The 57,671-nt window shown below is 56.5% G+C and carries 49 protein-coding genes, 1 pseudogene and 1 other annotated feature (2 of these 51 cut by a window edge); of the genes and pseudogenes, 20 read left to right on the plus strand and 30 right to left on the minus strand.

What is annotated here, in order from left to right:
- Positions 1-12, plus strand: partial view of a thiamine ABC transporter substrate binding subunit gene (gene thiB / locus IM265_RS05850; protein ID WP_193030234.1) — the end only. 972 nt of this gene lie to the left of the window's left edge; 12 of the gene's 984 nt are visible here — the last part of the coding sequence; the start codon falls outside the window, past its left edge; it ends in the stop codon at positions 10-12.
- On the plus strand, positions 1-1,598 hold the 3' portion of the coding sequence (thiP, locus tag IM265_RS05855) for a thiamine/thiamine pyrophosphate ABC transporter permease ThiP (protein WP_193030232.1). The gene continues 13 nt to the left of window position 1, outside the view; only the last 1,598 of its 1,611 coding nucleotides appear in the window; the start codon falls outside the window, past its left edge; its stop codon occupies positions 1,596-1,598. Before thiB ends, thiP begins: the two co-directional genes overlap by 25 nt.
- Positions 1,582-2,283: a thiamine ABC transporter ATP-binding protein ThiQ gene (thiQ, locus tag IM265_RS05860; protein ID WP_048957872.1), complete on the plus strand. Its 702-nt coding sequence runs from the start codon at positions 1,582-1,584 to the stop codon at positions 2,281-2,283. Before thiP ends, thiQ begins: the two co-directional genes overlap by 17 nt.
- A gap of 43 nt (positions 2,284-2,326) precedes the next feature.
- On the opposite strand, the gene IM265_RS05865 is transcribed toward thiQ, so the two are convergent.
- Both IM265_RS05865 and araC read right to left on the minus strand, forming a co-directional pair.
- The gene (locus IM265_RS05865) at positions 2,327-3,094 is read right to left on the minus strand and encodes a DedA family protein (protein ID WP_193030230.1); all 768 of its coding nucleotides are present in this window, start codon (positions 3,092-3,094) and stop codon (positions 2,327-2,329) included.
- A gap of 118 nt (positions 3,095-3,212) precedes the next feature.
- The gene (gene araC / locus IM265_RS05870; protein WP_028015490.1) at positions 3,213-4,058 is read right to left on the minus strand and encodes an arabinose operon transcriptional regulator AraC; all 846 of its coding nucleotides are present in this window, start codon (positions 4,056-4,058) and stop codon (positions 3,213-3,215) included.
- Between the two features lie 335 nt (positions 4,059-4,393).
- Here araC and araB point away from each other — a divergent pair, with 335 nt between their 5' ends.
- The 6 genes from araB (at position 4,394) to rluA (ending at position 14,498) form a co-directional block, all read left to right on the plus strand.
- Positions 4,394-6,103 (plus strand): ribulokinase, encoded by a 1,710-nt coding sequence (gene araB, locus IM265_RS05875; protein ID WP_193030228.1) that lies wholly within the window; start codon positions 4,394-4,396, stop codon positions 6,101-6,103.
- 10 nt (positions 6,104-6,113) lie between these two features.
- Entirely contained in the window at positions 6,114-7,616 is a 1,503-nt protein-coding gene (gene araA, locus IM265_RS05880) for an L-arabinose isomerase (RefSeq protein WP_028015488.1), read from the plus strand.
- Positions 7,617-7,663: 47 nt separating this feature from the next.
- On the plus strand, positions 7,664-8,359 hold the full coding sequence (gene araD / locus IM265_RS05885) for an L-ribulose-5-phosphate 4-epimerase (RefSeq protein ID WP_028015487.1): 696 nt from the start codon (positions 7,664-7,666) through the stop codon (positions 8,357-8,359).
- A gap of 74 nt (positions 8,360-8,433) precedes the next feature.
- Positions 8,434-10,791: a DNA polymerase II gene (gene polB, locus IM265_RS05890; protein WP_069733559.1), complete on the plus strand. Its 2,358-nt coding sequence runs from the start codon at positions 8,434-8,436 to the stop codon at positions 10,789-10,791.
- Positions 10,792-10,919: 128 nt separating this feature from the next.
- Positions 10,920-13,826, plus strand: a complete 2,907-nt coding sequence (rapA, locus tag IM265_RS05895) for an RNA polymerase-associated protein RapA (RefSeq protein ID WP_193030226.1) — start codon at positions 10,920-10,922, stop codon at positions 13,824-13,826.
- Positions 13,827-13,838: 12 nt separating this feature from the next.
- Positions 13,839-14,498, plus strand: coding sequence for a bifunctional tRNA pseudouridine(32) synthase/23S rRNA pseudouridine(746) synthase RluA (rluA, locus tag IM265_RS05900; protein ID WP_193030224.1), 660 nt, complete (start codon positions 13,839-13,841; stop codon positions 14,496-14,498).
- A 30-nt stretch (positions 14,499-14,528) separates the two neighbouring features.
- On the opposite strand, the gene djlA is transcribed toward rluA, so the two are convergent.
- A complete protein-coding gene (gene djlA, locus IM265_RS05905) occupies positions 14,529-15,344 on the minus strand; it encodes a co-chaperone DjlA (protein ID WP_028015483.1) in 816 nt (271 codons plus the stop codon).
- A 239-nt stretch (positions 15,345-15,583) separates the two neighbouring features.
- Here djlA and lptD point away from each other — a divergent pair, with 239 nt between their 5' ends.
- The 6 genes from lptD to apaH are packed head-to-tail and all read left to right on the plus strand — an operon-like array spanning position 15,584 to position 22,313.
- Complete coding sequence (gene lptD, locus IM265_RS05910) at positions 15,584-17,935, plus strand: LPS assembly protein LptD (protein ID WP_193030222.1); 2,352 nt, start codon at positions 15,584-15,586, stop codon at positions 17,933-17,935.
- A gap of 53 nt (positions 17,936-17,988) precedes the next feature.
- Positions 17,989-19,275 (plus strand): peptidylprolyl isomerase SurA, encoded by a 1,287-nt coding sequence (surA, locus tag IM265_RS05915; RefSeq protein WP_049137722.1) that lies wholly within the window; start codon positions 17,989-17,991, stop codon positions 19,273-19,275.
- On the plus strand, positions 19,275-20,261 hold the full coding sequence (gene pdxA / locus IM265_RS05920; protein WP_136486652.1) for a 4-hydroxythreonine-4-phosphate dehydrogenase PdxA: 987 nt from the start codon (positions 19,275-19,277) through the stop codon (positions 20,259-20,261). Before surA ends, pdxA begins: the two co-directional genes overlap by 1 nt.
- Entirely contained in the window at positions 20,258-21,079 is an 822-nt protein-coding gene (gene rsmA, locus IM265_RS05925) for a 16S rRNA (adenine(1518)-N(6)/adenine(1519)-N(6))-dimethyltransferase RsmA (RefSeq protein ID WP_028015479.1), read from the plus strand. The genes pdxA and rsmA overlap by 4 nt, the downstream gene beginning before the upstream one ends.
- A 3-nt stretch (positions 21,080-21,082) precedes the next feature.
- Positions 21,083-21,460, plus strand: coding sequence for a Co2+/Mg2+ efflux protein ApaG (apaG, locus tag IM265_RS05930; protein ID WP_014882505.1), 378 nt, complete (start codon positions 21,083-21,085; stop codon positions 21,458-21,460).
- 4 nt (positions 21,461-21,464) lie between these two features.
- The gene (gene apaH, locus IM265_RS05935; RefSeq protein ID WP_045631140.1) at positions 21,465-22,313 is read left to right on the plus strand and encodes a bis(5'-nucleosyl)-tetraphosphatase (symmetrical) ApaH; all 849 of its coding nucleotides are present in this window, start codon (positions 21,465-21,467) and stop codon (positions 22,311-22,313) included.
- Positions 22,314-22,348: 35 nt separating this feature from the next.
- On the opposite strand, the gene folA is transcribed toward apaH, so the two are convergent.
- The 13 genes and pseudogenes from folA to IM265_RS21995 form a co-directional block, all read right to left on the minus strand.
- Positions 22,349-22,828: a type 3 dihydrofolate reductase gene (gene folA / locus IM265_RS05940; protein WP_006173915.1), complete on the minus strand. Its 480-nt coding sequence runs from the start codon at positions 22,826-22,828 to the stop codon at positions 22,349-22,351.
- A 114-nt stretch (positions 22,829-22,942) separates the two neighbouring features.
- Entirely contained in the window at positions 22,943-24,808 is a 1,866-nt protein-coding gene (gene kefC, locus IM265_RS05945) for a glutathione-regulated potassium-efflux system protein KefC (RefSeq protein ID WP_193030220.1), read from the minus strand.
- Complete coding sequence (gene kefF / locus IM265_RS05950; RefSeq protein WP_136486655.1) at positions 24,801-25,331, minus strand: glutathione-regulated potassium-efflux system oxidoreductase KefF; 531 nt, start codon at positions 25,329-25,331, stop codon at positions 24,801-24,803. Before kefF ends, kefC begins: the two co-directional genes overlap by 8 nt.
- 103 nt (positions 25,332-25,434) lie before the next feature.
- Complete coding sequence (locus IM265_RS05955) at positions 25,435-25,668, minus strand: YgdI/YgdR family lipoprotein (protein ID WP_003856439.1); 234 nt, start codon at positions 25,666-25,668, stop codon at positions 25,435-25,437.
- 140 nt (positions 25,669-25,808) lie between these two features.
- On the minus strand, positions 25,809-29,033 hold the full coding sequence (gene carB, locus IM265_RS05960) for a carbamoyl-phosphate synthase large subunit (protein ID WP_041911263.1): 3,225 nt from the start codon (positions 29,031-29,033) through the stop codon (positions 25,809-25,811).
- An 18-nt stretch (positions 29,034-29,051) separates the two neighbouring features.
- The gene (carA, locus tag IM265_RS05965) at positions 29,052-30,200 is read right to left on the minus strand and encodes a glutamine-hydrolyzing carbamoyl-phosphate synthase small subunit (protein WP_041911264.1); all 1,149 of its coding nucleotides are present in this window, start codon (positions 30,198-30,200) and stop codon (positions 29,052-29,054) included.
- A 454-nt stretch (positions 30,201-30,654) separates the two neighbouring features.
- Positions 30,655-31,476 (minus strand): 4-hydroxy-tetrahydrodipicolinate reductase, encoded by an 822-nt coding sequence (dapB, locus tag IM265_RS05970; protein ID WP_150144818.1) that lies wholly within the window; start codon positions 31,474-31,476, stop codon positions 30,655-30,657.
- 205 nt (positions 31,477-31,681) lie between these two features.
- The gene (gene ispH / locus IM265_RS05975) at positions 31,682-32,632 is read right to left on the minus strand and encodes a 4-hydroxy-3-methylbut-2-enyl diphosphate reductase (protein WP_028015471.1); all 951 of its coding nucleotides are present in this window, start codon (positions 32,630-32,632) and stop codon (positions 31,682-31,684) included.
- 1 nt (position 32,633) lies between these two features.
- Positions 32,634-33,083: an FKBP-type peptidyl-prolyl cis-trans isomerase gene (fkpB, locus tag IM265_RS05980; RefSeq protein WP_003856450.1), complete on the minus strand. Its 450-nt coding sequence runs from the start codon at positions 33,081-33,083 to the stop codon at positions 32,634-32,636.
- A gap of 57 nt (positions 33,084-33,140) precedes the next feature.
- On the minus strand, positions 33,141-33,641 hold the full coding sequence (gene lspA / locus IM265_RS05985; RefSeq protein ID WP_028015470.1) for a signal peptidase II: 501 nt from the start codon (positions 33,639-33,641) through the stop codon (positions 33,141-33,143).
- Positions 33,641-36,457 carry an isoleucine--tRNA ligase gene (gene ileS / locus IM265_RS05990; protein WP_048999026.1) on the minus strand — a complete coding sequence of 939 codons (2,817 nt, stop codon included), beginning with the start codon at positions 36,455-36,457 and terminating at the stop codon, positions 33,641-33,643. Before ileS ends, lspA begins: the two co-directional genes overlap by 1 nt.
- Before the next feature lie 45 nt (positions 36,458-36,502).
- Positions 36,503-37,429, minus strand: coding sequence for a bifunctional riboflavin kinase/FAD synthetase (ribF, locus tag IM265_RS05995; RefSeq protein ID WP_028015468.1), 927 nt, complete (start codon positions 37,427-37,429; stop codon positions 36,503-36,505).
- A 7-nt stretch (positions 37,430-37,436) separates the two neighbouring features.
- A pseudogene (locus tag IM265_RS21995) lies at positions 37,437-37,655 on the minus strand (DUF2575 domain-containing protein).
- 101 nt (positions 37,656-37,756) lie between these two features.
- Between IM265_RS21995 and rpsT the strand changes: the two are divergent.
- Entirely contained in the window at positions 37,757-38,020 is a 264-nt protein-coding gene (gene rpsT / locus IM265_RS06000) for a 30S ribosomal protein S20 (protein ID WP_003856458.1), read from the plus strand.
- Between the two features lie 57 nt (positions 38,021-38,077).
- On the opposite strand, the gene nhaR is transcribed toward rpsT, so the two are convergent.
- The 4 genes from nhaR to dnaK form a co-directional block, all read right to left on the minus strand.
- Entirely contained in the window at positions 38,078-38,977 is a 900-nt protein-coding gene (nhaR, locus tag IM265_RS06005) for a transcriptional activator NhaR (protein WP_028015467.1), read from the minus strand.
- Between the two features lie 58 nt (positions 38,978-39,035).
- Positions 39,036-40,211 (minus strand): Na+/H+ antiporter NhaA, encoded by a 1,176-nt coding sequence (gene nhaA / locus IM265_RS06010; protein WP_048960656.1) that lies wholly within the window; start codon positions 40,209-40,211, stop codon positions 39,036-39,038.
- 169 nt (positions 40,212-40,380) lie between these two features.
- Positions 40,381-41,526: a molecular chaperone DnaJ gene (gene dnaJ / locus IM265_RS06015; protein WP_008502040.1), complete on the minus strand. Its 1,146-nt coding sequence runs from the start codon at positions 41,524-41,526 to the stop codon at positions 40,381-40,383.
- 87 nt (positions 41,527-41,613) lie between these two features.
- Positions 41,614-43,527 (minus strand): molecular chaperone DnaK, encoded by a 1,914-nt coding sequence (gene dnaK, locus IM265_RS06020; protein ID WP_028015465.1) that lies wholly within the window; start codon positions 43,525-43,527, stop codon positions 41,614-41,616.
- 296 nt (positions 43,528-43,823) lie between these two features.
- Here dnaK and satP point away from each other — a divergent pair, with 296 nt between their 5' ends.
- Positions 43,824-44,390, plus strand: coding sequence for an acetate uptake transporter (satP, locus tag IM265_RS06025; RefSeq protein ID WP_041911269.1), 567 nt, complete (start codon positions 43,824-43,826; stop codon positions 44,388-44,390).
- Here the strand turns inward: satP and IM265_RS06030 are convergent.
- The 3 genes from IM265_RS06030 to tal form a co-directional block, all read right to left on the minus strand.
- On the minus strand, positions 44,367-45,689 hold the full coding sequence (locus IM265_RS06030) for an MFS transporter (protein ID WP_193030218.1): 1,323 nt from the start codon (positions 45,687-45,689) through the stop codon (positions 44,367-44,369). The genes satP and IM265_RS06030 overlap by 24 nt on opposite strands.
- Before the next feature lie 122 nt (positions 45,690-45,811).
- Positions 45,812-46,399: a molybdopterin adenylyltransferase gene (gene mog, locus IM265_RS06035; RefSeq protein WP_193030216.1), complete on the minus strand. Its 588-nt coding sequence runs from the start codon at positions 46,397-46,399 to the stop codon at positions 45,812-45,814.
- Between the two features lie 110 nt (positions 46,400-46,509).
- On the minus strand, positions 46,510-47,463 hold the full coding sequence (tal, locus tag IM265_RS06040; RefSeq protein WP_003856481.1) for a transaldolase: 954 nt from the start codon (positions 47,461-47,463) through the stop codon (positions 46,510-46,512).
- A 262-nt stretch (positions 47,464-47,725) separates the two neighbouring features.
- Here tal and IM265_RS06045 point away from each other — a divergent pair, with 262 nt between their 5' ends.
- Together IM265_RS06045 and yaaA are read left to right on the plus strand one after the other, a co-directional pair.
- On the plus strand, positions 47,726-49,156 hold the full coding sequence (locus IM265_RS06045; protein ID WP_193030214.1) for a sodium:alanine symporter family protein: 1,431 nt from the start codon (positions 47,726-47,728) through the stop codon (positions 49,154-49,156).
- 66 nt (positions 49,157-49,222) lie between these two features.
- Entirely contained in the window at positions 49,223-49,996 is a 774-nt protein-coding gene (gene yaaA, locus IM265_RS06050) for a peroxide stress protein YaaA (RefSeq protein ID WP_045259426.1), read from the plus strand.
- Between the two features lie 32 nt (positions 49,997-50,028).
- Here the strand turns inward: yaaA and IM265_RS06055 are convergent, their stop codons facing one another.
- The 7 genes from IM265_RS06055 to yjjY all read right to left on the minus strand — a co-directional run bounded on the left by IM265_RS06055 (position 50,029) and on the right by yjjY (position 56,841).
- The gene (locus tag IM265_RS06055) at positions 50,029-50,322 is read right to left on the minus strand and encodes a DUF2502 domain-containing protein (protein ID WP_193030212.1); all 294 of its coding nucleotides are present in this window, start codon (positions 50,320-50,322) and stop codon (positions 50,029-50,031) included.
- A gap of 248 nt (positions 50,323-50,570) precedes the next feature.
- Positions 50,571-51,857: a threonine synthase gene (gene thrC / locus IM265_RS06060; protein WP_045259424.1), complete on the minus strand. Its 1,287-nt coding sequence runs from the start codon at positions 51,855-51,857 to the stop codon at positions 50,571-50,573.
- 3 nt (positions 51,858-51,860) lie between these two features.
- On the minus strand, positions 51,861-52,790 hold the full coding sequence (gene thrB / locus IM265_RS06065) for a homoserine kinase (RefSeq protein ID WP_041911275.1): 930 nt from the start codon (positions 52,788-52,790) through the stop codon (positions 51,861-51,863).
- A gap of 1 nt (position 52,791) precedes the next feature.
- Positions 52,792-55,254, minus strand: coding sequence for a bifunctional aspartate kinase/homoserine dehydrogenase I (gene thrA / locus IM265_RS06070; protein WP_193030210.1), 2,463 nt, complete (start codon positions 55,252-55,254; stop codon positions 52,792-52,794).
- A gap of 24 nt (positions 55,255-55,278) precedes the next feature.
- Positions 55,279-55,396, minus strand: a sequence feature (Thr leader region).
- Positions 55,335-55,403 (minus strand): thr operon leader peptide, encoded by a 69-nt coding sequence (gene thrL, locus IM265_RS06075; protein ID WP_015572623.1) that lies wholly within the window; start codon positions 55,401-55,403, stop codon positions 55,335-55,337. (Overlaps the previous feature by 62 nt.)
- A 211-nt stretch (positions 55,404-55,614) precedes the next feature.
- Positions 55,615-56,301: a tRNA/rRNA methyltransferase gene (locus IM265_RS06080; RefSeq protein WP_045259421.1), complete on the minus strand. Its 687-nt coding sequence runs from the start codon at positions 56,299-56,301 to the stop codon at positions 55,615-55,617.
- 399 nt (positions 56,302-56,700) lie between these two features.
- Positions 56,701-56,841, minus strand: a complete 141-nt coding sequence (yjjY, locus tag IM265_RS06085) for a protein YjjY (protein ID WP_085928893.1) — start codon at positions 56,839-56,841, stop codon at positions 56,701-56,703.
- 95 nt (positions 56,842-56,936) lie between these two features.
- Here yjjY and arcA point away from each other — a divergent pair, with 95 nt between their 5' ends.
- Complete coding sequence (arcA, locus tag IM265_RS06090) at positions 56,937-57,653, plus strand: two-component system response regulator ArcA (protein WP_003856501.1); 717 nt, start codon at positions 56,937-56,939, stop codon at positions 57,651-57,653.
- The last annotated feature ends 18 nt before the right edge of the window (positions 57,654-57,671 follow it).

Genomic DNA, 57,671 nt, shown 5'->3' on the forward strand with positions numbered 1-57,671 from the left:
GTCAGCCGCTGATCCCCGGCTGGTTAGTTCCCGGACTGATTGCCGCCATACTGATGGTGGTCGTCAGTCTGGGAGCGTTTCTGGCGCTGTGGTTTAACGCGCCAGAGAGCGATCTGCTCGCGCTCTGGCACGATAGCTATCTCTGGCACGTTATCCGTTTCTCCTTCTGGCAGGCGTTTCTTTCCGCGCTGCTGTCAGTCATCCCGGCCATTTTCCTTGCGCGCGCCCTCTATCGCAGACGTTTCCCCGGCAGGCTGGCCCTGCTGCGCCTGTGCGCCATGACGCTGATCCTGCCCGTACTGGTGGCCGTCTTTGGCATCCTGAGCGTATACGGTCGCCAGGGCTGGCTGGCCTCCCTCTTCAACCTGCTTGGTCTGGAATGGACCTTCTCTCCCTACGGGCTGAAGGGCATCCTGCTGGCACACATTTTCTTCAATATGCCGATGGCGACGCGCCTCTTTTTGCAGGCGCTGGAGAACATACCCGGCGAGCAGCGCCAGATTGCGGCCCAGCTCGGCATGCGCGGATGGTCATTCTTCCGCTTTGTCGAATGGCCGTGGCTGCGACGCCAGATTGCCCCGGTGGCCGCACTGATCTTTATGCTCTGTTTCGCCAGCTTTGCGACCGTGCTTTCTCTCGGCGGCGGCCCGCAGGCCACCACCATTGAGCTGGCGATCTATCAGGCATTAAGTTACGACTACGATCCGAGCCGCGCCGCGTTGCTGGCGATCGTACAGATGGTGTGCTGCCTGGCGCTGGTGTTACTCAGCCAGCGGCTGAGCAAAGCGATCCCCGCAGGAAGCAATAATCTTTCTGGCTGGCGCGATCCGCAGGACAGCCTGCACAGCCGCATCTCGGACGTGATGCTGATCGCGCTGGCGCTCCTGCTTCTGCTGCCGCCGCTGCTGGCCGTGATCGCCGATGGCCTCAACAGGAATGTGGTATCGGTACTTCAACAGCCGGTCCTGTGGCAAGCCACATGGACCTCATTGCGTATCGCGCTGGCAGCCGGGCTAATCTGCGTGACGCTGACCATGATGCTGCTCTGGAGCAGCCGCGAGCTGTACGCGCGACATGCCCGTAAAGCCGGACACGCGCTGGAACTGACGGGCATGCTGATCCTGGCGATGCCGGGCATTGTGCTGGCGACCGGCTTCTTTTTACTGTTTAACAGCACCATCGGCCTGCCGGAAAGCGCCGACGGCATCGTCATTTTTACCAACGCCTTAATGGCCGTACCGTACGCGGTGAAGGTGCTGGAAAACCCGATGCGGGATGTTAACAGCCGGTACAGCGCCCTGTGCCAGTCCCTTGGCATTATGGGCTGGCGGCGGCTGAAAGTGGTCGAACTACGCGCCCTGAAGCGGCCGCTCGCCCAGGCGATGGCCTTCGCCTGCGTGCTGTCGATTGGGGATTTTGGCGTGGTGGCCCTCTTTGGCAACGAGGATTTCCGCACGCTGCCTTTCTGGCTTTATCAGCAAATTGGCTCCTATCGCAGCCAGGACGGCGCGGTCACGGCACTTTTACTGCTGGTGCTGTGCTTTGCGTTATTTACCGTTATCGAAAAACTCCCGGGGCGTGATGTTAAAACTGACTGATGTAACCTGGCTTTACCAGCATCTGCCGATGCGTTTTACCCTCTCCGTTCGTCAGGGAGAGCGAATTGCGGTGCTTGGCCCAAGCGGGGCCGGTAAAAGTACCCTGCTCAATTTGATTGCCGGTTTTTTGCAGCCTGTCAGCGGGTCGATAGTCATTGATAATGGCGAGTATACCTACGCTCCGCCGGCTAAGCGCCCGGTGTCGATGCTGTTTCAGGAAAACAATCTATTTAATCACCTTACGGTTTGGCAGAACATCGCGCTGGGAATCGATCCGGGGTTAAAACTCAATGCTGCGCAGCGTCAGAAGCTGGAGGCGATTGCCGAACAAATGGGCCTGTCCGCGTTGATTTCCAGACTGCCCGGTGAGCTTTCCGGCGGCCAGCGTCAGCGCGTGGCGCTGGCACGTTGTCTGGTGCGCGAGCAACCGCTGCTGCTGCTCGACGAACCCTTCTCGGCACTCGACCCGGCCCTGCGCCAGGAGATGCTCTCGCTGGTGGAAGAGGTTTGCCAGCGCCAGCAGATCACGATGCTGATGGTTTCGCACAGCATTGAAGATGCCGCACGCATTGCGCCGCGATCGGTAGTGATCGCGGAGGGACGGATTTTGTGGGATGGAGAAACAGAAGAACTTCTGAGTGGTAACGCGGGGGCGTCTTCATTGTTGGGCATTCGTGCGGTCTGACGCCCTCACCCTGGCCCTCTCCCACGGGGAGAGGGAAAACACCTTAACGGCTCACTACCTTCAACAGGATCTCGCCGTACACCGGCATCAGCGGATGACGAATCAGCGCGACCAGCGCTACCACCGCCACGCCCAGCGTCAGCGGGGCCAGCCAGAGCAGGCGCGCGCGCGGGAGATAGCGCGTCAGGCGATCGACGCTGGCTTTCGCGCTGCGCCATAGCCGCCAGCAGAGCCAGACCGCCAGCCACAGCAGCACCGCCGTTCCCAGCAGCAGCCACTTGAACTCACCGCTTTGCATATCGTCAGGGATATCAATGGCCGCACCCGCGAGGATCCCCGGCAGGAAGTAAAACGGCGGCCAGAATACGCAGCCGATAATGTTCGGCACCACGAATTTTGCGACGGGCAGATCCAGCATCCCCGCCACCATCGGCACCAGCGGACGCGTTGGCCCGACAAAGCGGCCTACCAGAATGGTGAACATGCTGTGCTGGTGCAGCGCATGTTCGGTTTTATCCAGCAGCGCTTTGTTCTTTTTCATGAACGACCAGCGGTGCAGCGGCTTCTTAAAGCGCCAGCCCAGCCAGAAGGAGATCCAGTCCCCCAGCAGGCAGCCGATAATCCCGGCCAGCCACGCCTGCCAGAAATTGACCTCACCGCTGCCGATAAGCGCCCCAAGCCCCGCCATCATCACGGTGCCGGGCAGGATCAGCCCGACCAGCGCCAGCGATTCCAGAAACGCCACCAGCGCCACGGCGATGAGCGAGTACATAACGGACTGGGTAATAAAGTGTTCCAGCAATGCCTGCATAACTATTCCGGTCAGAAAACGAATCAGCGATTCTGCTTAGCGCCCCGCACCGCGTCAAGGCATCAATTGTCTGAATAGTTTACAGGATGCTCCTGAAGTTCACCTGAATGTTTACCGTTTATTCACATCCCGCGCGGAATTCACTGGGACTTGCGCCAGTGCACTTCTTAAACACGCGAGAGAAATAGAGCTGATCTTCAAAGCCCACGTTGCGTCCGACGGTCGCGATAGGCATCCGGGTGGTGCTGAGTAACAGCTTTGCCTGGCTGATGCGCTGATCCTCACGCCAGCTCAGCACGCTCACGCCAAGCTGCTGGCGGAACAAGTGTGACAGGCGGGACGGCGAAAGACAGACGTGCTGGGCAACGCTGGCGATATCAAACTGGCTGTCGGCCAGATGGTCGCTGATGTACTGGCAGGCGTCGCGGACGCGGTTATCCAGCGGCGGGTTAAGCGACTCGTTGATCGCCTCCATGCGGCGCAGCAGCACCTGCTCAAGCAGGTTGATCGCCAGCAGTTCGGCATAGCGCCCGCCCGCCTGCCCCGCCTCAATAATTTGTGCGAACAGTTCACGAAACTGCGCCAGATGCGCCTCATCCGGACGATAAAAACCGGTTTGCGCGAAAATAGCCGGCCATGAGAGCCACTCCTGCCAGTAGGCGCGCGGACGGAAATAGACCCACTGGTGATACCACTCTTTGGCATCCGGGTGACGCCCGTAGTGGTGGATCTCCCCCGGCGGGAACAGCAGCATATCGCCCGGGCGGCAAACAAACTGCCGATCGCCGTTTTTGATCACCCCTTCCCCGCGTACGGTCAGGTTCAGAATATACCCTTTCATACCGAGCGGTCGGTCGACGTAAAAATCGAGATACCCCTCGGCCTCAATTGGCGTCAGCCCCGCCACCAGATGGGCGTTAAATGAGTATCCCGGCAGCAGGGGATCGTTTTGCGGTTCGGCCATAGATTCAGTTCTCCCAAGGGTCCTGAAGGAAACCATTTGTCCATATCGTTAAAAGCAGTATAAAAATGGCCTGCGAAAAGATCCAAAAAGCATCACGCCTCTTTTACGTCCGCCATGTTTCAGCCTTTTCCCCTGATTTTTCTGCCGACACGGGCAGAGAAGCAGTAACAAAAGTGTCTATAAGTGCGGCAGAAATGTCCACATTGAATATTTGCACGGCGTCACACTTTCCGTCGTAACAGCAATTTAGTCCATAAGATTAGCGGATCCTGCCTGACGATTTTTATCCCCAGTCTCTAATGTTCTTCCATACCTGTTTCGGATGGAGCAACACCATGGCAATTGCAATTGGCCTCGATTTTGGCAGCGACTCGGTTCGCGCGCTGGCAGTGGACTGTACGACTGGCCAGGAGATAGCAACCAGCGTTGAGTGGTATCCGCGCTGGCAAGAGGGGCGCTACTGCGATGCGCCAAACAACCAGTTCCGTCACCACCCGCGCGATTACATTGAATCGATGGAAGCGGCGATCAAAACCGTGCTGGCTGAACTGACTGACGCCCAGCGGGCCGACGTCGTGGGGATTGGCGTCGACAGCACCGGTTCAACGCCAGCTCCGGTGGACGCTGAAGGCCGCGTGCTGGCGCTGCGCCCGGAGTTTGCCGACAACCCGAACGCCATGTTCGTGCTTTGGAAAGACCATACTGCCGTGGAAGAGGCGGAAGCCATCACCCGCTTATGCCATCAGCCGGGCAAAACCGACTACTCGCGCTACATCGGCGGCATCTACTCCAGCGAATGGTTCTGGGCCAAAATCCTGCACGTTACCCGCGCGGACGCTTCGGTCGCCCAGGCCGCGGCATCCTGGATTGAGCTGTGCGACTGGGTGCCCGCCCTGCTCTCCGGCACCACTCGCCCGCAGGATATCCGCCGCGGCCGCTGCAGCGCCGGGCATAAATCCCTGTGGCATGAAGGCTGGGGCGGTCTTCCTCCGGCAGCGTTCTTCGATGAGCTTGACCCGATCATCAACAAAAATCTGAAATACCCGCTTTTTACCGACACCTTCACCGCCGATATTCCGGTCGGCACGCTCTGCGAAGAGTGGGCGACGCGTCTCGGCCTGCCGCAAAACGTGGCCATTTCCGGCGGCGCGTTCGATTGCCACATGGGTGCCGTGGGTGCGGGTGCGCAGCCTAACACGCTGGTGAAAGTGATCGGCACCTCTACCTGCGACATCCTGACGGCAGATAAAGCCAGCGTCGGCGACCGCGCGGTGAAAGGGATCTGCGGCCAGGTTGACGGCAGCGTGGTGCCAGATTTTATCGGCCTCGAAGCCGGTCAGTCCGCGTTTGGCGATATCTACGCCTGGTTTGGCCGGGTGCTGGGCTGGCCGCTGGATCGGCTGGCGGAAACGCACCCTGAACTGAAAACCCAGATTACCGCGAGCAAAAAACAGCTCCTGCCGCAGCTCACCGAAGCCTGGGCAAAAAATCCGTCCCTCGACCACCTGCCGGTGGTGCTGGACTGGTTTAACGGTCGCCGCACGCCGTTTGCCAACCAGCGCCTGAAGGGGGTGATTACCGATCTCAACCTGGCGACCGATGCCCCGGCGCTGTTCGGCGGTCTGATTGCCGCCACCGCGTTCGGCGCGCGCGCCATTATGGAGTGCTTCACCGAACAGGGCATCGACGTGAACAACGTGATGGCGCTGGGCGGTATCGCCCGTAAAAACCCGGTGATTATGCAGGCCTGCTGCGACGTGCTGAACCGTCCGCTGCAGATTGTGGCCTCCGATCAGTGCTGCGCGCTGGGCGCCGCGATTTTCGCTGCCGTGGCCGCAGGCGTTCATGCGGATATCCCGACCGCGCAGCAGCACATGGCAAGCGCCGTCGAAAACACGCTCCAGCCGCGTGTCCAGCAGGCACAACGCTTTGAACAGCTTTATCAGCGCTACCAGCAATGGGCAAAAAGCGCCGAGCTTCACTATCTCCCTGTCGCCGCCCCGGCCAAAAGCACCGCGGACACTACGGCAACCCTGACCCATTAAGGACACGATGATGACCATTTTTAATAATTATGAAGTGTGGTTTGTGATTGGCAGCCAGCATCTGTACGGACCGGAAGCGCTGCAGCAGGTAACGAAACACGCGGAGCACGTGGTTAACGCGCTGAACGCGGAAGCCAAACTGCCGTGCAAACTGGTGCTGAAGCCGCTGGGTACGACGCCGGACGAAATCACCAACATCTGCCGTGACGCCAACTACGACGATAAATGCGCCGGTCTGGTCGTGTGGCTGCACACCTTCTCACCGGCCAAAATGTGGATCAACGGCCTGGCAATCCTCAACAAACCGCTGCTGCAGTTCCACACTCAGTTCAATGCCTCCCTGCCGTGGGACAGCATCGACATGGACTTCATGAACCTGAACCAGACCGCGCACGGCGGCCGCGAGTTCGGCTTCATCGGCGCGCGCATGCGCCAGCAGCACGCTGTGGTCACCGGCCACTGGCAGGACGGCAAGGCGCAACAGCGTATCGGCTCCTGGATGCGTCAGGCGGTCTCTAAGCAGGATACCCGCCACCTGAAAGTGGTGCGTTTCGGCGACAACATGCGTGAAGTGGCGGTGACCGACGGCGATAAAGTCGCGGCGCAGATCAAGTTCGGCTTTTCCGTGAATACCTGGGCGGTGGGCGACCTGGTGCAGGTGGTGAATGACATCAGCGACGGCGACGTGAGCGCGCTGGTGGACGAGTACGAAAGCAGCTACCGCCTGACGCCTGCGGCGCAAGTTAACGGCGACAAGCGCCAGAACGTGCTGGATGCAGCGCGCATTGAGCTGGGCATGAAGCGTTTTCTGGAACAGGGCGGCTTCCATGCTTTTACTACCACTTTCGAAGACCTCCACGGCCTGAAACAGCTGCCGGGTCTGGCCGTACAACGTCTGATGCAGCAGGGCTACGGCTTTGCGGGTGAAGGCGACTGGAAAACTGCCGCTCTGCTTCGCATCATGAAGGTGATGTCGACCGGTCTGCAGGGCGGCACCTCCTTTATGGAGGACTACACCTACCACTTCGAGAACGGCAACGATCTGGTGCTCGGTTCGCACATGCTGGAAGTGTGTCCCTCCATCGCGGTTGAAGAGAAACCGATCCTTGACGTGCAGTACCTCGGCATCGGCGGCAAAGCGGATCCGGCCCGTCTGATCTTCAACACCCGTACCGGTCCGGCCATCAACGCCAGCCTGATCGACCTCGGCGACCGCTTCCGCCTGCTGGTGAACTGCGTCGATGCGGTTGAAACCCCGCACTCTCTGCCGAAGCTGCCGGTCGCCAATGCCTTGTGGAAAGCGCAGCCGGACCTGCCAACCGCGTCAGAGGCGTGGATCCTGGCGGGTGGCGCGCACCACACCGTCTTCAGCCACGCGCTGGACCTGAACGATATGCGCCAGTTTGCCGAGCTGCACGATATCGAGCTGACCGTGATTGATAACGACACCCGTCTGCCAGCCTTTAAAGACGCGCTGCGCTGGAACGAAGTCTATTACGGTTCAAAACGCTAAGTACGTAATGCCCGGTGGCGCTGCGCTCGCCGGGCAGGGAGACAACGATGTTAGAAGATCTCAAACGTCAGGTACTTGAAGCTAACCTGGCGCTGCCAAAACATAACCTGGTGACCCTGACCTGGGGCAACGTCAGCGCCGTTGACCGGGAAAAAGGGGTATTCGTGATCAAGCCTTCGGGCGTGGATTATACGGTGATGACCGCAGAGGATATGGTCGTGGTCAGCATCGAAACGGGTGAAGTGGTGGAAGGTAACAAAAAACCGTCGTCCGATACGCCCACCCACCGTCTGCTGTATCAGTCCTTCCCGACTATCGGCGGCATCGTGCATACCCATTCGCGTCACGCGACCATCTGGGCGCAGGCGGGCCAGTCTATTCCGGCCACCGGCACCACCCACGCGGACTACTTTTACGGCACCATTCCCTGCACGCGTCTGATGACCGATGCGGAGATTAACGGTGAGTACGAATGGGAAACCGGGAACGTGATCGTCGAAACCTTTGAAAAACAGGGTATCGACGCGGCGCAAATGCCCGGCGTACTGGTGCATTCCCACGGCCCGTTTGCCTGGGGTAAAAACGCGCAAGACGCGGTGCATAACGCGATAGTGCTGGAGGAAATCGCCTACATGGGGATCTTCTGCCGCCAGTTGGCACCTCAGTTGCCGGATATGCAGCAAACCCTGCTGGATAAACACTACCTGCGCAAGCACGGCGCGAAGGCCTATTACGGACAATAAACTGTATATATCCCCAGCATAAAACATTCAACCAGGCTATAATCAGGCCTGGTTTTGTTTTATGGGATGGCGGCGTGGCACAGGCGCAAGAAGGCTTTTTACTGACCCGACACTGGCGGGATACCCCTCAGGGCACCGAGGTTGCGTTCTGGCTGGCGACAGATAACGGCCCGCTGCACGTTACGCTTCCTCCTCAGGAATCCGTGGCGTTTATCCCTGAACATTACGTCGAGAAGGTAAAACAACTGCTGCGCGATGAGAACGGCTGGCGCCTCACGCCTCTTGAGCTAAAAGATTTCCATCGTCAGCCGGTGTATGGCCTTTACTGCCGCGCCCATCGCCAGCTGATGCGCTACGAAAAACTGCTGCGCGAAGCGGGCGTGACGCTCTACGAAGCGGACATTCGTCCGCCGGAACGCTTTCTGATGGAGCGGTTTATTACCGCCCCCGTCTGGGTTGACGGCGCTGAGCAAAACGGCACCCTTATCAACGCTCGCCTCAAGCCTAATCCGCATTATCGCCCCCCGCTAAAGTGGGTATCCCTGGATATCGAAACCACCCGCCACGGCGAACTGTACTGCATCGGCCTGGAAGGCTGCGGGCAGCGGGTTGTCTATATGCTCGGGCCGCCGAACGGCGATGCGTCCGCGCTCGATTTTCAGCTTGAGTACGTCAACAGCCGACCGCAGCTGCTGGAGAAGCTTAACCAGTGGTTTGCCGAGCACGACCCGGACGTGCTGATCGGCTGGAACGTGGTGCAGTTTGACCTGCGCGTGCTGCAAAAACACGCAGAGCGGTATCGCATCCCACTGATGCTCGGGCGCGGAAATACGGAGCTGGAGTGGCGTGAGCACGGCTTTAAGAACGGCGTGTTCTTTGCGCAGGCCAACGGCCGCCTGATTATCGACGGCATCGAGGCGCTGAAATCCGCGTTCTGGAATTTCTCCTCCTTCTCTCTGGAAGCGGTAGCGCAGGAATTGCTCGGTGAAGGCAAATCCATCGACAATCCGTGGGACCGCATGGACGAGATTGACCGGCGCTTCAACGAAGACAAACCGGCGCTCGCCACCTATAACCTGAAAGACTGCGAGCTGGTGACGCAGATATTCCACAAAACCGAGATCATGCCGTTCCTGCTGGAGCGCGCGACGGTAAATGGCCTCGCGGCTGACAGGCACGGCGGCTCGGTAGCCGCCTTTAGCCACCTCTATTTCCCACGAATGCACCGTGCGGGCTATGTTGCGCCCAACCTCGGGGACGTACCGCCGCAGGCCAGCCCCGGCGGCTACGTGATGGACTCCCGCCCAGGACTGTATGACTCGGTTCTGGTGCTGGACTACAAAAGCCTCTACCCGTCAATTATCCGCACTTTCCTTATTGACCCGGTGGGGCTGGTGGAGGGGATGGCGCAGCCAGACGACGCGCACAGCACCGAAGGTTTTCTCGGAGCACGCTTCTCGCGCGAAAAACACTGTCTGCCGGAGATTGTGGGAAACATCTGGCACGGCCGCGACGAGGCGAAACGTCATGGCAACAAGCCGCTCTCGCAGGCCCTGAAAATTATTATGAACGCTTTCTACGGCGTGCTGGGTACCAGCGCCTGCCGCTTCTTCGATCCGCGTCTGGCGTCGTCCATCACCATGCGCGGACACGACATCATGCGTCAGACCAAAGCGCTGATTGAATCCCGGGGCTATGACGTTATCTACGGCGACACGGATTCAACCTTTGTGTGGCTTAAGGGCGCACATTCAGAAGACGACGCCTCACGAATCGGCAAAGAACTGGTGGCCTTCGTAAACGACTGGTGGCAGGAGCATTTGCAAAAAGAGCGGTTAACCAGCGCATTAGAACTGGAATTTGAAACCCATTTTGCCCGCTTTTTAATGCCCACCATCCGCGGTACTGACCAGGGCAGCAAGAAGCGCTACGCCGGGCTGATCCAGGAGGGTGAAAAGCAGAGAATGGTCTTTAAAGGCCTGGAGACGGTGCGCACTGACTGGACGCCGCTGGCCCAGCAGTTCCAGCAGACGCTCTATCTGCGGATCTTCCGCAACGAGCCCTATCAGGACTACATCCGCGAAACCATCGCCAGCCTGATGGCCGGCGAGCTGGATGACCAGCTGGTGTATCGCAAGCGCCTGCGCCGCCCGCTGGCGGAGTACCAGCGCAACGTCCCGCCCCACGTGCGCGCCGCGCGCCTGGCGGACGAAGAGAATGTACGCCGGGGCCGCGCGCCGCAGTATCAGAACCGGGGGACGATAAAATACGTCTGGACAACGAACGGGCCGGAGCCCGTTGATTACCAGCAGTCGCCTCTCGATTACGATCACTACCTGACCCGCCAGCTTCAGCCGGTTGCGGAGGGAATTTTACCGTTCATCGACGACGATTTTGCTACACTTGTAACAGGGCAACTTGGCCTATTTTGACGCGTGACGAAATGGCTGCCATCCAGTACCATAGCGCCCTTTCCATTCCCGGACCCATTTTTCGATGACCGTCTTTTTTGACGGGGGTCGAACTATTGCCTGCAATTAAAGATTAGAGCCGAACAACTATGCCTTTTACACTTGGTCAACGCTGGATCAGCGATACAGAAAGCGAACTTGGATTAGGAACCGTCGTTGCCGTCGATGCGCGCATGGTTACCCTCCTCTTCCCTGCTACCGGTGAAAACCGCCTGTACGCTCGCAATGACTCCCCTGTGACCCGCGTAATGTTCAATCCGGGCGACACCGTGACCAGCCACGAAGGCTGGCAGCTAAAGGTTGAAGACGTAAAAGAAGAGAATGGACTGCTCGCCTACATCGGAACGCGTCTTGATACCGACGAGACGAACGTCATCCTGCGTGAAGTACTGCTCGACAGCAAACTGGTGTTCAGCAAGCCGCAGGACCGCCTGTTTGCCGGGCAAATCGACCGTATGGATCGCTTCTCCCTGCGCTACCGCGCGCGTAAGTTCCAGAGCGAACAGTACCGCATGCCGTGGAGTGGCCTGCGCGGCCAGCGCACCAGCCTGATCCCCCACCAGCTGAATATCGCCCATGACGTGGGCCGTCGTCATGCGCCCCGCGTGCTGCTTGCCGACGAAGTGGGCCTGGGTAAAACCATCGAAGCGGGCATGATCCTGCATCAGCAGCTGCTCTCCGGCGCTGCCGAGCGCGTGCTGATTGTCGTGCCTGAAACCCTCCAGCACCAGTGGCTGGTGGAGATGCTGCGCCGCTTTAACCTGCGCTTCTCCCTGTTCGACGACGAGCGCTATGCCGAAGCTCAGCACGACGCGGACAACCCGTTTGAAACCGAACAGCTGGTGATCTGCTCGCTGGATTTCGTGCGCCGCAGCAAGCAGCGCCTTGAGCATCTGTGCGATGCCGAATGGGACCTGATGGTCGTCGACGAAGCGCACCACCTGGTGTGGAGCGAAGATGCCCCAAGCCGCGAATATATGGCGATTGAACAGCTTGCCGAGCGCGTGCCCGGCGTCCTGCTGCTGACCGCAACGCCGGAGCAGCTCGGTCTGGAAAGTCACTTCGCCCGTCTGCGCCTGCTTGATCCAAACCGTTTCCACGACTTCGCTCAGTTCGTGGAAGAGCAGAACAACTACCGTCCGGTTGCGGATGCCGTCGCGCTGCTGCTGGCGGGTAAACGTCTCTCAAACGATGAACTCAACACCCTGAGCGATCTGATTGGCGAGCAGGATATCGAACCGCTGCTGCAGGCTGCGAACAGCGACAGCGAGAATGCGGGATCCGCGCGTAAAGAGCTGATCGACATGCTGATGGACCGTCACGGCACCAGCCGCGTGCTGTTCCGCAACACCCGTAACGGCGTGAAAGGGTTCCCTAAACGCGAACTGCACACCATCAAGCTCCCGCTGCCGACGCAGTATCAGACGGCGATTAAAGTCTCCGGCATTATGGGCGCGCGCAAAACTCAGGAAGAGCGCGCGCGTGACATGCTCTACCCGGAACAGATTTATCAGGAATTTGAAGGCGATACCGGCACCTGGTGGAACTTCGACCCGCGCGTGGAGTGGCTGATGGGCTACCTGACCGCGCACCGCTCCCAGAAAGTGCTGGTGATCTGCGCCAAAGCCGCCACCGCGCTGCAGCTGGAACAGGTTCTGCGCGAGCGCGAAGGCATTCGTGCCGCCGTGTTCCACGAAGGCATGTCCATCGTCGAGCGCGACCGCGCGGCGGCGTGGTTCAGTGAAGAGGACAGCGGCGCGCAGGTGATGCTGTGCTCCGAAATCGGTTCTGAAGGGCGTAACTTCCAGTTCGCCAGCAATCTGGTGATGTTCGATCTGCCGTTCAACCCGGATCTGCTGGAGCAGCGTATCGGCCGTCTGGATCGTATCGGCCAGGCGCATGATATTCAGATCCACGTGCCGTACCTGGAAAAAACCGCTCAGTCCGTGCTGGTGCGCTGGTTCCACGAAGGTCTGAATGCGTTTGAGCATACCTGCCCGACGGGCCGCACCATTTATGACCAGGTGCATGGCGATCTGATCGGTTACCTGGCCGCGCCGGAAAATACCGACGGTTTTGACGATCTGATTAAATCCTGCCGCGAGAAACATGAAGCGCTGAAGGCGCAGCTTGAACAGGGGCGCGACCGCCTGCTGGAGATCCACTCCAACGGTGGCGAAAAAGCGCAGGCGCTTGCCGAGAGCATTGAAGAACAAGATGACGACACCAGCCTGATCGGCTTCTCCATGAACCTGTTCGACATTGTCGGGATTAACCAGGACGATCGTGGCGAGAACCTGATCGTGTTAACCCCGTCAGACCACATGCTGGTGCCCGATTTCCCGGGCCTGCCGGAAGATGGCTGTACCATCACCTTCGAGCGTGACGTGGCGCTGTCCCGCGAAGATGCTCAGTTCATCACCTGGGAACACCCGCTGATCCGCAACGGGCTGGATCTGATCCTCTCCGGTGATACCGGCAGCAGCACCATCTCCCTGTTGAAAAACAAGGCGCTGCCCGTAGGCACGCTGCTACTGGAGCTGATCTATGTTGTGGAAGCGCAGGCGCCGAAACAGCTGCAGCTCAACCGCTTCCTGCCGCCAACGCCGGTGCGTTTGCTGCTGGATAAAAACGGTACGAACCTGGCCGGCCAGGTGGAGTTCGAAAGCTTCAACCGCCAGCTGAGCGCGGTGAACCGCCATACCGGCAGCAAGCTGGTGAACGCGGTGCAGCAGGACGTGCACGCCATTCTCCAGCAGGGCGAAATCCAGATCGAAAAAGCGGCCCGAGACCTGATTGACGCCGCGCGCAATGAAGCCGACGAGAAACTGTCTGCCGAGCTGTCCCGTCTGGAAGCGTTAAAAGCGGTCAACCCGAACATCCGCGACGACGAACTGGCGGCAATTGAAAGCAACCGTCAGCAGGTGCTGGAAAGCCTGAATCAGGCAAGCTGGCGTCTCGACGCCCTGCGTCTTATCGTTGTGACGCATCAGTAAACGGAGCGCAAGATGGTGATGGAGCCGTATAATCCGCCGCAGGATCCCTGGCTGGTCATTCTGTATCAGGATGAACACATTATGGTGGTCAACAAACCGAGCGGCCTGTTGTCCGTGCCGGGCCGTCTGGATGAGCACAAGGACAGCGTGATGACGCGCATTCAGCGCGATTATCCGCAGGCCGAGTCCGTACATCGCCTGGACATGGCCACCAGCGGCGTGATTGTGGTGGCGCTGAATAAAGCGGCGGAGCGCGAGCTGAAGCGTCAGTTCCGCGAGCGCGAGCCGAAGAAGCAGTATGTTGCCCGCGTCTGGGGCCACCCGGCGCAGGCGGAAGGGCTGGTGGATTTACCGCTGATTTGCGACTGGCCGAACAGGCCAAAGCAGAAGGTGTGTTATGAAACCGGCAAGGCCGCGCAAACCGAATATGAAGTGCTGGAGTACGCGCCGGATAACACCGCGCGCGTCCTGCTTAAGCCGATTACCGGACGTTCACACCAGCTGCGCGTGCATATGCTTGCGCTGGGTCACCCGATTCTGGGTGACCGCTTCTACGCCCCGCCAGAGGCCCTGGCGTTAGCGCAACGCCTGCAGCTCCATGCGCAGACGCTCACCATCACCCACCCTACTTTCGGTAACGCGATGACGTTTAAAGCCCCGGTGGACTTCTGAAAAAAAAGCCCGACATTGTCGGGCTTTTTCTTATTTGAAACCTTTCTTCTCTTTAATGAGCTCGTACGCCTTCTGGATTTCCTGCGCTTTTTGCTTCGCCATCTCCATCATTTCCGGCGGTAAACCTTTCGCCACCAGCTTGTCAGGATGATGCTCGCTCATCAGCTTACGGTAGGCACGTTTAATCGTGGTTTGATCGTCCGTGGGCTTCACGCCAAGCACGTTGCAGGCATCTTCCAGCGTCGGGCCACGCTGCGCCTGCTGCCATGCACCGCCGGAAGACTGCTGGTGATAGCCCCCGCCAAACTGGGCGCCGCCCTGCATCATGCGCAGGAACTGGTCAAACTGCATACGGGAGATACCCAGTTCTTCCGCAATAACGTACAGGACATCGCGTTCATTGGGGTGAAGCGAGCCGTCGGCAAACGCCGCCTGGATTTGGATTTCCAGAAACATCCGAATTAAATCAAAACGTCCGAAGCAGATGCTGCGGAACTGGCGCATCTTTTCACGCAGCGGATAGTTATCCGATTTACCGATGCGAAACGCATTCTGCGCCGCCAGGCGGGACTCACCATGCAGGTTCATGCGATCCATAAAAACGCTGGCAATCTGAATATCCGCTTCGGTCACGCGGCCTTTGGATTTGGTTAAGTGCCCCATGACCTCAAAGGTGGTGGAGAAAAAGAGCGACTGGCGCTCGCGCTGATTGGCAAACCAGGCCATTTTACGGCTGCGTGCCTTATCAAACATATGGCCAATGATAAGCCCAAGCACAATTCCCCAGAACCCGGCACCCATGATGATGGCGAACGCAACGCCGATTATTTTACCCCAATACTGCATATACTCCCCGGATAGTCATATTCCCTGCCGACGCAACGTCATCATCACAGTGTTCAAGCCACGGTCAATTGAAGGACATCGCCTATAATTTGCTTTATCATACTCGTCATTCGATAGCGAGCCTAACACTCTGGCGCGCAAACGGGCAGGATTAACGCTGGTACTGCGCTGATGAGTAAGATAGTCTCTGAGCGTTTGTAAGCCGTAGCCACTGATGACGGAACAATAAAATATAACGTATGAAAAAACGTATCCCCACCCTCCTGGCCACAATGATTGGCTCCGCCCTGTACAGTCAACAGGGGCTGGCGGCCGATCTCGCCTCGCAGTGTATGCTTGGCGTCCCAAGTTATAATCGCCCACTGGTGGAGGGCGATACAAATAGCTTGCCGGTAACCATTACTGCCGATAGCTCCAAAGGTACTTATCCTGACAATGCCACGTTTACGGGCAATGTGGATATTAACCAGGGCAATAGCCGCCTGCAGGCTGATGAAGTGCAGTTGCACCAGAAGCAGCCGGAAGGCGCGGTCGAGCCGGTACGAACGGTGGATGCGCTGGGTAATGTGCACTATGACGACAATCAGGTCATCCTGAAAGGTCCGAAAGCCTGGTCAAACCTGAATACCAAAGATACTAACGTCTGGGAAGGTGATTACCAGATGGTGGGTCGCCAGGGACGCGGTAAAGCGGACCTGATGAAACAGCGCGGTGAAAACCGCTATACGATTCTGGAGAATGGCTCCTTTACATCATGTCTGCCGGGTTCAAATACCTGGAGCGTGGTCGGGAGCGAAGTTATCCATGACCGTGAAGAGCAGGTCGCAGAGATCTGGAACGCACGCTTTAAGCTGGGTCCGGTGCCGGTATTCTACAGCCCTTATCTCCAGCTTCCCGTGGGTGACAAGCGTCGCTCGGGCTTCCTGATCCCGAATGCTAAATACAGCACCTCGAACTACTTTGAGTTCTACCTGCCGTATTACTGGAACATCGCGCCCAACATGGACGCCACGATCACGCCGCACTATATCCACAAGCGCGGCAACATCATGTGGGAAAACGAGTTCCGCTATCTGACTCAGGCCGGTGCTGGCCTGATGGAGCTGGATTATCTGCCGTCGGATAAGGTCTTCCAGGATGAGCACCCTACAGAAGGCGATAAACACCGCTGGCTATTCTACTGGCAGCATGCCGGAGTGATGGATCAGGTGTGGCGCTTTAGCGTTGACTATACCAAAGTTAGCGACTCATCTTATTTTAACGACTTCTCGTCTAAATACGGTTCGAGCACGGATGGCTATGCCACGCAGAAGTTCAGCGTAGGCTATGCGGTGCAGAACTTTGATGCAACCGTCTCAACCAAACAGTTCCAGGTATTCTCTGACCTGTCCACGCCTACCTATGGTGCAGAGCCGCAGCTGGACGTTAACTGGTATCAGAATAATGTAGGTCCATTCGACACCCGGGTTTACGCTCAGGCGGTACATTTCGTGAACACGGATTCGGACATGCCGGAAGCTACGCGTGTTCACCTGGAGCCGACGATCAATCTGCCGTGGTCTAACGACTGGGCAAGCTTGAATACCGAAGCCAAGCTGATGGCGACGCACTATCAGCAAAAAAATATTGATAATTACAACACCACGAAGAATGCGCATCTGGAAGAGTCGGTTAACCGAACGCTCCCGCAGTTCAAAATGGACGGGAAGCTGATCTTCGAGCGTGATATGGGCCTGCTGGCGGATGGTTATACCCAGACGCTTGAGCCGCGTATGCAGTATTTGTACGTGCCATATCGCGATCAGAGTAAGATTCAGAACTACGACTCGTCTTTACTGCAGTCTGACTACAGCGGCCTGTTCCGCGATCGTACTTACGGCGGTCTGGACCGTATCGCCTCCGCTAACCAGTTAACGACCGGCGTCACAACACGCGTTTATGATGATGCCGCCGTTGAACGTTTTAACGTTTCTGTTGGTCAAATCTACTATTTCACCGAGTCACGTACCGGTGATGACAACATTCAGTGGGAGAAAGACAACAAAACGGGATCGCTGGTATGGGCGGGAGATACGTACTGGCGCATGACTGACCGTTGGGGCCTGCGTGGTGGTGTGCAATATGACACTCGCCTCGATAATATCGCCACAAGCAGTGCCGCTATTGAGTACCGTCGCGATGAAGACCGCATGGTACAGTTGACGTATCGTTATGCCAGTCCGGAATATATTCAGGCAACATTGCCTTCTTATGCAGGCGCAGAACAGTATAAAGACGGCATCTCGCAGGTTGGTGGTGCAGCAAGCTGGCCTATCGCCGACCGCTGGTCAATCGTAGGCGCTTACTACTTTGACACCAACGCGAATAAGCCAGCGGACCAGATGGTTGGTCTGCAATATAACTCCTGCTGTTACGCGCTGCGCGTCGGTTACGAGCGTAAGCTTAACGGCTGGGATACTGTAAACAATCAGAGCAAATACGATAACGTGATTGGCTTTAATGTCGAACTGCGCGGCCTGAGCTCCAACTACGGCCTGGGCACGCATCAGATGCTGCGTTCGAACATTCTGCCGTACAGTAGTTCTTTGTAATGTGCTTGATTTACAACGTAATCCGCTTTGCGGTTAATTGAAATGGAAAAAGTATGAAGAACTGGAAAACGCTGCTGCTTGGTGTCGCTATGGTTGCGAATACCAGCTTCGCGGCCCCCCAGGTTGTTGATAAGGTCGCCGCTGTCGTTAACAACGGCGTCGTGCTCGAAAGTGACGTTGATGGTCTGATGAAATCGGTGAAGCTCAATTCGGGCGAAGCGGGTCAGCAACTTCCGGATGACGCCACGCTGCGCCACCAGATCCTGGAGCGTCTGATCATGGATCAGATTATCCTGCAGATGGGTCAGAAAATGGGCGTGAAGGTGACCGACGAGCAGCTCGATCAGGCTATCGCTAACATTGCAAAGCAGAACAACATGTCGCCGGACCAGATGCGCAGCCGTCTGGCCTATGACGGCATCAGCTACGCTACCTACCGTAACCAGATCCGTAAAGAGATGCTGATTTCAGAAGTGCGTAACAATGAAGTGCGTCGTCGCGTCACGATCCTGCCGCAGGAAGTGGATGCGCTGGCAAAACAGGTGGGCAACCAGAACGATGCGAGCACAGAGCTGAACCTGAGCCACATTCTGATCCCACTGCCAGAGAACCCAACGTCCGATCAAGCTGCTGAAGCAGAAAGTCAGGCACGTTCAATTGTCGACCAGGCGCGTAACGGCGGCGACTTTGGCAAGCTGGCTATCACCTACTCTGCTGACCAACAGGCCCTGAAAGGCGGTCAGATGGGCTGGGGACGTATCCAGGAGCTGCCATCTATCTTTGCTCAGGCGCTGAGCACGGCGAAGAAAGGCGATATCGTCGGTCCAATCCGTTCAGGGGTGGGCTTCCACATTCTGAAAGTGAACGATCTGCGCGGTCAGAGCCAGAATATCTCCGTGACTGAAGTTCACGCTCGCCACATTCTGCTGAAGCCGTCACCGATCATGACTGACGATCAGGCGCGTGCGAAGCTGGAGCAAATTGCCGCAGATATTAAGAGCGGTAAAACGTCGTTTGCCAATGCAGCGAAAGAGTTCTCTCAGGATCCTGGCTCTGCGAACCAGGGCGGCGATCTGGGCTGGGCGACTGCGGACATTTACGATCCTGCCTTCCGCGATGCGCTGATGAAGCTGAATAAAGGCCAGATCAGTGCCCCGGTTCACTCTTCATTTGGCTGGCATCTGATCGAGCTGATGGACACCCGCAACGTGGACAAAACGGATGCGGCGCAGAAAGACAGAGCCTACCGTATGCTGTTTAACCGTAAGTTCTCCGAAGAAGCGGCAACCTGGATGCAGGAACAGCGCGCCAGTGCTTACGTGAAAGTCCTGAGCAACTAATGAAACAGCATCGTGTTGTTATCACTCCCGGCGAACCTGCCGGGATTGGGCCTGACCTCGTTGTCCAGCTCGCCCAGCGCAGCTGGCCAGTAGAATTGGTTGTCTGCGCGGATGCAACACTGTTACAAGACCGGGCGAATCTGCTCGGTCTGCCCTTAACGCTCATCCCTTACGTTGAAGGCCAACAGCCCGCACCACAGCAGGCCGGTACGCTCACTCTTCTTTCTGTTCCCCTTCGTACACCCGTTGTTCCAGGCAAGCTCAGCACGGAAAATGGCCACTACGTCGTGGAAACCCTTGCCCGCGCCTGCGACGGTTGCCTGAAGGGCGAATTTGCCGCTCTGATCACCGGCCCCGTGCATAAGGGCGTCATCAACGAAGCGGGCATCCCTTTTACCGGGCATACGGAGTTCTTCGAAGAGCGCTCGCACAGCCCGAAAGTGGTGATGATGCTGGCGACGGAAGCGATGCGCGTTGCTCTCGTGACCACCCATCTACCGATCAAGGCCATTCCTGATGCCATCACCCCGGAACTGCTGCGGGAGATCATCGGGATCCTGCATCACGATCTGCAGACAAAATTCGGGATCCCTCAGCCGCATGTGCTGGTCTGCGGCCTGAATCCGCACGCGGGTGAAGGGGGTCACATGGGCACCGAAGAGATCGACACCATTATTCCGGTGCTTGAAGAAATGCGCGCCAAAGGGATGAATCTCAGCGGGCCGCTGCCTGCGGACACCCTTTTCCAGCCAAAATACCTGGATAATGCCGACGCCGTCCTCGCGATGTACCACGATCAGGGTCTGCCCGTGCTAAAATACCAGGGCTTTGGCCGCGGGGTGAATATCACCCTCGGTTTACCCTTTATTCGAACGTCCGTTGACCACGGCACTGCGCTGGATCTGGCAGGCCAGGGGAAAGCGGATGTCGGCAGTTTTATTACGGCGCTTAATCTCGCCATCAAAATGATTGTTAATACTCAATGACTAATCGAGTCCATCAGGGCCACTTAGCCCGTAAACGCTTCGGGCAAAACTTTCTCAACGATCAATTCGTGATCGACAGCATCGTCTCTGCTATTAATCCGCAGAAGGGTCAGGCTATGGTCGAAATCGGCCCGGGCCTTGCCGCACTGACCGAACCGGTAGGCGAACGCCTCGACGAGCTGACCGTTATCGAACTGGACCGCGACCTTGCCGCACGCCTGCAAACGCACCCGTTCCTCGGACCAAAGCTGACCATCTATCAGCAGGATGCCATGACCATGAACTTTGGCGAACTGTCGGAAAAAATGGGCCAGCCGCTGCGCGTGTTCGGCAACCTGCCGTATAACATCTCCACGCCGCTAATGTTCCACCTCTTTAGCTATACTGATGCCATTGCCGACATGCACTTCATGTTGCAAAAAGAGGTTGTTAACCGTCTGGTTGCAGGGCCGAACAGTAAAGCGTATGGTCGTTTAAGCGTGATGGCACAATATTACTGCAACGTGATCCCGGTACTCGAAGTACCGCCATCAGCGTTCACGCCGCCACCGAAAGTAGATTCTGCGGTTGTACGCCTTGTGCCGCACAAAACGAAACCGTATCCGGTTAAAGATCTGCGTGTACTGAGCCGCATCACCACGGAAGCCTTTAACCAGCGCCGTAAAACGATCCGTAACAGTCTGAGCAATTCGTTTACCGTTGAGGTGTTAGCAGAGCTGGGGATCGACCCGGCAATGCGTGCGGAAAACATTTCCGTAGAGCAGTACTGCAAGCTGGCTAATTACATCAGCGAAAATGCGCCGCCGAAGGAGAGTTAAGCCATGATTGATTCGCCCCGCGTATGTGTCCATGTACAAAGCGTCTATGTTGAATCGCAATCCTCGCCGGATGAAGAGCGTTTTGTCTTTGCTTACACCGTGACCATTCGCAATCTGGGGCGGATGCCCGTGCAGCTGCGCGGGCGCTACTGGCTTATCACCAACGGCAATGGCCGCGAAATTGAAGTTCAGGGTGAAGGTGTGGTCGGTGAACAACCCCACATCGCCCCTGGCGAAGAGTATCAGTACACCAGCGGCGCGGTAATTGAAACGCCGCTGGGTACCATGCAAGGCCATTACGAAATGGTCGACGTCGATGGCAATGTGTTCCGCGTTGCTATTCCTGTGTTCCGTCTCGCCGTAACCACACTCATTCATTAATCTAATGTCTACATATCTGATTGGCGACGTTCACGGTTGCTACGATGAACTGATCGCATTGTTAAAACAGGTCGACTTTACGCCAGGACAGGACACGCTCTGGCTGACGGGCGATTTAGTCGCGCGTGGTCCGGGCTCGCTTGAGGTTTTACGTTTCGTCAAATCTCTGGGCGACAGCGTGCGCATGGTGCTGGGCAATCACGATCTTCACCTGTTGGCCGTATTTGCCGGGATCAGCCGCAACAAACCTAAAGATCGCCTCTCTCCCCTGCTGGATGCGCCAGACGCGGACGACCTGATTAACTGGCTGCGCCGCCAGCCTTTACTGCAGGTCGATGAGGAGAAAAAGCTGGTCATGGCTCATGCCGGGATCACCCCGCAATGGGATCTTGAGACGGCTAAAACCTGCGCGCGTGACGTTGAGGCGGTGCTGGCGAGCGACTCGTACCCCTTCTTCCTTGATGCCATGTACGGCGATATGCCGAATCACTGGAGCGAGGATCTCAGCGGTCTGGCCCGCCTGCGCTTTATTACCAACGCTTTTACGCGCATGCGTTTCTGCTTCCCGAACGGGCAGCTGGACATGTATTCCAAAGAGACGCCGGAAAGCGCGCCTGCCCCGCTCAAACCGTGGTTTGCCATTCCTGGACCCGTGACAAGCGAGTACAACGTCGTCTTTGGCCACTGGGCTGCGCTGGAAGGAAAAGGCACGCCGGACGGGATCTACGGTCTGGATACCGGATGCTGCTGGGGCGGAGAGTTGACCTGCTTACGCTGGGAAGATAAAACTTACTTTGTTCAGCCGTCCAACCGACAGCTGGACTTAGGGGAAAGTGAGGCCGTTGCCTCCTGAATCATTCCCTCTCCCGGGCGGGAGAGGGACATCACTTAACGACGTTCCAGAATCTCGAAGCAGTAGCTGTGGGAGTTCTGTGCATCCGCGTCGTGGAACTCGCTGAATACCGATTCCCACTCGTCCGGATCGTAATCCGGGAAATGGGTGTCCCCTTCCACTTCCGCATCAATGTGGGTCAGATACAGCTTCTGCGCTTTTGGCAGGAACTGCTCATACACGCGGCCGCCGCCGATCACCATGATCTCTTCGGCGTCACCGCAGGCGGCAATCGCTTCATCAACGGACTTAACCCATTCGACGCGATCGTCAGTGCCCGGCTGGCTACTGATAACGATATTCTTACGGCCCGGCAATGGACGACCAATCGACTCCCAGGTCAGGCGGCCCATCACTACCGGCTTGTTTAACGTAGTACGTTTAAACCATGCGAGATCGGCAGGCAGGTTCCACGGCATGGCATTTTCCATACCGATAACGCGGTCCACCGCCAGCGCTGCAATCAGACTGATCATTGAAAATTTCCCGGATGCAAAAAATTGCCGCCACTATACGGAAAGCTTAATCTTTCGTCGACTGGCGGCAGAGTAAAGATAGAGAAATTTTTTATTATTGCTGGCAACTCCACTTCACGCGGAAGGTTTACTCTCGGGCTCGTCAGCCGGATCGCCGGTATGCTTGCCCTCTTCCGTGCCCTGCCAGCCATGACGTTGGATCAGCGACAGGTGATTGCGGTCCTCGTTAATGATTTCTGTCAGCATGGCGCTGGTGCGTTTAAACACCGCCGCACGCTCCGTGGCCGTACTGCCGGCCATCGCCGCCATCTCTTCCACCATCCCGGTGTTAAAGCGGCGGAACAGATCCGCACGTTCGCGCGCTTCATACGCGCCGAGCCCCAGATTCTCCAGCGCCAGGCGGCCAGACTTCAGCGCGCCTTCGAACGTTTCACGCTCCGGCGCCTCTACGCCCGCCTGACGCAGCCGGATGTAATGATCCACATCGCGCGCGCGGGAGATAATGGTCAGCCCTGGAAAATGCTCTTTTACCAGCTCCACCATCTGCATGCTGGTCTCAGGATCGTCAATGGCGTTAATCAATACCTCGGCTTTTGCCGCCCCGGCGGATTCCAGCAGATCGACGCGAGTCGCATCGCCGTAAAACACCTTCATATCAAATTTACGCAGGGTATCGACATGGTCAGGATCGTGATCGAGAATCACCATTTTCACCCCGCTTGACAGCAGTAAACGCCCGACGATCTGCCCGTAGCGACCAAATCCGGCGATGATGACGCGCGGCTGCTCCTCATCGATCTCGTCGGCTTCGCGCTCCTGCTCGCTGCCTGATTTTTCCAGACGCGTCAGCACCACCAGTAGAACAGGCGTTGCCGCCATCGACAGCGCGACCGCCAGCGTCAGCGCTTTCGCCCACTCGGGATCGAGCACGTTTGCCATCTGCGCGGCACCAAAGACCACGAATGCAAATTCGCTCCCCTGACCCAGCAGTACGGCAAACCAGCGGCGCTGCTTGTTCGGCACCTTCAATGGACGCGCAATCAGCCACAGCATCACCATTTTAATCACCAGGAAACCGACGAGCAGGATGACGATCCGCAGCGGGTGCGTGACCAGCGTGCCGAAGTCGACGGACATCCCCACGCCGATGAAAAACAGCCCCAGCAGCAGCCCTTTGAACGGCTCGATATCGCTTTCCAGGGCGTGACGATATTCAGAGCTCGCCAGCAGAACGCCTGCGAGGAACGCCCCCATCGCCATCGACAGCCCGGCTTCCTCCAGCAGCAAACCAAAGCCAAACACCAGGAACAGCGCCACGGCGCTGAACACTTCGCGCAGGCCTGAACGGGCAACAAACCGCAGTAACGGGCGGGTCACGTAGCGGCCAAGCAGGACCACCAGCGCCAGCGCCCCCACGACTTTTAATGCCGACAGCGCAAACGCCCCCAGCGTCGTGGACGAGCCGCTTGCCGCCAGCAACGGGATCATCGCCACCAGCGGAATAGCGGCGATATCCTGGAACAGCAGCACCGAGAACGCGCTGCGTCCCATCTGCGAGACCGTCAGATTTCGCTCGTTCATCGCCTGCATGGCGATGGCCGTCGAGGAGAGCGCAAGCGTCATGCCGATAAGCTCCGCCACTTTCCAGTCCATGCCCAACAGGATGCAGAACCCACCGATCAGCAGGCCGCAGGCCACCATCTGCAGCGCGCCTCCGCCAAATACCGAGGCGCGAAGTTTCCATAACCTCTGCGGATCCAGCTCCAGACCAATCACAAACAGCATCAGCACGACGCCAATTTCAGCGAAATGGAGGATCGCCTCCGCATCCGTTACCAGTCGAAAGCCCCAGGGCCCAATGACGCAGCCCGCAATCAGGTAGCCGAGAACCGACCCCAGCCCCAGACGTACCGCCACCGGCACAATCAGCGCCGCCGCGCCGAGATAAATCAGCGCCTGTATCAGCGTATGGCTATCCATGATGCGTCTCCTGCCACTCAAGCAAGCGTTGTTTATAATGGCGAGCCTGCGCCTGCAGCGTTTCATCGTCGCAAACAAAGGTGCAATGCATCGCAAAAGGCGGGAGCCAGTTCAGCCCGCAGTAAAGCGCCGTAGCCTGCAGCGGCTGCGCCAGGACGTCAAACCCCGGGAAGGAACCGATATCAAAGTGGCTTTCCCCACCGCCGGTGGTAACCGCCCACATCAGACTTTTGCCTTTTAGCGCATGGCCGTTGTGGCCATACGCCCAGCCGTGAGAGAAGACCTTATCGATCCACAGTTTCAGGAGCGGGGGCGTACTGTACCACTGCATAGGATGTTGCCAGATAATCAGATCGGCACGGGTGAGCGCCTCCTGTTCGGCGGCGATATCGATATTAAAATCGGGATAGAGTTGATAGAGGGAACGTATCTCTACGTTATCCAGCGTCCTTACCTGCTCAAGCATCCGCTTATTCGCATGCGAGTGCTGCGGATAGGGATGGGCATAAATTATAAGAATCATTGATTAGCCTGTTGTTACTGCCTTCTTTTAACAAAAGAGTGTAGTCAGTAATTCAACAGGCTAATAGTGAATATTATTGACGGGCTTACGTCAGAATTCAGAATTAGTTATCCAGCTCGCCCATCGATTTCACCTGGTCGCGATTAATCTGTTCAGTTTGACCGGTTTCGGCGTTTTTGTACGACACCAGGCCGGTATCGTCATCCACCTGCGGTTTCCCGTCAGTCACGATGGTTTTACCATCGGTGGTTTTTACGGCCTGATTGGACGAACAGCCCGCGACGGTAAACATTGCGGTGGCAGCCAGAACGGAAGCGATCAGTAATTTATTTTGCATGGTGTTTTCCCCTGCTCTCAGTTGAATTTTCGTTATCGACCTAACTATTTTAGGCTAACTGACTGAAAGCGGATGAAAAACCAGAAGGTTCTTAAGATGGGAAAATTGCCCGGTAACCGAACGGTACCGGGCAATGGGGGTTACTTGCTAATCTGCGCGTGCATTTCCTGCACCGAAATCACCTTTTCGGTGGCATCCGCATTCAGCGCCATCGCTGTTGCGAAACCGCCGTTCAGGGTGGTGTCGTAGTGCACTTTGTATTGCAGCGCGCTGCGGCGAATCAGCTTGGAGTCTTCAATCGCCTGGCGTCCTGCGGTGGTGTTGATGATGTAGGTATATTCGCCATTCTTGATACGATCCTGAATGTGCGGACGACCTTCATGCACTTTGTTCACCAGACGCGGGTTAATACCGGCTTCACCCAGCACAATCGCCGTACCGTGGGTTGCGTCCAGCTCGAAGCCCTGTTTCAGCAGCTTGGCGGCCAGGTCAACCACGCGCTCTTTATCGCCTTCGCGAACGGAGAGCAGCGCACGGCCCGATTTTCTCATGGTAGAGCTGCTGCCCAGCTGCGCCTTGGCAAACGCTTCTGCGAAGGTGCGGCCCACGCCCATTACTTCCCCGGTTGAGCGCATCTCTGGCCCTAACAGCGGGTCAACGCCCGGGAATTTGTTGAACGGCAGCACCACCTCTTTCACCGAGTAATACGGCGGGATGATCTCTTTGGTTACGCCCTGCTGCGCCAGCGTCTGGCCAGCCATTACGCGCGCCGCCACTTTCGCCAGCGGAATACCGGTCGCTTTAGAGACGAACGGTACGGTACGCGCCGCACGCGGGTTGACTTCAATCAGATAAACTTCGTTGTCTTTCACCGCGAACTGAACGTTCATCAGGCCACGAACCTGCAGCTCAAAGGCCAGCTTCTGCACCTGCTGGCGCATCACGTCCTGAATTTCCTGGCTCAGCGTGTAGGCCGGCAGAGAACAGGCGGAGTCGCCGGAGTGCACGCCAGCCTGCTCGATGTGCTCCATGATGCCGCCAATCAGCACCATTTCGCCGTCGCAGATGGCGTCAACGTCCACCTCAACCGCGTCGTCGAGGAAGCGGTCAAGCAGTACTGGCGCATCGTTGGAAACGCTCACCGCCGTCTGGAAGTAGCGACGCAGGTCGGCTTCGTCGTAGACGATTTCCATCGCGCGGCCGCCCAGAACGTAGGAAGGGCGCACCACCAGCGGGTAACCAATCTCCTTCGCCTTCTCAACGGCCATTTCAATGGCGGTCACGGTGGCGTTCGCCGGCTGCTTCAGCTTGAGACGGTCAACCGCCTGCTGGAAACGCTCACGGTCTTCCGCGCGGTCAATCGCGTCCGGGCTGGTGCCGATAACCGGCACGCCTGCGGCTTCCAGCGCGCGCGCCAGCTTCAGCGGGGTCTGACCGCCGTACTGCACGATAACGCCTTTTGGCTTCTCGATGCGCACGATTTCCAGCACGTCTTCCAGGGTAACCGGCTCGAAGTAGAGACGGTCAGAGGTGTCGTAGTCGGTAGAAACGGTTTCCGGGTTACAGTTGACCATGATGGTCTCGTACCCGTCTTCGCGCAGCGCCAGCGAGGCGTGTACGCAGCAGTAGTCGAACTCGATGCCCTGGCCGATACGGTTTGGACCGCCGCCCAGCACCATAATCTTGTCGCGGTCGACGGACGGGTTCGCTTCGCACTCGTCTTCATAGGTGGAGTACATGTACGCGGTATCGGTCGAGAACTCGGCCGCGCAGGTGTCCACGCGCTTGTAAACCGGGTGCAGGTCATACTGGTCGCGCAGCTTGCGGATTTCCGCTTCGCGCACGCCCGCCAGCTTAGCCAGACGCGCATCGGCGAAGCCTTTACGCTTCAGCATGCGCAGGAAGTCTGCGTCCAGGCCGTTGATGCCCAGCTCCGCCACTTTCTCTTCCAGACGCACCAGCTCTTCAATCTGCACCAGGAACCAGCGGTCGATGTTGGTCAGGTTAAATACGCCGTCGACGGACAGGCCCGCGCGGAAGGCATCGGCGATGTACCAGATACGCTCTGCGCCCGCGTCTTTCAGCTCGCGGCGGATTTTTGTCAGCGCTTCAGGGTCGTCCAGGCTCACTTTCGGGTCAAAGCCGGTGGCGCCCACTTCCAGACCGCGCAGCGCTTTTTGCAGGGATTCCTGCTGCGTGCGGCCAATCGCCATCACTTCACCCACAGATTTCATCTGGGTCGTCAGACGGTCGTTCGCGCCCGCGAATTTCTCGAAGTTAAAGCGAGGAATTTTAGTCACAACGTAGTCGATGGACGGCTCGAAGGACGCAGGCGTGCGGCCACCGGTGATGTCGTTCATCAGCTCGTCGAGGGTGTAACCCACTGCCAGCTTCGCCGCCACTTTCGCAATCGGGAAGCCGGTGGCTTTGGAGGCCAGCGCGGAGGAGCGGGACACGCGCGGGTTCATTTCGATAACAATCAGACGGCCGGTTTTCGGGTTAACGGAGAACTGCACGTTAGAGCCGCCGGTTTCCACGCCGATTTCACGCAGTACCGCCATCGAGGCGTTACGCATGATTTGATACTCTTTGTCGGTCAGCGTCTGGGCTGGCGCAACGGTGATGGAGTCGCCGGTGTGGATACCCATCGCATCGAAGTTTTCGATGGAGCAGACGATGATGCAGTTGTCGTTTTTATCACGCACCACTTCCATCTCGTACTCTTTCCAGCCAATCAGCGATTCATCAATCAGCAGCTCTTTGGTTGGGGAGAGATCCAGGCCGCGCTCGCAAATCTCTTCAAACTCTTCGCGGTTGTAGGCGATACCGCCGCCGGTTCCGCCCATGGTGAAGGAAGGACGGATGATGCACGGATAACCCACTTCAGCCGCAACGGCCAGCGCTTCTTCCATATTGTGTGCGATACCGGAACGCGCGGTGTCGAGGCCGATTTTTTTCATCGCCACGTCGAAGCGGCGACGGTCTTCTGCTTTATCAATCGCGTCGGCGGTCGCACCAATCATGGTGACGCCAAATTCAGCCAGCACGCCCTGACGCTCCAGCTCCAGCGCGCAGTTCAGCGCCGTCTGGCCGCCCATGGTTGGCAGCACCGCGTCCGGACGCTCTTTTTCAATGATTTTGCGTACCACTTCCCAGTGAATTGGCTCGATGTAGGTCGCGTCTGCCATTTCCGGGTCGGTCATGATGGTGGCCGGGTTAGAGTTGACCAGGATGACGCGGTAACCCTCTTCGCGCAGGGCTTTACACGCCTGCGCACCGGAATAGTCAAATTCACAGGCCTGGCCGATCACGATCGGGCCAGCGCCAAGGATCAGGATGCTTTTTATGTCTGTACGTTTTGGCATGGTCTTCTCGGCTCCTGATTATTTAGCGGTCTTACGGTATTGCTCGATAAGTTCGATGAAGTGATCGAACAGCGGCGCGGCGTCGTGCGGGCCCGGGCTGGCTTCCGGGTGGCCCTGGAAGCTGAACGCTGGCTTATCGGTTCGGTGGATACCCTGTAGGGTGCCATCGAACAGTGATTTGTGCGTCACGCGCAGGTTAGCCGGCATAGAGGCTTCATCGACGGCGAAACCGTGGTTCTGCGCGGTAATCATCACCGTATTGTTATCAATGTCTTTCACCGGGTGGTTACCACCGTGGTGGCCGAACTTCATCTTGACGGTGTTCGCACCGCTCGCCAGCGCCAGCAGCTGATGGCCGAGGCAGATGCCGAATACCGGGATGTCGGTTTCCAGGAAGGACTTGATGGCGTCGATAGCGTAATCGCACGGTGCCGGGTCGCCTGGGCCGTTAGAGAGGAAGATGCCGTCCGGGTTCATCTTAAGCACCTCTTCAGCGGAGGTTTTCGCCGGTACCACCGTCAGGCGGCAGCCGCGGTCAACCAGCATGCGCAGGATGTTGCGCTTGGCACCAAAATCATAGGCCACCACGTGGAACGGCAGTTCGTTCTCTTTTTTCGCTTCCGGCAGGTCGCCTTCCAGCGTCCAGCTCCCCTGCGTCCAGCTGTAGGCTTCGGCGGTAGTCACTTCTTTCGCGAGGTCCATACCGTTCAGGCCCGGGAAGGCTTTCGCTTTTTCCAGCGCCAGCGTCGCATCGAGGTTATCCCCTGCGATGATGCAGCCGTTTTGTGCCCCCTTCTCGCGCAGCAGACGCGTCAGCTTACGGGTATCGATATCGGCAATCGCCACGATGTTATGGCGCTTCAGGTAAGAAGAGAGGTCTTCAGTGTTGCGGAAGTTGCTGGCAATCAGCGGCAGGTCGCGAATGACCAGGCCTTGCGCATGTACCTGAGAGGATTCTTCGTCAGCCGCATTGGTGCCGACATTGCCGATATGAGGATAAGTAAGAGTAACGATTTGGCGAGAATAGGAAGGATCAGTGAGGATTTCTTGATAACCGGTCATTGAAGTATTGAAAACGACTTCCCCAACCGCCGAACCCGTTGCCCCTATGGCCCGACCGATAAACTGGGTTCCGTCTTCCAGAACCAATAGCGCTGACTTAATCAAAACACCCTCCAGAGAATATTCACTCACTTTATTTGCATATTAATTCATGACTATGTCATAGATCAATGCAAATGTGTTGCCAGCGGATTTTTGGCAAACGGCGGCATTCTGGAGATTTGGTGGGTAAAAGTCAACTTAAAACGGATATTTTGTTTATTCTTTTGCAGGACTGGCAGCTTGAATAGGATTTAACGGGCAAAAAGATCAGGTAAATCATCCTGGAAAACGCTTGCGCGGTAGGTTTTATGGAAATTAAGAGCCGAGAGCGACAAAAAGTGGACCAAATGGTCAAAATTTACATTCAATTCACATAATAATGGCATAAAACTCAGATTTATGACGATTAACAATCAAAATTCATATAAAACAAATAAAATAAGAGGGCAATAAATTATTGCCCTATGCAATCAATATATTACGACTGCAATAACCACATCACGATGGGTAATAAAGCTTACAAATTGTTGAGATCCAGCACATCTCGCATATCAAAAAGACCCTTTTCTTTCGATTTCAGCCACAACGCGGAGCGTACTGCGCCATTGGCGAACGTCATGCGGCTTGACGCTTTGTGTGTAATCTCAACACGTTCGCCAATATCGGCGAACATCGCCGTGTGTTCGCCGACGATATCGCCCGCCCGGACGGTTGCGAAACCAATGGTGCCCGGCACGCGTTCTCCGGTATGCCCTTCACGTGAATAGACTGCGATGTCTTTTAAATCTTTATCCATTGCATAAGCAATCGCTTCGCCCATCGCCAGCGCCGTGCCTGATGGAGCATCAACTTTATGGCGGTGGTGCGCTTCAATAATCTCTATGTCGGTGTAGTCACCCATCACCTTCGCCGCTTTTTCCAGCAGCTTCAGCATGACGTTAACGCCTACGCTAAAGTTCGCGGCAAAGACAATCGCAATGTCGCTGGCTGCATCCTGAATGGCCTGTTTACCCGCATCATCGAAGCCGGTGGTGCCAATCACCATCCCTTTACCGTGCTGGCGGCAAAACGCCAGGTGAGTCAGGGTGCCTTCGGGACGGGTAAAGTCGATGAACACGTCAAAGTCATCTTTCACCGCATCAAGGCTGCTCTGAACGGTAACACCTGTCTTGCCCGCGCCGGCCAGTTCACCCGCATCGGATCCCAACAGGGATGAACCTTCACGCTCCAGCGCCGCGCCGAGTGCCACGCCATCCATTTGTATTGCCGCCTGAATCAGCTGGCGACCCATACGTCCACCCGCGCCCGCAATGGCGACACGGATCTGTGCATCATGCATAGTTATTCTCTTACGTTAAAATGATGTAAATCGTTTTCAGATTAACCAGCCTTCGTAAAGGCTGCCAACTGAAAACACCAATAATTAGAATTTAACGTGAAACCGACTCAGATATCAGTAAAAGACATGATTTTGTTGTCACGATAAAGTCCGGGGCAAAAAAAAGGCCAGCACAGGAGGTGCTGGCCTTTCATCAGAAAAGAAATTATTCCACTTCGCGGGCGTCGATACGCAGCTCTTTCGGCACTTCGAAGACGATATTCTCTTCGCGTCCTTCCAGCGGAACCGCTTCGCCCCCGCCCAGCTCCTGCAGACGAGCAATCACGTTCTGCACCAGGATATCCGGCGCGGAAGCGCCTGCGGTAACGCCAACGCAGGCCGCATTTTTCACCCACGCTTCCTGGATGTCCGTCGCGTCGTCGATTAAAAACGCCGCTTTCCCCATACGCTGCGCCAGTTCGGCCAGACGGTTGGAGTTAGAGGAGTTTTTAGAGCCGACAACCAGCACCACGTCCGCCTGTTCAGCCAGCGCGCGCACCGCTTCCTGACGGTTAGTGGTGGCGTAGCAGATATCATCCTTACGCGGCCCGACGATTTTCGGGAAGCGCTGGCGCAGGGCGTCAATCACGTCTGAGGTGTCGTCTACGGAGAGCGTGGTCTGGGTCATAAACGACAGACGCGCTTCGTTTTTCACGTTCAGCGTCAGGACATCTTCCGGCGACTCCACCAGGTACATTCCCCCTTCCGGGTTGCTGTACTGGCCCATGGTGCCTTCAACTTCCGGGTGACCGGCGTGGCCAATCAGAATCGACTCTTCACCGCGACGGCTGGCGCGCGCCACTTCCATATGCACTTTTGTCACTAATGGACAGGTGGCATCGAATACGGTCAGATCGCGGCTTTTCGCTTCGTTACGGACCGCCTGAGAGACGCCGTGCGCGGAGAAGATCAGGATCGCGCCGTCCGGCACTTCGCTGATCTGCTCGATGAAAATAGCACCGCGCTCGCGCAGGCTGTCGACCACGTAGCGGTTATGCACCACTTCATGACGCACGTAGATCGGCGCGCCGTAAATCTCCAGCGCGTTTTCAACAATGCTGATAGCGCGGTCTACACCGGCGCAGAAGCCGCGCGGGTTAGCCAACAGGATCTGCATTTCAGGCCTCCAGTGCCGGATCGATCTCCAGCACTTCAACATCAAAATGAACGGTACGCCCGGCAAGCGGATGGTTGAAGTCAACGGTGATAGAGTCGCCGTTAATCTCGCGGATCACGCCAGGCATTTCGCTGCCGTCCATAGCGGTAAAGAGCATAATCGCCCCGATTTCCGGTTCGCCCGCGTCCATAAACTCGCGGCGCGAGAAATACTGAATCAGGTCCGGGCTTGGCACGCCAAACGCGGCATCCGGCTCCAGCGAGAACGCTTTTTTCTCACCCTCTTTCAGGCCCAGGAGCTGCTGCTCAAGACCTTCAGACAGGGAGGTATCGCCGAGACGAAACAGGGCAGGTTTGCCGTTATTGCGGGTGGATTCAGCCGTGGAGCCGTCATCCAGCTTCAGCGTGAAGTGAACGAGAACCGCGCTGTTGCTCTGTACGGATTTAGACATACACATTGCTCTTTAATGTTGTGCCGGGTGGCGCAGCGCATCACCCGGCATTGACAATTACGCCTGCTCTTTCGCTGCGGGTTTAGGCAAGAAGCCTTCCAGCACGATTAACGCCGCACCGATGCAGATGGCGGTGTCGGCCAGGTTAAAGGTCGCGAAGTGCCAGTCGCCGACGTAGAAGTCGATCATATCGACCACAAAGCCGTGCCACAGGCGGTCAAACAGGTTGCCCAGCGCGCCGCCAATGATCAGCGCGTAGGCGATGTTATTCAGCTTTTGCGTGGCTTTCGAGCGGTACATCAGCACAGCCAGTACCACGCAGATACCGAGAGCGATACCCGCGAAGAACCAGCGCTGCCAGCCACCGCTGTCGGCAAGGAAGCTAAACGCCGCGCCGTAGTTGCGCGCATAGTGCAGGTTAAGCGACGGGAACAGCGAAACCGTCTCCCCCAGAGCGAAATTCTGGAGGATCAGGAATTTGCTGCCCAGATCGATAATCAGCACCACCACAACCAGCCACAGCCAGCGCAGTCCTGTTGAACAGAGAGTTTTACTCATCAGGCAAACTTACGTTTTTCGCCGTCACCGGCGACGTTGCTTACACAGCGTCCGCAGATGTCTGCGTGTTCCGCCACCTGGCCGATATCGGTAGTGTAATGCCAGCAGCGCGGGCACTTCTCACCTTCGGCTTTGCTCAGTGCGACTTTCAGGCCTTTGAGCAACTCGCTCTGCTGAGCATCTGCAGAAGCCTCGGCATAATCCGCAACTTTTGCACCGGAGGTCAACAGGACAAATCGCAATTCATCGCCCAGCGCGGTCAGCTTCGCCGCCAGCTCCGGTTCGGCGTACAGGGTCACTGCCGCTTCCAGAGAGCCACCGACTTTCTTATCCGCACGCGCCTGCTCGATCACTTTGTTCACTTCGCCACGCACTTTCAGCAGCTCGTCCCAGAAGGCATCGTTCATTGCTTCGGTGCTGGAGAGATCGAACAGACCTTCATACCACTCGCCGGTGAAGACATACTTCTCACGGTCGCCCGGCAGATAGCCCCAGATTTCATCCGCGGTGAAGGACATGATCGGCGCCATCCAGCGCACCAGCGCTTCTGCGATGTGGAACAGCGCGGACTGGCAGCTACGGCGCGCCACGCTGTCCGCTTTCGCGGTGTACTGGCGATCTTTGATGATGTCGAGGTAGAACGAGCCCATCTCGATGGAGCAGAAGCGCATCAGGCGCTGCACCACTTCGTGGAAGTCGTAAGACTCATATGCCTTAACGATGTCTTCCTGCGCCGCTTTCGCGCAGCCTACCGCCCAGCGGTCCAGCACGACCATCTCTTCCGGTTTCACCATATCTTTCACTGGATCGAACCCGTTCAGGTTCGCCAGCAGGAAGCGCGCGGTGTTACGGATACGACGATAGCTGTCGGCAGCACGCTTCAGGATCTCGTCAGACACCGCCATTTCGCCAGTGTAGTCGGTTGAAGCTACCCACAGACGCAGGATGTCCGCGCCCAGCTTGTTCATCACGTCCTGCGGCGAAACGGTGTTGCCGATAGATTTAGACATCTTACGGCCCTGACCATCCACGGTGAAGCCGTGGGTCAGTACCTGACGGTAAGGCGCTTTACCTTTCATCGCGGTGGAGATCATCAGGGATGACATGAACCAGCCGCGGTGTTGGTCGGAACCTTCCAGATACATGTCGGCAGCGTGACCGGCAAACTCCGGACGCACGTCAACTACGGAGGCGTGAGTCGACCCGGAGTCGAACCACACGTCCAGGGTGTCTGGCACTTTCTCATAGTTGTCCGCGTCCGCGCCCAGGATGTCACGGGCGTCGAGATCCCACCACGCCTGAATGCCGTCAACTTCGACGCGCTTCGCCACTTCTTCCATCAGTTCCAGGGTGTTCGGGTGCAGCTCATGCGTCTCTTTATGCACGAACAGCGACATCGGCACGCCCCAGGTACGCTGACGAGAGATACACCAGTCAGGACGGTTAGCCACCATGGATTCGATACGCGCCTGGCCCCAGTCCGGGATCCACTGCACGCCTTTGATCTCTTTCAGAGACTGCTCGCGCAGGCCTTTCTGATCCATGCTGACGAACCACTGCGGGGTCGCACGGAAGATGATCGGCGTCTTGTGGCGCCAGCAGCACGGATAGCTGTGCTGCATTTTCTCAACGTGAAGCAGCGCGCCGCTGGTGCGCAGCATGTCAACGATGATGTCGTTGGCTTTGAAGACGTTGATTCCATCCAGCGCCGGATAGGTGCCAGGCAGGTAAGACCCGTCCGGGCCTACCGGGTTGGCAATTTCCAGGCCGTATTTCAGGCTGATATTGTAGTCGTCAGGACCGTGGCCACCGGCGGTATGTACCGCACCGGTACCCGCGTCCAGCGTGACGTGGTCGCCCAGGATTGCCGGAACGTCGAAGTCCAGGAACGGGTGTTTGAAGCGCATCAGCTCCAGCGCGTCGCCTTTTACGGTGCCCAGCACGGTGTAGTCGGTGATATTCGCGCGTTTCAGCACGCTTTCAACCAGATCTTTCGCCAGGATAACCGCGCGGCCATCAATCTGCACCAGCGCATATTCGAACTCGCCGGAGAGAGAGATTGCACGGTTGGCTGGCAGCGTCCACGGGGTTGTGGTCCAGATCACCAGAGAGATTGGGCCGCTAACGCCAGGCAGACCGAATTTACCTTTAATGGCATCCTGATCGACCGCTTCGAAGGCCACGTCGATTGAAGGTGAAGTTTTGTCGTAATATTCCACTTCCGCTTCTGCCAGCGCAGAACGGCAGTCCACGCACCAGTGCACAGGCTTTGCGCCTTTATGCAGGTGGCCGTTACCGATGATTTTGCCCAGCGCACGGATGATGTTGGCTTCGGTTTTGAAGTCCATGGTCAGGTACGGGTGCGACCAGTCGCCCAGCACGCCCAGACGGATAAAGTCAGCGCGCTGGCCTTCAACCTGAGTGGCCGCGTATTCGCGGCACTTCGCGCGGAACTCTGCAGCGGTGAACTTCTCACCTGGCTTGCCAAACTCTTGCTCCACTTTCAGCTCGATCGGCAGACCGTGGCAGTCCCAGCCCGGAACATAAGGCGAGTCAAATCCCGCGAGTCCTTTGGACTTCACGATAATATCTTTCAGAATCTTGTTTACAGAGTGACCAATATGAATGCTGCCATTCGCATATGGAGGGCCATCATGCAGAATGAAGGTTTTTTTGCCTTTTTTGGCTGCACGAATGATGCCGTACAGGTCATCATCGGTCCAACGCGCCAGCATTCCCGGTTCACGCTTGGCGAGATCGCCGCGCATCGGGAACCCTGTTTCCGGCAAATTCAGGGTTGATTTATAGTCACTCATCAGATTCTCGGTTCCGTATTTATCACGTAGGCAGTTAAGCCGGTTCTAAAGCCCAAAAAACTCGCGGGCCGTTAATTCATCTCGCGCGATTTGCGCCTTAAGTTCATCCAGCGAAGCAAATCGCTGCTCGTTGCGTATTTTTTTACGCAGTATTACATCTATATGGCGACCATAAAGGTCCATTACAACGTCCAGCAGGTGCACTTCTAGCTGTTGACGCACACCGGCAACGGTAGGACGCGTGCCAATGTTGGCAACGCCGTAAAACGACTTATCGCCCAGTCCTGCCACTTCCACCGCATAGACCCCTTTAACCGGGGAAACCTGACGACGCAGCGGTATATTCGCCGTCGGGAAACCAATCGTGCGGCCCAGCGCATCGCCATGAACCACGCGGCCAGAGATGGTGAACGGATGGCCCAGCAAATTTTCTGCCGTCTCCAGTTCATCATTAGCCAGCGCCTGCCGCACCGCCGTGCTGCTGACGCGCACGCCGCCTTCACAGAAGGTCATCGCGCTGGTGACGTCAAAACCGTACTCCAGACCAGCCTTCTGTAATAGCAAGAAATCGCCCTGACGACCAGCGCCAAAGCGGAAATCATCCCCCACGGCGAGAAACTGAACGCCAAGACGCTTAACCAGCAGGTCACTGACAAAATTTTGTGCTGTCAGTGCGGCAAAGCGGCGATCGAAACGCACACACAATACGTAGTCCACGCCGGACTCCGCCAGGTAGCGCAACTTTTCGCGCAGGCGAGTGAGGCGAGCGGGAGATTTATCGCCCGCGAACAGCTCCAGCGGCTGTGGCTCGAAAATCATCACCACAACGGGCAGGCCACGGGCCTCCCCTTCTTTACGCAATCCCTGCAACAGCGCCTGATGACCACGATGCACGCCGTCGAAATTACCAATGGTCAGCACGCACCCGTGTGGCGCTCTGCTGAGATTATGTATGCCGCGTATCAGCTTCATGTCTGGCTCAAAACAGTGAAAATCGCCAAAGTATACCTTGTACAGCGGTTAAGGTTAACCGGCGATTGTTCGCGCAAAACAGAAAGCCGTAATGATTTCATCAGGCTGACCTTTCACAGCGAAAAAATCTGCCCGTGAACTGCGATTTTTACGCCGAAAGGCTGTATTCACGAAAGACAAGCTGGTAGAATCCTGCGCCATCACTACGTAACGTAGCGTCGCTAATTAACGGCGCTTATTTGCACAAATCCATTGACAAAAGAAGGCAAAGAGGGCATATTCCTCGGCCTTTGAATTGTCCACATAGAACATATTTGGGAGTTGGACTTGGCTAATATCAAATCAGCTAAGAAACGTGCCGTTCAGTCTGAAAAGGCTCGTAAGCACAACGCAAGCCGTCGCTCTATGATGCGTACTTTCATCAAGAAAGTATACGCAGCAATCGAAGCTGGCGACAAAGCTGCAGCGCAGAACGCATTTAACGAAATGCAACCAATCGTGGATCGTCAGGCTGCTAAAGGTCTGATCCACAAAAACAAAGCAGCGCGTCATAAAGCAAACCTGACCGCGCAGATCAACAAACTGGCTTAATCGCTACTTGTTGTTGCTTGTTTAAAGAACCCGCTTAACGCGGGTTTTTTTATGTCTTCAGAATGCCGGTGGCGTAAATAGCGCCGAGTAGTCACGGTTGCAGATTCGCTGCACCGCCGGGTGTTGAATCATCCTTTCGGCGAATATGGCGTGGTACTCCTCCATCACGTTATCTACTCTGCCAATCTCCGTAATCTTATCGTCTGAATAGAGATCGTGCGCGTAGAGCGTTGGCGCCACGAAGATCGCATTATGCGCTTCGCCAAAGGCCTTCATCAGCGCCGCATCGTCGAACTCGCCGAGGATCTCCACGTTCAGCCCCTGCGAATTAAACCAGTTCAGCAGCTTGCGTCCGAGCATGGAACGCCTTCCCGGCACCAGCAGGCGACGCTCTTCCAGACAGGCCGGGAAAGGTTTCTCCGGCGGTGGATTGATGCACCAGAAGCTCACGCCGCATTCGCCAATTTTCACCGAGAACAGCCCCTCCTGCTGCGTGGAGTCGATGGGGCAATCCGAGATAATCATGTCCAGCTTGTGCTGGCTCAGCTGCTCCAGCAGCATCTCGTGGGTGGATTCAAAGCAGCGCAGATGGATTTGTTCATCCTCTACCACAGCGGCATCCAGCACGCCGCTTACCAGCCGTTTGGACAGTGCATCCGCCACCCCCACGTCAAAGAGCAGGTTCGACTCTTTGCGGTAGTTGACGATATCCAGCATCTCCTGGCTCAGGGTAAACATTTTGTCCGCATAGCGGAAAACCAGTTCACCCAGTTCGCTGGGCTCAATCCCACGGCCCTTGCGCTTGAAGAGCTTACCCTGCAGCCGTTCTTCAAGGGCTTTGATTTGCCCGGTGATGGTTTGCGGCGTCAGGTAAAGCGCCTCTGCCGCCCCCACGACCGAGCCCTGTTTGTAAACGTGCCAGAAGTAGTAAAGATGGTTGTAATTCAAATGAGGCATCGCGTCTTCGCTCCCTGAGTGTGTATCGGGAGAAGAGTGACCTTCTCCCGGTGTTCCGTTATGCCTGGACGGCCTGTCCGGACAACTTCACCTTCAACAAAGTATACCCAATCACTGCCGCCAGTAATGACCCGATGAGAATGCCGAGCTTCGCCCAGACGATGAGCTCTGGCGCGTTTGCACCAAACGCCAGCGTCGAGATAAAGATCGACATGGTGAATCCAATACCGCACAGTATGCCGACGGCCATGATCTGACTAAAGGTTGTACCGTTCGGCAACGATGCCAGCTTCATCTTCAACGCCAGCCAGCAGAAGAGGCTGATCCCCAGCGGCTTACCGATAAACAGCCCGGCAATAATGCCCAGTGGCAGGACAGACGTCAGCCCGTCCAGCGTGACCCCCTGCAGGGAAACGCCAGCGTTGGCAAACGCAAACAGCGGCAGGATCATAAAGGCGACCCACGGGTGCAGCACGTGTTCCAGCTGTTTAGCGGGTGACTTACCTTCCTGCGGCTTAAGCGGCACGAAGAAGCCCACAATCACGCCGGCCAGCGTGGCGTGCACGCCGGATTTCAGCACCGCCGTCCACAGCACCATCCCCACCAGGATATAGATACCGATGCGGCGAACGTTGAAGATGTTCAGCACCGCCAACACTGCAATCGCCCCGGCGGCCACGCTCAGGGACAGGATCGACAGATCGCTGGTGTAGAACAGCGCGATAATCACAATGGCGCCCAGGTCATCAATGATCGCCAGCGCCATCAGGAAGATTTTCAGCGCAACCGGCACGCGGCTGCCGAGCAGAGCTAAGACACCGAGCGCAAAGGCGATATCCGTTGCGGCCGGGATAGCCCAGCCGTCACGCGCGACAGGATCCTGCCAGGTAAATGCGAGAAAGAGCAGCGCTGGAACGACCATCCCACCGAGCGCGGCAATAACCGGGAACGCCGCACGCTGGCGGCTGGCTAGCGAACCTAGCACCAGCTCGCGCTTAACCTCAAGACCAACGAGCAGGAAGAACACCGCCATTAGCGCATCGTTGATCCACAGCAGCATGTTCTTGTTAATTTCCAGCGCCCCGACCTTCAGCTCGACGGGCGTTTCCAGAAATGCGTGATAGAGATCGCGGGTCATGCCCAGGTTAGCCAGCACCATCGCGGCGGCCGCGGCAATAATCAGGATCACACCACCGGACGCCTCACTGCTAAAGAAACGGTGTAGTAATTTCATTTATGTTCTCTCTTTTACAACGATACCTCGATAAAACCATAATACCAAGCCAAATAGCTCGGCAAAAACAGATTAATATTGGGTATAGACTCAGTTTTACCGATCTATAACTGCAAAAAAAAGCCCGGAATCGCTTCCGGGCTTTTTGAAGTTAGACACAGCTAACGAATTAGCGGGTCAAATCATCGAAGAATTTTTTGACGCCATCAAAGAAGCTTTTGGAGCGCGGGCTGTTTTTCTCACCCGTTGGGCCGCCAAAGCTCTCCTGAAGCTCTTTCAACAGCTGTTTCTGCTTGTCGTTCAGGCCAACCGGCGTTTCCACGACGACGCGGCACAGCAGGTCGCCCTGCGCACCACCGCGAACGGATTTCACGCCTTTGCCGCGCATGCGGAACAGCTTGCCGGTCTGGGTTTCACCAGGGATTTTCAGATTGACGCGACCGTCCAGCGTCGGCACTTCGATTTCACCGCCGAGAGCCGCCATCGCGAAGTTGATCGGCACTTCACAATACAGGTTATTGCCTTCACGCTCGAAGATGGCGTGCTGCTTCACCTGAACCTGAACGTACAGATCGCCTGCCGGCGCGCCGTGCTCGCCTGCTTCGCCCTCACCCGCCAGACGGATGCGGTCGCCCGTATCAACGCCAGCCGGGATCTTAACGGACAGGGTTTTGGTTTTCTCAACGCGACCGTGGCCGTGACACTTGGTGCACGGATCTTTAATCAGCGTACCGCGACCGTGACAGTGCGGACAGGCCTGCTGTACCGCGAAGAAGCCCTGGCGCATCTGTACCTGGCCGGAGCCATGACAGGTTGGACAGGTCTGTGGCTGGGTACCCGCTTTCGCGCCGCTGCCGTGGCAAACGTCACACTCTTCCAGCGTCGGGATACGGATCTCTTTCGTGACGCCACGAACGGCCTCTTCAAGAGTGAGATCCATGTTGTAGCGCAGGTCTGCGCCGCGCGCTGCGCGCTGACGACCACGACCGCCGCCGAAGATATCGCCGAACACGTCGCCAAAGATGTCGCTGAAATCCGCACCGCCGCCAAAGCCGCCGCCACCGAATCCACCGCCGCCCATGCCGCCCTGTTCAAAGGCCGCGTGGCCATACTGGTCATAGGCCGCACGTTTTTGTGCATCGGTCAGGACTTCGTAGGCTTCTTTGATCTCTTTAAATTTTGCTTCAGCCTCTTTGTCACCCTGGTTACGGTCCGGGTGGAATTTCATGGCCAGGCGCTTATACGCCTTTTTGATTTCACGCTCTTCCGCAGTTTTCGGAACGCCTAAAATCTCGTAATAGTCTTGCTTTGCCATTGGTTTTTTTAAGCCCCTTAACATGCGAGCACGGGCGTGGAGAGTTCTCCTACGCCCGTGCCGATTAATTACCCTGCATCAGGGCGATTATTTTTTGTCTTTAACTTCTTCGAACTCAGCGTCGACAACGTCGTCGTCTTTCGCGTTGTTCGCAGAAGCGTCAGCGCCTGCCTGCTGCTGTGCGTGCTGCTGCTGAGCGATTTCCATCAGCTTCTGGGAAGCCTGTGCCAACTCCTGCATCTTCGCTTCGATATCCGCTTTATCTTCGCCTTTCAGAGACGTTTCCAGCGCGGTCAGTGCAGCTTCGATAGCAGTTTTGTCTTCCGCTGGCAGTTTATCGCCCGCTTCTTCAACCTGCTTACGGGTGCTGTGCAGCAGATGGTCACCCTGGTTACGGGTCTGAACCAGCTCTTCGAACTTACGGTCGGATTCCGCGTTAGCTTCGGCATCGCGAACCATTTTTTCGATTTCCGCTTCATTCAGGCCAGAAGATGCCTTGATGGTGATCTTCTGCTCTTTACCGCTGTTTTTGTCTTTCGCAGACACGTGCAGGATACCGTCAGCATCGATGTCGAAGGTAACTTCGATTTGCGGCATGCCGCGCGGTGCCGGGTTGATGCCGTCCAGGTTAAACTGACCCAGAGACTTGTTATCAGACGCACGCTTACGCTCACCCTGCAGCACATGGATGGTTACCGCAGACTGGTTGTCTTCAGCGGTAGAGAACACCTGGCTGTGCTTGGTTGGGATGGTGGTGTTTTTGTTGATGAGCGCAGTCATCACACCGCCCATGGTTTCGATACCCAGAGACAGCGGGGTAACGTCCAGCAGCAGTACGTCTTTCACTTCACCGGTCAATACACCACCCTGAACCGCCGCACCGATAGCTACCGCTTCGTCCGGGTTCACGTCTTTACGTGGCTCTTTACCAAAGAATTCAGCCACTTTCTTCTGAACCATTGGCATACGGGTCTGACCACCCACCAGGATAACGTCCTGGATGTCAGATACGGACAGGCCAGCATCCTGCAGTGCAACTTTCAGCGGCTCGATAGAACGGTTCACCAGGTCTTCTACCAGGCTTTCCAGTTTCGCACGGGTCACTTTGATGTTCATGTGTTTAGGACCGGTCGCGTCTGCGGTGATGTACGGCAGGTTCACGTCGGTCTGCTGAGCAGAAGACAGTTCGATCTTCGCTTTCTCAGCGGCTTCTTTCAGGCGCTGCATCGCCAGCGGGTCGTTACGCAGGTCAATGCCCTGATCTTTCTTGAACTCATCAACGAGGTAGTTGATCAGACGGGTATCGAAGTCTTCACCACCCAGGTGGGTATCACCGTTGGTTGCCAGAACTTCGAAGGTTTTTTCGCCGTCAACTTCGTCGATTTCGATAATAGAGATATCGAAGGTACCACCACCCAGGTCGTAAACCGCGATAGTACGGTTGCCGACTTCTTTATCCAGACCGTAAGCCAGTGCAGCCGCGGTTGGTTCGTTGATGATACGTTTTACTTCCAGACCTGCGATACGGCCAGCATCTTTGGTTGCCTGACGCTGAGCATCGTTGAAGTAAGCAGGAACGGTGATAACAGCTTCAGTTACCGGCTCACCCAGGTAATCTTCAGCGGTTTTCTTCATTTTTTTCAGCACTTCAGCAGAGATCTGCGGTGGTGCCGTTTTGGTGCCTTTCACGTCAAGCCACGCATCGCCGTTATCTGCTGCGATGATTTTGTAAGGCATGATAGAAACGTCACGCTGAACTTCTTCGTCCTGGAAGCGGCGGCCAATCAGGCGTTTGATCGCAAACAGGGTGTTTTGCGGGTTTGTCACTGCCTGACGTTTAGCCGGCTGACCAACCAGAGTTTCACCATCCTGGGTATAAGCAATGATAGAAGGCGTGGTGCGATCGCCCTCGGCGTTCTCCAGCACGCGTGCAGTAGTGCCGTCCATAATCGCTACACAAGAGTTGGTAGTACCCAGGTCGATACCAATAATTTTACCCATCTAAACGTCTCCACTAAAAATTCAGTCAACATGTGGTTGTGTACCTGTAATAAGGGCAGAACGTGCTTTTTCAACTGCCCAGATTTGATTTTTTTCAGGTCCACACACTGCGGTTGACTACAAGATGGGGTCGCGACGGCATCCATCAAGGGGCAAGCATAAAAAAAATTTTAATTTCACCCTGATGAGATCATAGACGGCGTCGATGCCGCCCATTATGATGCCGCGCCCCGTCAGGGAGTATTGACGCGGGTTTAACCATTTCACCATTTTAATGATGATTTTTTTGAGGACTTATGGGCAACACTAAGTTGGCTAATCCGGCTCCGCTGGGCCTGATGGGTTTTGGCATGACCACCATTCTGCTGAACCTGCACAACATCGGGATGTTCCCGATGGACGGCGTAATCCTGGCGATGGGCATTTTTTACGGCGGTATCGCGCAAATCTTCGCGGGCCTGCTGGAATATAAGAAAGGCAACACCTTCGGCTTAACCGCCTTCACCTCTTACGGCTCGTTCTGGCTGACCCTGGTCGCCATCCTGCTGATGCCTAAAATGGGCCTGGCAGACGCGGCAAACGCCCACTTCCTGGGCGTCTATCTGGGCCTGTGGGGCGTCTTTACCCTGTTCATGTTCTTCGGCACCCTGAAAGGCAACCGCGCGCTGCAGTTCGTCTTCCTGAGCCTGACCGTACTGTTCGCTCTGCTGGCAATTGGCCACCTGGCGGATAACGAAGGCATCGTTCACGTAGCAGGCTGGATTGGCCTGGTCTGCGGCGCAAGCGCTATCTACCTGGCAATGGGTGAAGTGCTGAACGAACAGTTTGACCGCACCATTTTACCTATTGGTGAAAAACACTGATCCCTCTGTCGTGCCCGCCTCGCGGGCACGATATTCCCCCGCCTGACGAAGCCAAACGCCTAATCCCAGCCCCATCAGCGAGAGCGCGAGTACATACCAGGCAGGCGCCATCGGCGACACCCCCATCATCACCGTGACCACTATCGGCGTCAGCCCGCCGAAAATGGCATACGCGACGTTATAAGAGAACGATATCCCGGTGAAGCGAACCTCCGGCGGGAAGGCGCGCACCATGACGTAAGGCACAGCCCCCACGACGCCCACGCACAGTCCGACCACGCCGTACAGCAGGAACAGCTGTTCAGGATGGCTGCCCGCAAGATGGTAAAACGCCCAGCTCGACGCGGCCAGCAGCAGGCTGCCGACAATAAAGGTCAGGCTGGCACCCAAACGATCCGCCGCCAGTCCGGCGGCCAGACAGCCAAAGCAGAGCATAATTGTCGCAATACTGTTTGCCTGTAAGGTCACGGCAGGGGCGAAACCGTACTGTTTCTGCAGCCACACCGGCGACATCAAAATCACCACCACGATGCCCGCCGACAGCAGCCAGGTGAGCAGCATCGACACCACCACCGCTTTTTTATGACGCACCACAACAGCTTTGACCGGCAACTCCTGCGCCAGCGCTTTACGCTGCTGCATTTCGAGGAAAATCGGCGTCTCCTGCAGCCAGCGGCGCAGGTACATTGCCACCAGGCCAAACGCCCCGCCCAGCAGGAACGGAATACGCCAGCCCCAGTCGTGCACGGCCTGCTGCGTCATGCTGGTGTTGACTATCGTCGCCACCACCGACCCCAACAGGATCCCGACGGTCAGCCCCGCCGTTAACGTTCCGCAGGCGATCCCGATGCGGCGGGTAGGAACGTGCTCCGCCACAAACACCCAGGCCCCCGGCACTTCCCCGCCGATGGCCGCGCCCTGAAGAATGCGCATCAGCAGCAGCAATAGCGGGGCGAGAATGCCCATGGAGGCATAGGTGGGCAGCAGGCCGATGGCCAGCGTCGGTACCGCCATCAGCAGGATGCTCAGGGTAAACATCTTCTTACGCCCGACAAGATCGCCAAAGTGGGCCATGACGATGCCGCCCAGCGGACGTGCCAGATACCCGGCAGCAAAGATGCCGAAGGTTTGCACCTGACGCAGCCATTCTGGAATATCCGCCGGGAAGAAGAGCGCCCCCACCACGGCGGCGAAGAAGACAAAGATGATGAAGTCGTAAAACTCCAGCGCGCCACCTAAGGCGGCGAGCGTAAGCGTTTTGTAGTCCTGTCGATTCAGAGGTCGGGTGTTATGTGACATAGCGAACCATTGTGCATGTGTTGTGGATTATTTTTTACAGCAATCGTAAAGAAAAAATTACTATATCGTAAATCCATTTACACGCTACTGCGGCTGGCGCTAATGTCACATTTTAGTAAATTTCAGGAGATTGTCTCGCGGCGTGCGCTTTTAGGACGAAATGCTGCTACCACTTTGTCGTCAGTTTCCACGTACGGCCCGTCAAGCAACTGTATACAATACGGTACACTTGCAAATATGCCGTGCACGATGACGCGACCGTCCTCGGCTTTTAATCCTTCCAGCGTCTCTTTGATCGACTTTGGCTGCCCCGGCAGGTTCAGTATCAGCGCCTGTTTGCGGATCACCCCCACCTGGCGGGAAAGGATTGCCGTCGGGACAAAGTGTAGACTGATCTGGCGCATCTGTTCGCCGAAGCCCGGCATTTCACGGTCGGCGATAGCCAGCGTCGCGTCCGGCGTCACATCACGACGCGCGGGGCCGGTTCCACCCGTGGTGAGCACAAGGTGACAGCTCATCTCATCCACCAGCTCACACAGGGTCTGCTCAATGATCGACTGTTCGTCGGGGATAAGGCGAGTCTGGATCTCAAACGGGGTGGTCAGCGCGCTTGCCAGCCACTCTTCCAGAGCAGGGATGCCTTTATCCTGGTAAACGCCGCTGGAGGCGCGGTCAGAAATCGACACTAAGCCGATGCGTAAGGTATTCATATCCATTCCATTCAAAAAGTACTGATTAAAGGGAATGATACACGCAGAGGGAAAATTCAGACAGAGGACAGAAGAAGACGCGTGACCGGGAGCCCGGTCACGCAGAATGATTACAGCAGGTCGCCGATCATTTTTTCCAGTTTTTCCTGGTCGATAGCAAACTTACGGATACCGTCCGCCAGTTTGTCTACAGCCATTGGATCCTGGTTGTGCTGCCACAGGAACTCGGATTCGGTGATGCGCTCCGGGCGCGCCTTCACTTCGCCGGTGTAAGACAGCTTACGCTCGATAGCACCTTCGCTTTCTGCCAGCTCTTTCAGCAGCGCAGGGGCGATGGTCAGACGGTCACAGCCAGCCAGCTCAATGATTTCGCCCACGTTACGGAAGCTTGCACCCATAACCACGGTCTCATAGCCATGCTGTTTGTAGTATTCGTAGATTTCAGTCACGGAAATCACGCCTGGATCTTCAGACGCCGCGTACTCTTTCTTGTCGGTGTTGGCTTTGTACCAGTCCAGAATACGGCCCACGAACGGAGAAATGAGGTACACGCCTGCTTCCGCACATGCACGCGCCTGCGCGAAGGAGAACAGCAGGGTCAGGTTACAGTTGATGCCTTCTTTTTCCAGCTGCTCGGCAGCGCGAATGCCCTGCCAGGTCGACGCCAGTTTGATCAGGATACGGTCGTTGCTAATGCCCGCGTCGTTGTACAGTTTGATCAGGCGTTTTGCTTTCGCGATTGACGCTTCGGTGTCGTAGGAGAGACGTGCATCCACTTCGGTAGAGATACGGCCCGGAACCAGCTTCAGGATTTCCAGACCGATGTTCACTGCCAGTTTATCGGTAGCATCCACAACCTGCTGCGCACGGTCATTGCTCTGTGCTTTCGCCCAGGTCACAGCCTCGTCAATCAGTTTGCGATACTCAGGGATCTGTGCGGCGTTAAGGATCAGAGAAGGGTTAGTTGTGGCATCCTGCGGCTGGTACAGCTTCATTGCCGCGATATCTCCGGTGTCAGCTACGACAGTGGTGAACTGACGAAGGGAGGTCAATTTATCCGTCATGATAGTGTTTCTCTTTTAACGTGCCCTGGATAATTCACGCTACCGACAGCATGCCTGCAGCGGAAAAATGACAGGTTTACTTGTTAGGGGGATGTAACCGGTCTGCCCTGATGATAACACGACAGAGGGGTAGCGCAACCGCAGACAGTGCGCTTAGGCAGAGTATGATAAACTCAAAATATTAACAGGCTGCTAAGCAACAGCATGCCCAATCAGTGGTAGCGCTTACATATTCACGTTGGCATCAACAAGAGGGACGTTAATGCCTGATTTCCTTTTCTTTATTAACGAAGTCCTCTGGGGTTCGATAATGATCTACCTGCTTCTGGGAGCAGGTATCTGGTTTACGCTACGCAGTGGGTTTATCCAATTTCGCTATATTCGCAAGTTTGGCAGAAGTCTGAAAAACAGCGTCACGCCCCAGCCGGGCGGATTAACGTCGTTTCAGGCGCTGTGTACCAGCCTGGCTGCCCGCCTCGGTAGCGGAAACCTGGCGGGCGTTGCGCTGGCCATCAGCGCCGGTGGGCCAGGCGCGGTGTTCTGGATGTGGGTCACGGCGCTTCTCGGAATGGCTACCTCTTTTGCCGAAAGTTCGCTGGCGCAACTCTACAAAGAGAAAGACAGAAACGGGCAGTTTCGCGGCGGTCCAGCCTGGTATATGGCGCGTGGCTTAGGAATGCGCTGGATGGGCGTTCTGTTCTCGCTTTTTTTACTGCTCGCGTACGGTCTTATTTTTAATACCGTGCAGTCAAATTCCGTCGCCCATGCCCTGCGCTATACCTTCTCCTGCCCGGAGTGGATCACCGGCATCGGTTTAGCCCTCTTTGTTTTGCTCACCATTTCTGCCGGCCTGAAAGGCGTTGCCCGCCTGATGCAGTGGCTGGTTCCCATCATGGCGTTGCTTTGGGTTGCCGCGAGCCTGGTCGTCGCTGCGCTGCATGCCGACCAGGTTCCGGGCGTGATTGCGACCATCTTTAAAAGCGCCTTTGGCTGGCGTGAGGTGGCCTCAGGCGCGCTGGGTTACACCCTGAGCCAGGCGCTGATGGCAGGTTTTCAGCGAGGCATGTTCTCCAATGAAGCCGGGATGGGCTCCACTCCCAACGCCGCCGCGGCCGCCTCTTCCTGGCCGCCGCACCCGGCAGCGCAGGGTATCGTGCAGATGATAGGCGTGTTTATGGATACCGTTATTATCTGTTCCGCCAGCGCCATGATCCTCCTGCTGGCTGGTCCTGTCGCGCATGAGTCGGATATCGACGGAATACAGCTTCTTCAGCAGGCGCTGGTGAACCTGACCGGCGGCTGGGGTTCGGGATTTGTCTCGCTCATTCTGATGCTGTTCGCCTTCAGTTCGATTGTGGTGAATTACCTGTACGCCGAAAATAACCTTATCTTCCTGAAATACGACTCTCGTCCGGCCATCCTCCTGCTTCGCCTGGGCGTAGTACTGATGGTGATCGCGGGCTCCCTTCTGAATATGCCGCTGGTCTGGCAGCTGGCGGATGTCATTATGGCGCTAATGGCAATCACTAACCTGACGGCGATCCTGCTGCTCTCGCCCGTTGTGAACCTTATTGCCAGGGATTATCTTCGCCAGCGCAAGCTGGGCGTTCCCCCGGTATTTGATGCCGCACGCTATCCCGAAATTCAGTCACAGCTTGCCCCCGGCACCTGGGATGATTTGCCCCGGCGATAACAGCTATCGATCAATTCAGGGCGATTTTTTGTTAAAGTCGCTCTAAATTTCCTGCAAGGACTGGATATGCTGATTCTGATTTCACCTGCAAAAACGCTCGACTACCAGAGCCCGCTCGCCACCGAGCGTTATACCCAGCCAGAACTGCTGGACTATTCGCAACAGCTGATCCGCGAAGCGCGTAAGCTCTCTGCGCCGCAAATCGCCTCGCTGATGAGCATCAGCGACAAGCTGGCAGACCTGAACGCGACCCGGTTCCACGAGTGGCACCCGGATTTCACCCCCGCCAACGCGCGCCAGGCGATCCTGGCGTTTAAGGGCGATGTTTACACCGGCCTGCAGGCGGAAGATTTTAGCGAAGCCGACTTTGATTTTGCCCAGCAGCATCTGCGCATGCTGTCGGGCCTGTATGGCGTACTGCGCCCGCTGGATCTGATGCAGCCATATCGTCTGGAGATGGGGATTCGCCTGGAAAACGCCAAAGGCAAAGACCTTTACCATTTCTGGGGCGACATCATCACCGACAAGCTGAACGCGGCGCTGCATGCTCAGGGTGATAACGTGGTGGTTAACCTGGCATCCGATGAGTACTACAAGTCGGTGAAGCCGAAAAAGCTGAACGCGGAGATCGTTAAGCCGGTCTTCCTTGATGAGAAAAACGGCAAGTTCAAGGTCATCAGCTTCTATGCGAAAAAAGCGCGTGGCCTGATGAGCCGCTACATCATTCAGAACCGCCTGACGAAGCCGGAGCAGTTAATGGGATTCAACACCGACGGCTATTTCTTTGACGAGGCGTCGTCAGGGAAAGGTGAGCTGGTATTTAAGCGCCACGAGCAGTAAAACTAAACCCCGCCATCTGGCGGGGTTTTGCGTTAATGGTGCTTCCAGTCCGGGCCCGGACGGTGGTCGTCGTGATGATGGTCGTGTCGGTCATCACGATCGCGATGCTCGTCATGCGGACGCCAGTGGTTATCGCGCCAGTCATAATGCGCCTTCCACCAGTCGTGGTCGCGCCAGCGGCCGCCATCCCAGTAATGCCCACTATTGTCCCGATCGCCAATCTGCAGTTTTACCGCAGGTACGAGAGTAATTTCAGATGCCTGTACCGCCATGGGGGCGACCAGCATCAGAGAAAACGCGATGAGTGCAGGTTTTAGTGTAGACACAGGTGACTCCTTATTCTTCTTGCCCAACGTGGGCCGATGTAAGGAGAGTACGCGAGGGGAACGGTGGATGTTATTCTCTGCAATCCTAAACGCTAAGTGACCGCATTTATTGGGAATTTCTGCTTTTTTCCTGCAATTTTTCTCCTTAATTTCTTCATAAAAAAGCCGGGTGGCGCTGCGCTTACCCGGCCTACGGTCATCTCGTCGTTGTAGGCCCGGTAAGGCGTAGCCGCCACCGGGCAACAAAATCACGCGCGCGTCATCATCAGATTCCGCAGTGCCGCGAAATCCGCCGGCAGCTCATGAGACAGCAGCGGCAGGTCGGCACGCTCGGCCAGCTCTTTTGGCAGCGGCAGCGTTTCGCCCAGAATATCTTCCACGCTCTCTTTGAACTTCGCCGGATGCGCGGTGCCCAGGAACAGGCCATATTCACCCGGGTTAAGCTGGTCGCGCAGCGCGCGGTAAGCAATTGCCGCGTGCGGCTCAGAGGTGTAGCCCACCGCTTTCAGCTCGCGCATGGTGGCTTTGGTGGTTTCGTCCGTCACCGCAGCGTAGCCCAGGTCACCCAGACGCCACACCTTGCGGCGGAACAGCTCTTCCACGCGCGGCCAGTTGTTCGGCTGCGACACGTCCATGGCATTGGAGAGCGTCGCCTGCGTAGCGTTAGGCGCCCATTTGCCGTCTTTCAGGAAGCGCGGCACAGTATCGTTGGCGTTGGTGGCAGCGATAAAGCGTTTCACCGGCAGACCGAGAGATTTCGCCAGCAGCCCCGCCGTCAGGTCGCCGAAGTTGCCGCTTGGTACGGAAACTACCAGCTGATTGCGCGCTTCCTGCGGCAGCTGAGCCACCGCTTCGAAGTAGTAGCAGATCTGCGCCAGCAGGCGGCTGATGTTGATGGAGTTCGCCGAGTTCAGCCCCAGCGCGGCCTTCAGCTCTTCATCATCGAACGCCTGCTTGACCAGCGCCTGGCAGGCATCGAAATCGCCGTCGATCGCCACGGTTTCAATGTTGCCGCCGAGGGTGCAGAACAGTTTTTCCTGCAACGGGCTGATCTTGCCTTTCGGATAGAGGATCACCACGCGGACGTTTTTCAGGCCGTAGAACGCGTGTGCCACCGCCGCACCGGTATCACCGGAGGTGGCGGTCAGGATGGTCACCGGCTTGTCGCCGCTGATGTGGGTCAGCATCTGCGCCATAAAGCGGCCACCGAAGTCTTTAAACGCCAGGGTCGGGCCGTGGAACAGCTCCAGACAACCGACGTCAGGCTCAACCTGCTTAACCGGAGCCGGGAAAGCAAACGCCGCACGCACGCGCTCTTCCAGCAGCTCCTGCGGGATTTCATCGCCAATAAACGCAGACAGAATTTTGGTGCTGCGGGTGACAAAGTCCAGCTTCAGCAGCTCATCGATTTCGGTCAGCTGAAATTCCGGCAGGTCGTGCGGGAAAAACAGCCCCTGATTTTTGCCCAGCCCCTGAGTCACTGCCTGCGCGAAGCTGACCTGCTCGTTATGATCTTTAAGGTTGTAGAGTTTCATTCGTTATCCCAGTACTCGTGCGCCAGCCGTGTCCAGACGGCAAATATGAACAAAGCCTTCCTGATTTTGCAGGTAGTGTTTAGAGAGCCAGTCCGCCACGCGCTGCGCGGTGTCTGGCTTATCGCAAAGGGCGAACAGCGTCGGGCCGGAGCCGGAGATGCCGCACGCCTGCGCGCCGATATCCATTGAAGCCTGTCGCGCCTCGTTAAAGCCGGGCAGCAGCTTCGTACGGTACGGCTCGGCAATGACGTCTTTCATCAGCTTCGCCGCCAGCTGCGGCTGACGGGTGTAGCAGGCGTGGATAAAGCCCGCCAGATGACGCCCGTGGGCGATACAGTCCTGGCGACGATACTGCGCAGGCAGGATCGCACGCGCTTCCGCGGTAGAGACCTTGATGCCCGGATACGCCAGCACCCACAGCCACTCATCAAACCCTGGCACCTGCTGGCTGATGATGCCATTTTCTTCAATCATCAGCTGCATGCCGCCGAGGAAGCACGGCGCCACGTTATCGTAATGAATACTGCCGGAGATGCGCCCTTCCAGCTCGCCCATCAGCGCCAGCAGACGGCTATTGTTCAGCGGCTTGCCGCAGTGCTCGTTCATCGCCACCAGCGCGGCGACAACCGAGCAGGCGCTGGAGCCCAGGCCCGAACCAATCGGCATGCTTTTTTCCAGCGTCATGGCGACCGGCACGTTTTTGCCAATCTCCTGACAGAAGCGCTCCCAGCACTGATAAACGATATTCTCGCGTGGTTCAGGCGGCAGCTTACTGGCGAAACGGCCAACGTTATTCAGGCTGAAGCTTTCTGCCGCCTCAACCGTTACCGTATCGCCCAGCAGCGAACCGTCCACCGGCGTCACCGCCGCACCCAGCACGTCAAATCCGACGCTCATATTGGCGCTGGAAGCCGGGGCATATACTTTAACCATCTTAAACTCCTAACTTCCATGACAGGGTACGCAGCAGGTCGGCAAACACGCCCGCCGCCGTCACATCATTCCCTGCGCCATAGCCGCGAAGCACCAGCGGCAATGGCTGATAATAGTGGCTGTAAAACGCGAGGGCGTTTTCGCCGTTTTTGACTTTGTACAGCGGGTCGTTACCATCCACTTCGGCAATCTTCACCCGGCATACGCCGTCCTCTTCAATGTTCCCAACATAGCGCAATACCTTACCTTCATCACGGGCTTTCGCAACGCGTGCGGCAAAGGCATCGTCAAGCTGAGGTAAATTCGCCATAAAGGTGCTGACATCGCCGCTGGTGTCAAACTCGGCTGGTAGCACCGGATCAATCACGATATCCGAAAGCTCCAGCTCGCGGCCCGTTTCGCGCACCAGGATCAGCAGCTTGCGCGCCACGTCCATCCCGGAGAGATCGTCGCGCGGATCTGGCTCGGTGTAGCCCAGCTCGCGCGCGGCACGGGTGGCTTCCGACAGGCTCATCCCTTCATCCAGCTTGCCGAAGATAAACGACAGGGAGCCGGAGAGGATGCCGGAGAAACGCTGCAATTCGTCGCCCGCGTTCAGCAGGTTTTGCAGGTTCTCGATGACCGGCAGGCCGGCGCCTACATTGGTGTCGTACAGGAACTTGCGGCGCGACTTGCTCGCCGCCAGGCGCAACTGGTGATAGTAATCCATCGACGAGGTGTTGGCCTTTTTGTTCGGCGTCACCACGTGGAAGCCTTCGCGCAGGAAGTCGGCGTACTGGTCGGCCACCGCCTGGTTCGAGGTACAGTCAACGATAACCGGGTTAAGCAGGTGATACTCTTTCACCAGACGGATCAGGCGCCCCAGGTTGAACGGCTCTTTCGCCTCTTCCAGCTCCGCCTGCCAGTTCTCCAGGTTCAGACCGTGAACGTTAGTAAGCAGCGCTTTCGAGTTCGCAATTCCGCAGACGCGCAGATCGATGTGCTTTTTCTTAAGCCACTCCTGCTGGCGCTTCACCTGCTCCAGCAGCGCACCGCCGACGCCGCCCACGCCAATCAGGAACAGCTCGATAACCTGATCGGTGTTGAACAGCATCTGGTGAACCACGCGCACGCCGGTGGTGGCGTCATCGTTATCCACCACCACGGAGATTGAACGCTCGGACGAGCCCTGGGCAATCGCCACGATGTTGATATTGGCCCGCGCCAGCGCGGCAAAGAATTTGGCGGAGATACCGCGCAGCGTGCGCATACCGTCGCCAACCACCGAAATCACCGCCAGGCGCTCCTGAATGGAGAGCGGCTCCAGCAGTTCCTCTTTCAGCTCCAGATAGAACTCTTCTTCCAGCGCGCGGCGCGCGCGCAGACAGTCGACCTGAGGCACGCAGAAGCTGATGCTGTATTCGGAAGAGGACTGGGTGATCAGCACCACCGAGATACCGTTGCGTGACATGGCCGCAAAAACGCGCGCCGCCATGCCGACCATCCCCTTCATCCCCGGACCGGAGACGCTGAACATTGCCATATTATTCAGGTTGGAAATGCCTTTCACCGGCAGACCATCTTCATCGCTGCTGGCACCAATCAGCGTGCCTGGCGCCTGTGGGTTACCGGTGTTTTTAATCAGGCATGGGATCTGGAACTGGGCAATGGGGGAGATGGTACGCGGGTGAAGCACTTTGGCGCCGAAGTAGGAAAGCTCCATCGCTTCCTGGTAGGACATCGACTTCAGCAGCCTGGCGTCCGGCACCTGGCGCGGATCGCAGGTATAGACGCCGTCGACGTCAGTCCAGATCTCACAGCAGTCAGCGCGTAAACAGGCGGCCAGCACGGCGGCGGAGTAGTCGGATCCGTTACGGCCCAGCACTACCAGTTCACCCTTCTCATTTCCTGCGGTAAAGCCCGCCATCAGGATCATATGGTCAGAGGGGATTTTGCTCGCGGCAATACGGCGGGTTGATTCGGCAATATCAACGGTAGATTCGAGGTAGTGGCCCGCTGCCAGCAATTTCTCAACCGGATTGATCACGGTAACGTTGTGGCCGCGCGCTTCCAGCACGCCCGCCATGATGGCGATGGAGAGTTTTTCGCCCCGGCAGATCAGCGCCGCGTTGACGCTGTCCGGGCACTGGCCCAGCAGGCTGATGCCGTGCAGCACATGTTTGATCTGAGCAAACTCCTGCTCAACGAAGGACTTCAGCTGCGCGAGCGGGAAACCAGGCTGTGCCTCTGCCAGCCCCTGCAGCAGCTCGGCGAAGATACGCTCGGCATCGCTGATGTTCGGGAGTGCATCCTGGCCACCTATGGTCTTTTCAATCATCGCCACCAGATGGTTTGTGATTTTTGCCGGGGCAGAGAGCACGGTCGCAACCTGCCCCTGCCTGGCGTTGCTCTCCAGGATATCGGCAACACGCAGAAAACGTTCTGCATTTGCCACTGATGTACCGCCGAACTTCAACACTCGCATGGTTCTACCTCGTTTCCTTTAGCCGAAAAAAAAGCCCGCACTGTTCAGGTGCGGGCTTTTTTTTGTTTTTCCTGTACGCGTCAGCCCGCATCGTTACCTGTGGTAATGATGATGGTTGTGGTAATGGTGGTGATGCTGATGCGTTTCATGGATGTTGTGTACTCTGTCATTATTATCTGTCTGTGCTGTATTCTTTTAGGGTTAAAGGATCGGGCACCTTAAGTCAATGAATTTTTAATTTGATCACAATTCCGCGGACGTTCACGTCACGCTGCGTGACGTTTTATTTTCATCCGAATCCCCCAGCCGCAACCCTCCACGACAGACCATTTCGCCATAGTAAAAACTTATGACAGCATTTTACTCGGCCAATTTTTTTTCAATATCGTGCAGCAAACGGTGCAACATGGCGGTGTCCCGCTGCTCAAGACGTCCAAGGCGCTGCTGTAGCCAGTCGGCCATTTTTTGATCGTCCGCAACGCCAAGGCTCGATAAAAGACGCTCTACGCGAGCACGAAGCGCGGCCAGCTGATTTTCATTGGCGGCTTCTGTCTGGGGTTGAGGGATTTGCATTAGGGAAGCTAATTGATAGCAATAGACCATTACCGCCTGGCCTAAATTCAGGGAAGGATAATCGGCTACCATCGGCGCACCGGTGAGAACGTCCGCCAGCTCAAGCTCTTCGTTGGTGAGCCCGGAATCTTCACGACCAAATACCAGCGCGGCTTTCTCAAGCCACTGGCTTTTCTCTTCCAGCATGGGCACCAGTTCAGCAGGCGTGGCGTAGTAGTGGAACTTCGCCCGGCTGCGTGCTGTGGTGGCAACGGTAAATGAAATGTCATGCAGCGCGTCGGCAAGCGTAGCGTAAGTCGTTATATTATCGAGAATATCCCCCGAACCGTGCGCCACCCAGCGGGCGGCAGGCTCCAGGTGCGCAGTGCTGTCCACAATACGTAAATCGGTAAAACCCATGGTCTTCATGGCACGCGCCGCAGCGCCTATATTTTCGGCTCTGGCTGGAGCGACCAGTACAATCGACAGATGCATTTATGCTCTCTTTTTAATCAGTTAGCGGAGAAAAGTGTGATGTACTTCAACATATTACGCAGCACGAATTTACAAATTTGCAACACAAATCACCGAAATAGCGTTTCATAACAAATTAAAGACGCTAAACTATTTTGTGTCTGAACAATCAGTTAGAATGTTAACAGAAGCCTATTATCCCTATGTTTTATAATGATAATGGCAACGTGAATACCCTGTTCTGATTGGATTCGCTTTGTTTATAAATCAATCTCCGCAACTAGTTGGTTTATTGAAAAATTGTGACAAAGGCTAGCATTCGGCTACGATGATTTCATCAAACTGTTAACGTGCTACAATTGAACTTGATATATGTCAACGAAGCGTAGTTTTATTGGGTGTCTGGTGTCACTTAGCCTGTTATGTTGCTGTTAAAATGGTTAGGATGACAGCCGTTTTTGACACTGTCGGGTCCAAAGGGAAAGTACCCAAGACCAAGCTAATGATGTTGTTGACGTTGATGGAAAGTGCATCAAGAACGCAATTACGTACTTTAGTCACGTTAAGCCGATCATGTTAATTTGCGACATGTATCAGGCAGGTCAGGGACTTTTGTACTTCCTGTTTCGATTTAGTTGGCAATTTAGGTAGCAAACATGCAGACCCCGCACATTCTTATCGTTGAAGACGAGTTGGTAACACGCAACACGTTAAAGAGCATTTTCGAAGCAGAAGGCTACGATGTCTTTGAAGCGACCGATGGCGCAGAGATGCATCAGATCCTTTCTGAAAATGATATCAACCTGGTGATCATGGATATCAACCTGCCGGGCAAAAACGGTCTTCTGCTGGCGCGCGAACTGCGTGAACAGGCGAACGTCGCGTTAATGTTCCTGACGGGCCGTGATAACGAAGTTGATAAAATTCTTGGCCTGGAGATCGGTGCGGATGACTACATCACCAAACCGTTCAACCCTCGCGAGTTAACCATTCGTGCACGCAATCTGCTGTCCCGCACCATGAACCTGGGCACGGTCAGCGAAGAGCGTCGTAGCGTCGACAGCTACAAATTCAACGGCTGGGAACTTGATATCAATAGCCGTTCGCTGATTAGCCCGAACGGTGAGCAGTATAAGCTGCCGCGCAGCGAATTCCGCGCGATGCTGCACTTCTGCGAAAATCCGGGCAAAATTCAGTCCCGTGCAGAACTGCTGAAGAAAATGACCGGTCGTGAGCTGAAGCCTCATGACCGTACCGTCGACGTGACCATTCGTCGTATTCGTAAGCATTTCGAATCGACGCCTGATACGCCGGAAATCATCGCCACCATCCACGGCGAAGGGTACCGTTTCTGCGGTGATCTGCAGGAATAATCCGTCACGTCACGCAGT

This window comes from Enterobacter cloacae complex sp. P17RS, assembly GCF_014895885.1.
In the GTDB taxonomy this organism is placed as follows: Bacteria; Pseudomonadota; Gammaproteobacteria; order Enterobacterales; family Enterobacteriaceae; genus Enterobacter; species Enterobacter bugandensis.

What these genes read in the sequence shown, in the direction of transcription:
- kefF (WP_136486655.1), bottom strand. Translation starts at nt 25,331, where the DNA reads ATGATTCTTATAATTTATGCCCATCCCTATCCGCAGCACTCGCATGCG.
- surA (WP_049137722.1), top strand. Translation starts at nt 17,989, where the DNA reads ATGAAGAACTGGAAAACGCTGCTGCTTGGTGTCGCTATGGTTGCGAAT.
- araB (WP_193030228.1), top strand. Translation starts at nt 4,394, where the DNA reads ATGGCAATTGCAATTGGCCTCGATTTTGGCAGCGACTCGGTTCGCGCG.
- satP (WP_041911269.1), top strand. Translation starts at nt 43,824, where the DNA reads ATGGGCAACACTAAGTTGGCTAATCCGGCTCCGCTGGGCCTGATGGGT.
- rsmA (WP_028015479.1), top strand. Translation starts at nt 20,258, where the DNA reads ATGACTAATCGAGTCCATCAGGGCCACTTAGCCCGTAAACGCTTCGGG.
- thiQ (WP_048957872.1), top strand. Translation starts at nt 1,582, where the DNA reads ATGTTAAAACTGACTGATGTAACCTGGCTTTACCAGCATCTGCCGATG.
- IM265_RS06030 (WP_193030218.1), bottom strand. Translation starts at nt 45,689, where the DNA reads ATGTCACATAACACCCGACCTCTGAATCGACAGGACTACAAAACGCTT.
- dapB (WP_150144818.1), bottom strand. Translation starts at nt 31,476, where the DNA reads ATGCATGATGCACAGATCCGTGTCGCCATTGCGGGCGCGGGTGGACGT.
- araC (WP_028015490.1), bottom strand. Translation starts at nt 4,058, where the DNA reads ATGGCCGAACCGCAAAACGATCCCCTGCTGCCGGGATACTCATTTAAC.
- rapA (WP_193030226.1), top strand. Translation starts at nt 10,920, where the DNA reads ATGCCTTTTACACTTGGTCAACGCTGGATCAGCGATACAGAAAGCGAA.
- apaH (WP_045631140.1), top strand. Translation starts at nt 21,465, where the DNA reads ATGTCTACATATCTGATTGGCGACGTTCACGGTTGCTACGATGAACTG.
- mog (WP_193030216.1), bottom strand. Translation starts at nt 46,399, where the DNA reads ATGAATACCTTACGCATCGGCTTAGTGTCGATTTCTGACCGCGCCTCC.
- tal (WP_003856481.1), bottom strand. Translation starts at nt 47,463, where the DNA reads ATGACGGATAAATTGACCTCCCTTCGTCAGTTCACCACTGTCGTAGCT.
- IM265_RS06080 (WP_045259421.1), bottom strand. Translation starts at nt 56,301, where the DNA reads ATGCATCTGTCGATTGTACTGGTCGCTCCAGCCAGAGCCGAAAATATA.
- araD (WP_028015487.1), top strand. Translation starts at nt 7,664, where the DNA reads ATGTTAGAAGATCTCAAACGTCAGGTACTTGAAGCTAACCTGGCGCTG.
- rluA (WP_193030224.1), top strand. Translation starts at nt 13,839, where the DNA reads ATGGTGATGGAGCCGTATAATCCGCCGCAGGATCCCTGGCTGGTCATT.
- araA (WP_028015488.1), top strand. Translation starts at nt 6,114, where the DNA reads ATGACCATTTTTAATAATTATGAAGTGTGGTTTGTGATTGGCAGCCAG.
- IM265_RS05865 (WP_193030230.1), bottom strand. Translation starts at nt 3,094, where the DNA reads ATGCAGGCATTGCTGGAACACTTTATTACCCAGTCCGTTATGTACTCG.
- kefC (WP_193030220.1), bottom strand. Translation starts at nt 24,808, where the DNA reads ATGGATAGCCATACGCTGATACAGGCGCTGATTTATCTCGGCGCGGCG.
- nhaR (WP_028015467.1), bottom strand. Translation starts at nt 38,977, where the DNA reads ATGCCTCATTTGAATTACAACCATCTTTACTACTTCTGGCACGTTTAC.
- carB (WP_041911263.1), bottom strand. Translation starts at nt 29,033, where the DNA reads ATGCCAAAACGTACAGACATAAAAAGCATCCTGATCCTTGGCGCTGGC.
- lptD (WP_193030222.1), top strand. Translation starts at nt 15,584, where the DNA reads ATGAAAAAACGTATCCCCACCCTCCTGGCCACAATGATTGGCTCCGCC.
- ispH (WP_028015471.1), bottom strand. Translation starts at nt 32,632, where the DNA reads ATGCAGATCCTGTTGGCTAACCCGCGCGGCTTCTGCGCCGGTGTAGAC.
- ileS (WP_048999026.1), bottom strand. Translation starts at nt 36,457, where the DNA reads ATGAGTGACTATAAATCAACCCTGAATTTGCCGGAAACAGGGTTCCCG.
- yaaA (WP_045259426.1), top strand. Translation starts at nt 49,223, where the DNA reads ATGCTGATTCTGATTTCACCTGCAAAAACGCTCGACTACCAGAGCCCG.
- IM265_RS05955 (WP_003856439.1), bottom strand. Translation starts at nt 25,668, where the DNA reads ATGCAAAATAAATTACTGATCGCTTCCGTTCTGGCTGCCACCGCAATG.
- thrB (WP_041911275.1), bottom strand. Translation starts at nt 52,790, where the DNA reads ATGGTTAAAGTATATGCCCCGGCTTCCAGCGCCAATATGAGCGTCGGA.
- nhaA (WP_048960656.1), bottom strand. Translation starts at nt 40,211, where the DNA reads ATGAAATTACTACACCGTTTCTTTAGCAGTGAGGCGTCCGGTGGTGTG.
- dnaK (WP_028015465.1), bottom strand. Translation starts at nt 43,527, where the DNA reads ATGGGTAAAATTATTGGTATCGACCTGGGTACTACCAACTCTTGTGTA.
- fkpB (WP_003856450.1), bottom strand. Translation starts at nt 33,083, where the DNA reads ATGTCTAAATCCGTACAGAGCAACAGCGCGGTTCTCGTTCACTTCACG.
- folA (WP_006173915.1), bottom strand. Translation starts at nt 22,828, where the DNA reads ATGATCAGTCTGATTGCAGCGCTGGCGGTGGACCGCGTTATCGGTATG.
- lspA (WP_028015470.1), bottom strand. Translation starts at nt 33,641, where the DNA reads ATGAGTAAAACTCTCTGTTCAACAGGACTGCGCTGGCTGTGGCTGGTT.
- arcA (WP_003856501.1), top strand. Translation starts at nt 56,937, where the DNA reads ATGCAGACCCCGCACATTCTTATCGTTGAAGACGAGTTGGTAACACGC.
- thrC (WP_045259424.1), bottom strand. Translation starts at nt 51,857, where the DNA reads ATGAAACTCTACAACCTTAAAGATCATAACGAGCAGGTCAGCTTCGCG.
- IM265_RS06045 (WP_193030214.1), top strand. Translation starts at nt 47,726, where the DNA reads ATGCCTGATTTCCTTTTCTTTATTAACGAAGTCCTCTGGGGTTCGATA.
- ribF (WP_028015468.1), bottom strand. Translation starts at nt 37,429, where the DNA reads ATGAAGCTGATACGCGGCATACATAATCTCAGCAGAGCGCCACACGGG.
- pdxA (WP_136486652.1), top strand. Translation starts at nt 19,275, where the DNA reads ATGAAACAGCATCGTGTTGTTATCACTCCCGGCGAACCTGCCGGGATT.
- thrA (WP_193030210.1), bottom strand. Translation starts at nt 55,254, where the DNA reads ATGCGAGTGTTGAAGTTCGGCGGTACATCAGTGGCAAATGCAGAACGT.
- dnaJ (WP_008502040.1), bottom strand. Translation starts at nt 41,526, where the DNA reads ATGGCAAAGCAAGACTATTACGAGATTTTAGGCGTTCCGAAAACTGCG.
- djlA (WP_028015483.1), bottom strand. Translation starts at nt 15,344, where the DNA reads ATGCAGTATTGGGGTAAAATAATCGGCGTTGCGTTCGCCATCATCATG.
- apaG (WP_014882505.1), top strand. Translation starts at nt 21,083, where the DNA reads ATGATTGATTCGCCCCGCGTATGTGTCCATGTACAAAGCGTCTATGTT.